This window comes from Microcoleus sp. Pol10D4 (genome assembly GCF_036701555.1).
Classification (GTDB): Bacteria; Cyanobacteriota; Cyanobacteriia; order Cyanobacteriales; family Microcoleaceae; genus Microcoleus.
On record NZ_JAUBRA010000010.1, the window covers coordinates 57,672 to 115,342 of the forward strand.

At 45.3% G+C, this 57,671-nt stretch carries 56 protein-coding genes and 1 tRNA gene (1 of these 57 only partly in view); 38 read left to right on the plus strand and 19 right to left on the minus strand.

Features of this window, described 5'->3' with window-relative positions; genetic code table 11:
- The first annotated feature begins 28 nt into the window (after positions 1-28).
- The 4 genes from QUA36_RS07995 (at position 29) to QUA36_RS08010 (ending at position 3,042) form a co-directional block, all read left to right on the plus strand.
- A complete protein-coding gene (locus tag QUA36_RS07995) occupies positions 29-595 on the plus strand; it encodes a sigma-70 family RNA polymerase sigma factor (protein WP_333456600.1) in 567 nt (188 codons plus the stop codon).
- A 144-nt stretch (positions 596-739) separates the two neighbouring features.
- On the plus strand, positions 740-1,360 hold the full coding sequence (locus QUA36_RS08000) for a cupin domain-containing protein (protein WP_333456602.1): 621 nt from the start codon (positions 740-742) through the stop codon (positions 1,358-1,360).
- A 220-nt stretch (positions 1,361-1,580) separates the two neighbouring features.
- Positions 1,581-2,024 carry a DUF732 domain-containing protein gene (locus QUA36_RS08005; protein ID WP_333450398.1) on the plus strand — a complete coding sequence of 148 codons (444 nt, stop codon included), beginning with the start codon at positions 1,581-1,583 and terminating at the stop codon, positions 2,022-2,024.
- A 199-nt stretch (positions 2,025-2,223) separates the two neighbouring features.
- The gene (locus tag QUA36_RS08010; protein WP_333450400.1) at positions 2,224-3,042 is read left to right on the plus strand and encodes a hypothetical protein; all 819 of its coding nucleotides are present in this window, start codon (positions 2,224-2,226) and stop codon (positions 3,040-3,042) included.
- 92 nt (positions 3,043-3,134) lie between these two features.
- On the opposite strand, the gene QUA36_RS08015 is transcribed toward QUA36_RS08010, so the two are convergent.
- Entirely contained in the window at positions 3,135-3,722 is a 588-nt protein-coding gene (locus QUA36_RS08015) for an acireductone dioxygenase (RefSeq protein ID WP_333450402.1), read from the minus strand.
- A gap of 356 nt (positions 3,723-4,078) precedes the next feature.
- Between QUA36_RS08015 and der the strand changes: the two genes are divergently transcribed.
- The 8 genes from der to proC all read left to right on the plus strand — a co-directional run bounded on the left by der (position 4,079) and on the right by proC (position 10,539).
- Positions 4,079-5,440, plus strand: a complete 1,362-nt coding sequence (gene der, locus QUA36_RS08020; RefSeq protein WP_333158936.1) for a ribosome biogenesis GTPase Der — start codon at positions 4,079-4,081, stop codon at positions 5,438-5,440.
- A gap of 106 nt (positions 5,441-5,546) precedes the next feature.
- Positions 5,547-5,714: a four helix bundle protein gene (locus tag QUA36_RS08025; RefSeq protein WP_333456604.1), complete on the plus strand. Its 168-nt coding sequence runs from the start codon at positions 5,547-5,549 to the stop codon at positions 5,712-5,714.
- 341 nt (positions 5,715-6,055) lie between these two features.
- The gene (locus QUA36_RS08030; RefSeq protein ID WP_333456606.1) at positions 6,056-7,051 is read left to right on the plus strand and encodes an energy-coupling factor transporter transmembrane protein EcfT; all 996 of its coding nucleotides are present in this window, start codon (positions 6,056-6,058) and stop codon (positions 7,049-7,051) included.
- Between the two features lie 250 nt (positions 7,052-7,301).
- On the plus strand, positions 7,302-7,760 hold the full coding sequence (gene acpS, locus QUA36_RS08035) for a holo-ACP synthase (RefSeq protein WP_333158939.1): 459 nt from the start codon (positions 7,302-7,304) through the stop codon (positions 7,758-7,760).
- Positions 7,761-7,802: 42 nt separating this feature from the next.
- Positions 7,803-8,072, plus strand: a complete 270-nt coding sequence (gene pipX, locus QUA36_RS08040; RefSeq protein WP_006634205.1) for a transcriptional coactivator PipX — start codon at positions 7,803-7,805, stop codon at positions 8,070-8,072.
- 72 nt (positions 8,073-8,144) lie between these two features.
- Positions 8,145-8,810 carry a YggS family pyridoxal phosphate-dependent enzyme gene (locus QUA36_RS08045; protein WP_333158941.1) on the plus strand — a complete coding sequence of 222 codons (666 nt, stop codon included), beginning with the start codon at positions 8,145-8,147 and terminating at the stop codon, positions 8,808-8,810.
- 117 nt (positions 8,811-8,927) lie between these two features.
- Positions 8,928-9,545 carry a cell division protein SepF gene (locus QUA36_RS08050; protein WP_333158943.1) on the plus strand — a complete coding sequence of 206 codons (618 nt, stop codon included), beginning with the start codon at positions 8,928-8,930 and terminating at the stop codon, positions 9,543-9,545.
- 148 nt (positions 9,546-9,693) lie between these two features.
- Positions 9,694-10,539 carry a pyrroline-5-carboxylate reductase gene (proC, locus tag QUA36_RS08055; protein WP_333158945.1) on the plus strand — a complete coding sequence of 282 codons (846 nt, stop codon included), beginning with the start codon at positions 9,694-9,696 and terminating at the stop codon, positions 10,537-10,539.
- Positions 10,540-10,701: 162 nt separating this feature from the next.
- Here the strand turns inward: proC and QUA36_RS08060 are convergent, their stop codons facing one another.
- Together QUA36_RS08060 and QUA36_RS08065 are read right to left on the minus strand one after the other, a co-directional pair.
- Positions 10,702-12,084, minus strand: coding sequence for a transposase (locus tag QUA36_RS08060; RefSeq protein ID WP_333456608.1), 1,383 nt, complete (start codon positions 12,082-12,084; stop codon positions 10,702-10,704).
- Positions 12,085-12,271: 187 nt separating this feature from the next.
- Positions 12,272-14,704, minus strand: a complete 2,433-nt coding sequence (locus QUA36_RS08065; protein ID WP_333456610.1) for a bifunctional serine/threonine-protein kinase/ABC transporter substrate-binding protein — start codon at positions 14,702-14,704, stop codon at positions 12,272-12,274.
- A 124-nt stretch (positions 14,705-14,828) separates the two neighbouring features.
- Here QUA36_RS08065 and QUA36_RS08070 point away from each other — a divergent pair, with 124 nt between their 5' ends.
- Positions 14,829-15,617 (plus strand): calcium-binding protein, encoded by a 789-nt coding sequence (locus QUA36_RS08070; RefSeq protein ID WP_333456612.1) that lies wholly within the window; start codon positions 14,829-14,831, stop codon positions 15,615-15,617.
- A 107-nt stretch (positions 15,618-15,724) separates the two neighbouring features.
- On the opposite strand, the gene plsY is transcribed toward QUA36_RS08070, so the two are convergent.
- From plsY to QUA36_RS08090, 4 genes are all read right to left on the minus strand, one after another.
- Positions 15,725-16,408, minus strand: a complete 684-nt coding sequence (gene plsY / locus QUA36_RS08075) for a glycerol-3-phosphate 1-O-acyltransferase PlsY (RefSeq protein ID WP_333456614.1) — start codon at positions 16,406-16,408, stop codon at positions 15,725-15,727.
- 120 nt (positions 16,409-16,528) lie between these two features.
- The gene (locus QUA36_RS08080) at positions 16,529-17,860 is read right to left on the minus strand and encodes a DUF3086 domain-containing protein (RefSeq protein WP_333456616.1); all 1,332 of its coding nucleotides are present in this window, start codon (positions 17,858-17,860) and stop codon (positions 16,529-16,531) included.
- A 59-nt stretch (positions 17,861-17,919) separates the two neighbouring features.
- Complete coding sequence (locus QUA36_RS08085) at positions 17,920-18,312, minus strand: DUF3119 family protein (RefSeq protein ID WP_333450416.1); 393 nt, start codon at positions 18,310-18,312, stop codon at positions 17,920-17,922.
- A gap of 63 nt (positions 18,313-18,375) precedes the next feature.
- Positions 18,376-19,170 (minus strand): MlaE family lipid ABC transporter permease subunit, encoded by a 795-nt coding sequence (locus QUA36_RS08090; protein ID WP_333158956.1) that lies wholly within the window; start codon positions 19,168-19,170, stop codon positions 18,376-18,378.
- 186 nt (positions 19,171-19,356) lie between these two features.
- On the opposite strand from QUA36_RS08090, the gene QUA36_RS08095 reads away from it, so the two are divergent.
- The 7 genes from QUA36_RS08095 to QUA36_RS08125 all read left to right on the plus strand — a co-directional run bounded on the left by QUA36_RS08095 (position 19,357) and on the right by QUA36_RS08125 (position 27,274).
- The gene (locus QUA36_RS08095; RefSeq protein ID WP_333158958.1) at positions 19,357-19,644 is read left to right on the plus strand and encodes a hypothetical protein; all 288 of its coding nucleotides are present in this window, start codon (positions 19,357-19,359) and stop codon (positions 19,642-19,644) included.
- A 97-nt stretch (positions 19,645-19,741) separates the two neighbouring features.
- Positions 19,742-19,870: a hypothetical protein gene (locus QUA36_RS08100; RefSeq protein WP_333158960.1), complete on the plus strand. Its 129-nt coding sequence runs from the start codon at positions 19,742-19,744 to the stop codon at positions 19,868-19,870.
- 27 nt (positions 19,871-19,897) lie between these two features.
- Complete coding sequence (locus tag QUA36_RS08105) at positions 19,898-20,344, plus strand: Hsp20/alpha crystallin family protein (protein WP_333158962.1); 447 nt, start codon at positions 19,898-19,900, stop codon at positions 20,342-20,344.
- 126 nt (positions 20,345-20,470) lie between these two features.
- Positions 20,471-20,833: a hypothetical protein gene (locus QUA36_RS08110; protein ID WP_333158965.1), complete on the plus strand. Its 363-nt coding sequence runs from the start codon at positions 20,471-20,473 to the stop codon at positions 20,831-20,833.
- Position 20,834: 1 nt separating this feature from the next.
- Positions 20,835-21,218, plus strand: a complete 384-nt coding sequence (locus tag QUA36_RS08115) for a hypothetical protein (RefSeq protein ID WP_333456618.1) — start codon at positions 20,835-20,837, stop codon at positions 21,216-21,218.
- 347 nt (positions 21,219-21,565) lie between these two features.
- A complete protein-coding gene (locus QUA36_RS08120; RefSeq protein WP_006634220.1) occupies positions 21,566-21,967 on the plus strand; it encodes a fasciclin domain-containing protein in 402 nt (133 codons plus the stop codon).
- Positions 21,968-22,171: 204 nt separating this feature from the next.
- On the plus strand, positions 22,172-27,274 hold the full coding sequence (locus QUA36_RS08125) for a PAS domain S-box protein (protein WP_333456620.1): 5,103 nt from the start codon (positions 22,172-22,174) through the stop codon (positions 27,272-27,274).
- A 4-nt stretch (positions 27,275-27,278) separates the two neighbouring features.
- Here the strand turns inward: QUA36_RS08125 and QUA36_RS08130 are convergent, their stop codons facing one another.
- A complete protein-coding gene (locus QUA36_RS08130; RefSeq protein WP_333456622.1) occupies positions 27,279-27,407 on the minus strand; it encodes a hypothetical protein in 129 nt (42 codons plus the stop codon).
- Between the two features lie 183 nt (positions 27,408-27,590).
- On the opposite strand from QUA36_RS08130, the gene QUA36_RS08135 reads away from it, so the two are divergent.
- The 10 genes from QUA36_RS08135 to QUA36_RS08180 all read left to right on the plus strand — a co-directional run bounded on the left by QUA36_RS08135 (position 27,591) and on the right by QUA36_RS08180 (position 37,592).
- Positions 27,591-27,809 carry a hypothetical protein gene (locus tag QUA36_RS08135; protein WP_333158973.1) on the plus strand — a complete coding sequence of 73 codons (219 nt, stop codon included), beginning with the start codon at positions 27,591-27,593 and terminating at the stop codon, positions 27,807-27,809.
- A 325-nt stretch (positions 27,810-28,134) separates the two neighbouring features.
- Positions 28,135-29,220: an amino acid ABC transporter substrate-binding protein gene (locus QUA36_RS08140; protein WP_333456624.1), complete on the plus strand. Its 1,086-nt coding sequence runs from the start codon at positions 28,135-28,137 to the stop codon at positions 29,218-29,220.
- A gap of 292 nt (positions 29,221-29,512) precedes the next feature.
- The gene (locus tag QUA36_RS08145) at positions 29,513-30,727 is read left to right on the plus strand and encodes an ABC transporter permease subunit (protein ID WP_333456626.1); all 1,215 of its coding nucleotides are present in this window, start codon (positions 29,513-29,515) and stop codon (positions 30,725-30,727) included.
- Between the two features lie 48 nt (positions 30,728-30,775).
- Positions 30,776-31,375: a hypothetical protein gene (locus tag QUA36_RS08150; RefSeq protein ID WP_333456628.1), complete on the plus strand. Its 600-nt coding sequence runs from the start codon at positions 30,776-30,778 to the stop codon at positions 31,373-31,375.
- A 22-nt stretch (positions 31,376-31,397) separates the two neighbouring features.
- A complete protein-coding gene (locus QUA36_RS08155; protein ID WP_333456629.1) occupies positions 31,398-32,597 on the plus strand; it encodes an amino acid ABC transporter permease in 1,200 nt (399 codons plus the stop codon).
- A 49-nt stretch (positions 32,598-32,646) separates the two neighbouring features.
- Positions 32,647-33,399, plus strand: coding sequence for an amino acid ABC transporter ATP-binding protein (locus QUA36_RS08160; RefSeq protein ID WP_333456631.1), 753 nt, complete (start codon positions 32,647-32,649; stop codon positions 33,397-33,399).
- Positions 33,400-33,515: 116 nt separating this feature from the next.
- The gene (gene uvrC, locus QUA36_RS08165) at positions 33,516-35,534 is read left to right on the plus strand and encodes an excinuclease ABC subunit UvrC (RefSeq protein ID WP_333456633.1); all 2,019 of its coding nucleotides are present in this window, start codon (positions 33,516-33,518) and stop codon (positions 35,532-35,534) included.
- A gap of 143 nt (positions 35,535-35,677) precedes the next feature.
- Positions 35,678-35,748: transfer RNA gene (locus tag QUA36_RS08170), tRNA-Gly, on the plus strand.
- Between the two features lie 426 nt (positions 35,749-36,174).
- On the plus strand, positions 36,175-36,852 hold the full coding sequence (locus QUA36_RS08175) for an actin-binding WH2 domain-containing protein (protein ID WP_333456635.1): 678 nt from the start codon (positions 36,175-36,177) through the stop codon (positions 36,850-36,852).
- 29 nt (positions 36,853-36,881) lie between these two features.
- Positions 36,882-37,592, plus strand: coding sequence for a hypothetical protein (locus QUA36_RS08180; RefSeq protein WP_333456637.1), 711 nt, complete (start codon positions 36,882-36,884; stop codon positions 37,590-37,592).
- A 172-nt stretch (positions 37,593-37,764) separates the two neighbouring features.
- Here QUA36_RS08180 and mutS read toward each other — a convergent pair whose 3' ends face one another.
- On the minus strand, positions 37,765-40,392 hold the full coding sequence (gene mutS / locus QUA36_RS08185) for a DNA mismatch repair protein MutS (RefSeq protein WP_333456679.1): 2,628 nt from the start codon (positions 40,390-40,392) through the stop codon (positions 37,765-37,767).
- A gap of 662 nt (positions 40,393-41,054) precedes the next feature.
- On the opposite strand from mutS, the gene QUA36_RS08190 reads away from it, so the two are divergent.
- The 4 genes from QUA36_RS08190 to QUA36_RS08205 all read left to right on the plus strand — a co-directional run bounded on the left by QUA36_RS08190 (position 41,055) and on the right by QUA36_RS08205 (position 44,594).
- Positions 41,055-42,221, plus strand: coding sequence for a zinc-dependent alcohol dehydrogenase (locus QUA36_RS08190; RefSeq protein WP_333456639.1), 1,167 nt, complete (start codon positions 41,055-41,057; stop codon positions 42,219-42,221).
- Between the two features lie 27 nt (positions 42,222-42,248).
- Positions 42,249-42,458 carry an acetyltransferase gene (locus QUA36_RS08195; protein ID WP_333456641.1) on the plus strand — a complete coding sequence of 70 codons (210 nt, stop codon included), beginning with the start codon at positions 42,249-42,251 and terminating at the stop codon, positions 42,456-42,458.
- A gap of 372 nt (positions 42,459-42,830) precedes the next feature.
- Positions 42,831-43,685, plus strand: a complete 855-nt coding sequence (locus tag QUA36_RS08200) for a manganese catalase family protein (RefSeq protein WP_333158995.1) — start codon at positions 42,831-42,833, stop codon at positions 43,683-43,685.
- A gap of 228 nt (positions 43,686-43,913) precedes the next feature.
- Positions 43,914-44,594: an HAD family hydrolase gene (locus QUA36_RS08205; RefSeq protein ID WP_333456643.1), complete on the plus strand. Its 681-nt coding sequence runs from the start codon at positions 43,914-43,916 to the stop codon at positions 44,592-44,594.
- A gap of 40 nt (positions 44,595-44,634) precedes the next feature.
- Here QUA36_RS08205 and QUA36_RS08210 read toward each other — a convergent pair whose 3' ends face one another.
- Together QUA36_RS08210 and QUA36_RS08215 are read right to left on the minus strand one after the other, a co-directional pair.
- Entirely contained in the window at positions 44,635-45,789 is a 1,155-nt protein-coding gene (locus QUA36_RS08210) for an AAA family ATPase (RefSeq protein ID WP_333456645.1), read from the minus strand.
- Positions 45,790-45,804: 15 nt separating this feature from the next.
- Positions 45,805-46,596 (minus strand): RNA ligase family protein, encoded by a 792-nt coding sequence (locus QUA36_RS08215; protein ID WP_333456647.1) that lies wholly within the window; start codon positions 46,594-46,596, stop codon positions 45,805-45,807.
- Positions 46,597-46,731: 135 nt separating this feature from the next.
- Here QUA36_RS08215 and QUA36_RS08220 point away from each other — a divergent pair, with 135 nt between their 5' ends.
- The 3 genes from QUA36_RS08220 (at position 46,732) to hpxZ (ending at position 48,735) form a co-directional block, all read left to right on the plus strand.
- Complete coding sequence (locus QUA36_RS08220; protein WP_333456310.1) at positions 46,732-47,601, plus strand: prohibitin family protein; 870 nt, start codon at positions 46,732-46,734, stop codon at positions 47,599-47,601.
- A 236-nt stretch (positions 47,602-47,837) separates the two neighbouring features.
- A complete protein-coding gene (locus QUA36_RS08225; RefSeq protein ID WP_332982885.1) occupies positions 47,838-48,257 on the plus strand; it encodes a peptidylprolyl isomerase in 420 nt (139 codons plus the stop codon).
- A 91-nt stretch (positions 48,258-48,348) separates the two neighbouring features.
- Entirely contained in the window at positions 48,349-48,735 is a 387-nt protein-coding gene (gene hpxZ, locus QUA36_RS08230; RefSeq protein WP_333456649.1) for an oxalurate catabolism protein HpxZ, read from the plus strand.
- Between the two features lie 55 nt (positions 48,736-48,790).
- On the opposite strand, the gene QUA36_RS08235 is transcribed toward hpxZ, so the two are convergent.
- The 8 genes from QUA36_RS08235 to QUA36_RS08270 all read right to left on the minus strand — a co-directional run bounded on the left by QUA36_RS08235 (position 48,791) and on the right by QUA36_RS08270 (position 57,291).
- Entirely contained in the window at positions 48,791-49,936 is a 1,146-nt protein-coding gene (locus tag QUA36_RS08235) for a restriction endonuclease (protein WP_333456651.1), read from the minus strand.
- A 5-nt stretch (positions 49,937-49,941) separates the two neighbouring features.
- Complete coding sequence (gene yhdJ, locus QUA36_RS08240; protein WP_333455700.1) at positions 49,942-50,793, minus strand: adenine-specific DNA-methyltransferase; 852 nt, start codon at positions 50,791-50,793, stop codon at positions 49,942-49,944.
- 66 nt (positions 50,794-50,859) lie between these two features.
- Positions 50,860-51,984 carry a THUMP domain-containing protein gene (locus QUA36_RS08245; RefSeq protein ID WP_333456654.1) on the minus strand — a complete coding sequence of 375 codons (1,125 nt, stop codon included), beginning with the start codon at positions 51,982-51,984 and terminating at the stop codon, positions 50,860-50,862.
- A 303-nt stretch (positions 51,985-52,287) separates the two neighbouring features.
- Complete coding sequence (locus QUA36_RS08250; RefSeq protein ID WP_333456656.1) at positions 52,288-53,634, minus strand: TldD/PmbA family protein; 1,347 nt, start codon at positions 53,632-53,634, stop codon at positions 52,288-52,290.
- Between the two features lie 59 nt (positions 53,635-53,693).
- Positions 53,694-53,945: a DUF4926 domain-containing protein gene (locus QUA36_RS08255; protein ID WP_333144873.1), complete on the minus strand. Its 252-nt coding sequence runs from the start codon at positions 53,943-53,945 to the stop codon at positions 53,694-53,696.
- The gene (locus tag QUA36_RS08260) at positions 53,935-54,276 is read right to left on the minus strand and encodes a DUF6883 domain-containing protein (RefSeq protein WP_333456658.1); all 342 of its coding nucleotides are present in this window, start codon (positions 54,274-54,276) and stop codon (positions 53,935-53,937) included. The genes QUA36_RS08255 and QUA36_RS08260 overlap by 11 nt, the downstream gene beginning before the upstream one ends.
- 20 nt (positions 54,277-54,296) lie before the next feature.
- On the minus strand, positions 54,297-55,784 hold the full coding sequence (locus QUA36_RS08265; protein WP_333456660.1) for a TldD/PmbA family protein: 1,488 nt from the start codon (positions 55,782-55,784) through the stop codon (positions 54,297-54,299).
- Positions 55,785-55,986: 202 nt separating this feature from the next.
- Positions 55,987-57,291, minus strand: coding sequence for an aspartate aminotransferase family protein (locus QUA36_RS08270; RefSeq protein WP_333456661.1), 1,305 nt, complete (start codon positions 57,289-57,291; stop codon positions 55,987-55,989).
- Positions 57,292-57,451: 160 nt separating this feature from the next.
- Here QUA36_RS08270 and QUA36_RS08275 point away from each other — a divergent pair, with 160 nt between their 5' ends.
- On the plus strand, positions 57,452-57,671 hold the start of the coding sequence (locus QUA36_RS08275) for a Uma2 family endonuclease (RefSeq protein ID WP_333159023.1). It continues 323 nt past the right edge of the window; only the first 220 of its 543 coding nucleotides appear in the window; the start codon lies at positions 57,452-57,454; the stop codon falls past the right edge of the window.

Consider the following 57,671-nt stretch of genomic DNA (forward strand, 5'->3'; position numbering starts at 1 on the left):
TCAAAACAAAAATTTTCGGTACACTGAGATGACAGGCCAGAAGTCAGGCGATGAATCGCTGCTTTTAGTGCAGATTGCCCGGAAAGACCAAACGGCATTAGCTAAACTTTACGATCGCTACGGTCGCCCAAGCTACGCTCTCGCTTACAAAATCCTGGGTTCGGTAGAAGAAGCTGAAGAAGTGGTACTCGATGTTTTTTCCCAAATTTGGCAAAAAGCAGCAACTTACGATCCTTCTCGCAGTCGAGCAGATACCTGGTTGTTCATGCTTACCCGCAGTCGTTCTCTCGATCGGCTCCGAGCTGTGCAGCGAACAGTCCGGGCTGCTGAAGCTTGTCTGGAACAGGCTAAAGTACCCATCTCTAGCGTTGCAGAACCGATGGAAGATGCCATGTTTAAAGAACGCCGCGAACAAGTCAAAGCGGCCTTAGAAAAACTGCCAAAGGAACAGCAACAGGCGATCGAACTCGCTTACTACCAAGGATTGACTTGCGCGGCGATCGCGGCTAAAACTGGTATCCCGACAGGTACAATCAAAACCAGAATTCGATTGGGTATTTCTAAATTGCGTCAAGCTTTGAGCGAAGAATTTTAGATTGTCAAAAAACCCAATTTAAGTTGTTTAACATCAATCTAAAATTATGGCATCTCGAATCATCCATCTTGAGTGCGAGGGTAGCAGACCAATTTCAAGTTTAAAATCAACCTAGGCTGAATTACAATCAATGGCGGAAAACAGATGGAAATGATGCCAGACGAGGAATATAAAATCCTTGCAGCCCTTCAAGCTCTCGATACCCTCGACGAGTCAGAACGCGGCGCATTTGCAGAGAAATTGAAAGAGTCTGCAGAACTTACAAGTGAATTAGCTGCTTTGGAATCAACAATTGCCGCGATCGCCTACACAGTCCCCCCAGTTCCCGTCGCCCCCGACCTCAAAAACCGCCTGTTCCAGCGCATAGCCGAACTGCCGCCAACCCCGGCAGAATCAGTCAATATAAAGCCAAGTGTTACCTCCCCAACCGAGAACAATACTCCATCTTTAATAGTGCGATCGCACGATGTCAAATGGAAATCTTATGGAACTCCGGGAGTTTCGTTCGGCAAGCTTTACATTGACAAAAAAAAGCGCGAAATTACCTGCTTGATGCGACTAGAACCTGGAGTAACATTTCCCATGCACCGACACGCTGCCTCGGAGGAAGTGCTTGTATTAGAAGGAGACTTAATTGTAGAAGGGGAAGTTTGCCATCAAGGCGACTACATTCGATCGGTTCCCGGTTCCAGACATTCGCCCCTCACACAAGGGGGATGTTTGCTGTTAATGAAAACTTCCCTAGACAACGAAATGTTCGTCTGATATTATTTGTGTTGAATTGCCGACAGCTTGGAGGGCGGGTTTATGTATATTTTTAGTTATAAGTATAGATTGTTGGTGAAACCCGTCCCTACAATTATTTCGGTTAATTTACCGGAGACGCTCTAACTCAAGAACCCCATATTGCTCCGCATTCGGCGGTTAAAAAATCCAAACATATTACATAATTACCATGCTAAATTACTCGCGTTTAACTGCTGTTATGTCTGCCGTTATTATACAATTTGTACCCAGCAACCAAAGCGCGATCGCCCAAGAACGCGAAGGATGTTTTCTTGTCAATTCAGTAGGAGAAGTAATTAACTTAAATTTGTTGTGTTCGCCCCAAGAATCCGACATTAAGCTGACAGGAAACGATGGAAAATTTCTCGAAGACTACAAACGCTTAGCAAAAAGCTACTCTCCCGAAGCAACGGATAATTTACTGCAAGCAATCCGAAGGGCCCCCGGTCAAAAAATTGCCACAGCTAAAAGAATGTGTGCGGAAGCAAAATCAGGAGTTTCTCTGCCGGAGTTTAAATTAAGGGCGATCGGGCAAGCTGTCAGTATCGAAAATCCAACTGCCAAAGAAAGTTTTCTCGCCGATGCCGATATTATTAGCACCCTTGCCGCCAGCCATTATTGCCCGGAATTAGCCAGTAAGTAATATCATGAAATCTGTAGAGACACGGTAAGGCAGCATCTCAGTTTTGATTTTGCAGAAGTGCAAAGGGGACGTTCGCATTCCTAAAAAACCCTTTTTACAAAACTGAGATTCTCCCAGAGTAATGCGGCGTCTTTACTTGTAGTTAAAATATGAATTGTCATTTTGTCGCGCAACGATTCATGAAATTACCGGACATGAGATGAAACATTTAAAATCAAGTTCCGCCGACTTGCGGGATTTATTCAAAGACAGCATTACAGTTAAATACCTCGCGGAACCGCTGAAATCTGTCCCCGCTTGCGAAGACGCAGCCAAATTGCGATCGTGGATGGAGTCCCGCGATTTTGACGTGCTCGGTATTGAAGAAAACGGCACGGTTTGCGGCTATGTAGAACGATCGCACTTAATGACAGGAAAGTGCAGCGACTACCAGCAAATTTTTCACCCATCACAATTAATTGCCGCTTCGACTCCTTTGATGGAATTGCTGCCACTGCTGCGAGAAAAACCGAGATTATTTGTATTAGAAAGCAACAGGATCAACGGTATCGTTACCTGCGGCGATTTACAAAAAGCACCGGTGCGGATGCTGCTGTTTGGATTGGTGACGCTTCTGGAAATGAATTTATTGCGAATCGTGCGGATTTACTTTCCCCAAGATTCTTGGCAAAAATTCCTTAAGGGCGATCGCATTTTAGCCGCAAAACACCTTTGGGAATTGGGGCGATCGCGAAATGAAGCAATTGACTTAATCGATTACCTGCAATTCTGCGACAAGCGAGATTTAATCCTGAGTTCGGCTGAAATAGTCGATCGGCTGGGGCTCAAATCCAAACGCTACGGGGAGCGTTTTTTAAAGTCAGCAGAAGCATTGAGAAACAAATTAGCTCACGCTCAAGATTTAATTAACGGTTCTTCGTGGCCGGAAGTAATTTTTTTAGCTCAGGAAATAGAAGCGCTTTTGCAGCGTTGCGAAGAAATTGAAATGGCCGCACCTAATGAAGTAGAGAGCATTTAATTCTCGTCTTTTAGAGAGAAACTTTGTGTGTAGTGTCGGCATTTAAATCGCCTATTTTGATAGAGGAAGGTGCGCTTCGGCGCACCCTACATTTAGTTTTTAATTTTTAGTTTCCTGTTAGTATACTTAGGAACCCAGCCTTGAGCAGTGGTGTAATACTGCAAGGCTTTCAAGTACAGCGACGGAGTGAGATAAAACCAATGTTCGGTATTGGCAGGCACTTTAATGTATTCTTCAGCTTCCAGCATTAATTGTACCTGAGAGCCGTTAGAATACACAAACCCAAAAACGCATTCCCCAGCTAAAATGTGAAGAACTTCTGCATCTGTGTGGGTGTGAGTGCGATCGCTTTGAGTCATCAGCGCGTAAATCTGCTGCGAACCAGGATGCAGCACTTTTAAGTCGCACCACCGATATCCGCTGGCGCGCTTAAACTGTTCAAACTCGCTATTATATGCTGCGAGAATCTGCTGTTTTTCTGTAACATTGAGAATGTCTTGAACGAGCAGTTCTTGAAACGCCGGATTTTCGTTTGGGGGCAGGGAATCGATCTCAATATTTAAAACTGCCAGTTGACTGGCGATCGCCCGGATGTCCGTATATGTTCTACCGTCTTCTAGTTGCAGAACAGCCATATTACCACCTAATGTTTTGAGCTTTGAGGGAAATTTAGTTTCCATTTTTAAGCTGCTGTTTTAAGCTTTGGTCAAAAACTAAATTTCTGCTTATTTTCAATAATAGCCGATCGCTAAAATCCTATATCTACCTTCATAATCATCAAAGAATTACCACAGATGAGATGATTTGTTGAGTTATTTAAGTTTTATTTCTAATTCTCAGAGTGGGGCTGGGAATGCAGATCCATAGGCTGTGGCTATTTTTTAGGGTTCGATGTTTAAACGGGCGATCGGTAAAACACCGCCTACAGCATGAAAAGACAGAAACACAGCCTCAATCTATAAAAATCTCGTCAGATTAGCTTACAATACAAGACTAAAGCTCAAAATTACGGCGCAGCCTCATTGCTGCTACTTTTATGTCTCTACCTATAGTTGCTATTATTGGACGCCCCAATGTAGGCAAATCGACGCTCGTCAACCGTTTAGCCAACACCCAAGACGCGATCGTCCACGACGAACCAGGAATCACCCGCGATCGCACTTACAGACCAGCATACTGGGGCGATCGGGAATATCAAGTCGTAGACACCGGCGGGCTAGTATTCGACGACGAAACAGAATTTTTGCCTTTAATTCGCGAACAAGCAATGGCGGCCCTCGCAGAAGCCAGCGCAGCCATTTTCGTAGTTGACGGAAAAACCGGGCTCACCGGCGGCGACGAATCGATCGCATCTTGGCTGAGACTGCAAAAAGTTCCGGTTATTCTCGCCGTCAACAAATGCGAATCGGAAAATACAGGACTCACCCAAGCAGCCGACTTTTGGCAATTGGGACTCGGAGAACCTTTCCCAGTTTCCGGCATTCACGGCAACGGCACCGGCGAATTGCTAGACAAATTAATAACTTACCTTCCCACGGAAGTATTACCCGAAGTTGAGGAAATTAAAGTAGCAATTATCGGTCGTCCCAACGTCGGCAAATCGAGTTTGTTAAACGCATTTCTCGGAGAAAACCGCGCCATAGTCAGCCCGATTTCCGGCACAACCCGCGACGCGATCGACACCTTAGTAGAACGGAACGGTAAAACCTACCGCCTGATCGACACAGCCGGAATCCGCAAAAAGAAAAACGTCGAATACGGCGCAGAATTTTTCGGCATCAACCGCGCTTTCAAAGCCATCCGCCGCGCCAACGTCATACTGTTAGTAATTGACGCAATAGACGGTGTTACAGATCAAGACCAAAAATTAGCCGATCGCATCAGCCAAGAAGGTCGAGCCTGCATCATAGTCGTCAACAAATGGGATGCCGTAGAAAAAGAGTCCGACACCATATACGAGTACGAAAGAGAAGTAAGAACCCGACTTTATTTCCTCGACTGGGCAGAAATGATTTTTGTTAGCGCCATGAGTGGACAGCGAGTTGAAAAAATCATTGAATTAGTAGACAAAGCCTCCGACGAACACAAACGTCGCGTCCCTACCGCCGTGATTAACGAAGTCATAGAAGAAGCCACAACCTGGCACTCAGCCCCAGTTACCCGCCAAGGAAAACAAGGCAAAATCTATTACGGTACTCAAGTGCGATCGCAGCCACCGACAATCGCCCTATTTGTCAACGATCCCAAACGCTTTACCGAAAATTACCGCCGCTACATGGAAAGCCAATTCCGCAAACACCTCGGCTTTACCGGTACACCAATGCGGCTACTGTGGAGAGGCAAAAAAGTTCGTGCCACCGAAATGAGCACAACCAACAGAGCACTGCGGGTCAAGTAATTTTAGATTTGAGATTTTGGATTTTAGATTGAAGAGAAGATGCTGTTAGATGATATAATTGATTGCCAATAACAGCCAAATTTTTAATCTAAAATCTAAATATCGGATGAACGAACAAGAGTTTAAACAAAGAACGAAGGCTCTAGCATTAAGAGTTATTAAGCTAGTAAGTTCACTCCCAAAAAATACCGTTTCTGAGGTAATTGGCAAGCAGTTAATTCGTTCAGGAACTGCTGTAGGGGCTAACTATCGGGCAGCTTGTCGCGCTAGATAAACAGCAGACTTAATTGCCAAACTCAGAATCGTGGAAGAAGAAGCAGATGAATGTCTTTACTAGATGGAGCTGATAGTTGAAGCTAAATTATTAGAGGTCACTAATTTGAGGAGTATCATGTCAGAAACGAATTAAATTTTAGCGATGACAGTGGCCTCGATCAAAACTTTAGTTGCTAAAAACCCAACAGCAAATCGCCAATAAAAAAAATCTCAAATCCCACAAAAATCCCCAATCAATCAAAAAATCCCCAATCAAAAATCCCAATCAATCAAAAAATCCCCAATCAATCAATTAATCAAAAAATCTAAAATCTAAAATCTAAAATCTAAAATCGCAAGATGGACTTACTTCGATCGCTCCCCATAGGACTATACCTAGAACAACCCGTAACCTGGCTTCACCGGCTAGACTCCCGCGTAAAACTAGCCTGGTTGATGACATTTCTGATTGCACCAATACTCGCCAATCCCATCTGGCGGTTGATGCTAGTAGGAATGTTAATCGTACTGACACTAACAGCAGCAATTCCCTTGCGCGTGTGGAAACAGCAAATGGGACTGCTGCTGCTATTCTGTCTATTCGTATTTGGCCTCAGCGCGATCGCCCCCGACGGACTCCCCGCAGAACACCAGCCCCGCATCCCCGCCGACGAATTAACCTTTTCCCAACAGCCCGCAACTCTTCCACCCCCGCCCCAACCAAAACCCTGGTACAAACCTTTTAACTTAGGCTCAAACTCCCCAATCCCCAATCCCAAAGCCCAAAGCCCAAATCAACTCCCCCAACCCACAAACTACCGTTACGTTGTATTCAAACAAGGCCCGATTAAAATCACCCGCAAATCCCTAGATTTAGCTATCAACGTCAGCACCCTATTTTTCACAGTAATTTACAGCACCAACCTCTACCTCCTCACCACAGCCAGCGAAGAAATCACCGCCGCCCTTGAAAACTTAATGCAGCCTCTGCGCCGCTTGAACTGGCCTATCACCGAAATAGCCTTAACATTAACTTTATCTTTGCGATTCATTCCCCTAGTATTGGAAGAAATACAAAATTTAGTGCGATCGGTCAGAACCAGAGCGATAAACTGGAAAAAACTCGGATTTCGCAGCGCCGCTCAAGTGTGGTTGATGATAGCTGAGCGGCTGTTAGAAAACTTGCTCCTGCGAGCTGAACAAATAGCGAGCGCCATGAAAGTTCGTGGCTTCACCAGTCCCGATCGACACCGTGTAGAATGGCACCAGTTGCAATTGAAAATCCGAGACTGGATCGCCCTCGGCTGCTTGATAGTCCTGTGGAGCGCCCGCTTCGTTTGGGGTTGGGACAGTTGAGATTTTAGATTTTAGATTTTAGATTTTAGATTCATTGATTGATTGATTAGATTTGAGATTGAAGAATGGGGAAGAACTGATTCTAGTTTCAGATATCGGGGTTCTTCACGAGGGATTGACCCTACAAGAGAATGAAACAGCCCTGGATTCGAGCGGGGTTGGGAGGACGGGCAGACATTTGAGTAAGTTTTGTCTGGTGCGCGACAGTCCTGCTAAAGTAATGGAGATAAATATTTAGAGAACCAAGACCTTGAACATCTATCTTGGGACAGATATCGTATATGTTCCGCGCATTCAAGCCACATTAGACCGTTTTGGCGATCGCTTCCTCGAAAAAGTTTACACGCCCGCCGAACAAAGGGATTGCGGGCAACTAAATTCTCAACACAGCAGCATTAAAGGTAAAATGAATCGAGTTTCCTGCAACCAGCTAGCGGGGCGTTGGGCAGCAAAAGAAGCCGTTGTCAAAGCTCTAGGCACGGGATGGCGGGGAATACGGTATGCAGATGTGGAAATTCGGCGCTCTGAAAACGGTGCTCCCAATGTGCAACTGCACGGAACCGCAGCAGCAAAAGCCTCTGTTTGGGGAAGTTGCCAGTGGCAATTGAGCCTCAGCCACGACGGAGACTATTGCACGGCTACGGCCATCGCCCTTTGTAGCCCGCCGTCAAACAACGCCGTCGGGCGATCGAACGAAACTAAAATCTAAAATCGAAATCTTTAATCTAAAATTGATAGATTGTGAGTGTGAATGACTACCGAAACTTACCTGAATCATCCAAACTTTGGCCTCCTCTTCAGGGTATCCCAGGTTGAAGACAGCCAAGAATTATTTACCACCCTATACGCCCAACGCCTGTTTTTTTTGGTGACAAACGGCCCTGGCGGGCTGAGATTTGAACCAATCAGCCGCTCCGACGCTCGCCTCATGGTCGAAATTCGCCTGCGAACCCTGCGTCGCAGCGGTCAATATCAGGAGTACGACCAATTGCAGACCATTCACCAGCGCACATTTCAATAACGAAAATCAGTAATTTGGTAATTGGTAACAGTATTAATTTTCCTTCCCTCCAGTCAAGAGCGTTGAGCAACCATGACCATTGCCTCTCGAATTCACAGCATTCGCCAACACTTGCCCGAATCAGTGCGGTTAATTGCCGTTACCAAACAGGTACCGACTGATGCTATCCGCGAAGCATACGATGCCGGTATCCGGGATTTTGGTGAGAGTAAGGTTCAAGAGGCTGCCGAAAAACAAAGCCAACTGCAAGATTTACCGGATATCAACTGGCACTTGATCGGCCACTTGCAAGCCAACAAAGCCGCCAAGGCCCTAGAGCATTTCCAGTGGATTCACTCTCTCGACAATTTCAAACTCGCTCAGCGACTTTCGCGCTTGGCAGGGGAAATGTCATGCTCTCCCCAAGTGTGCCTGCAAGTCAAAATGTTGCCCGACCCGGACAAATACGGCTGGAGCGTTCCAGAACTGCTGGCCGACCTTCCAGAACTCAACAAATGTCAGCATATCAAAATTCAAGGTTTGATGACAATTCCTCCGCTGGGATTAGATGACTCGCAAATCCTCGAATTATTTAACAGCACTCGCGAACTAGCACAGAAAATCCAGCACCAAAATTTGCCCTGCATTCAAATGCAGCAGCTCTCGATGGGGATGTCGGGAGATTATCATTTGGCAATTCAAGCAGGTGCTACTATGGTACGGCTAGGACAAACCTTATTTGGCTCTAGGAGGGGATAAATAATTGAAATCTTCTGATAAAGACAATTTGGGTTAAATATAGAATAGTCAGCTACCCGCGACTAACGCGCAACGCGAGTATAGTCGGGGCAGCCAAGTCGTGAAGGAGCGTGAATCATGAATATTTTTTCTAAACTGCGAGATTTTGTAGGCATCAACAATGAGCCTGAGTACGATGACGTTTACGACGAAACGGAAGGGGAGCGCTATCAGAACTTCTACCAAGCGCCTGAACCGAACCCCGCTGCCGTCGCAGCAGCAGAGGAAGAACGTCGTCAAAATCGTAGAATGCGAGAGCGGTCAGTAGTAGGATCGACAGGTATGGATGTCGTTGCACCAACCGGCGGAGTAGGGTCAGTAATGAATAACGTGATTGGAATGCCTGGAGCTATGAACGGGATTTCGGAAGTAGTAGTAATGGAGCCGCGCACTTTTGAAGAGATGCCGGCAGCAATTCGAGCCCTTAAGGAACGCAAGTCTGTGGTTTTGAACCTGACGGTGATGGACCCAGACCAAGCGCAAAGAGCTGTGGACTTTGTGGCGGGCGGTACTTATGCCCTTGACGGTCATCAAGAGCGAATTGGCGAAAGTATTTTCTTGTTTACGCCTAGCTGCGTGCAGGTGAGAACTCAGTCTGGCGTGGTTCACGAAGTGCCTCCAGCTCAAGGACGCCCTCGTCCTGCGGCTCCTGCACCAACAGTGTGGCCGGCAGAACAAGCTCCAGTCGCTCAGTAGTCTGTTGAGTGTTGACTGTTGACTGTTGACTGTTGACTGTTGGCAGTTGACGGTTGGCAGTTGGCAGTTGGCAGTTGGCTATTGAAAAATAACTAATAACAAATAACTAATAATAACTAACTAATAACAACTAACTAATAACTGACTAATGACAAACATAAAATTTGGTACGATCGGCGGCGGGGTAATGGGAGAAGCTCTCTTATCCCGCTTAATAGCAGAAAAAGTTTATTTGCCTTCAGAAATATTGGTGAGCGAGCCTGGGGTAAAGCGCCGCGATTTTTTGACTGAGAAATACGGGATTGGAACAACAGCCAGTAATCTAGAAGTTGCTGCCGCTACGGAAGTGCTGTTTTTGGCAATTAAACCCCAAGTTTTTGATACGGTAGCTTTGGAGTTGGCGGTGGCGGCCGATCGCAAACAGGGAAATAATGGAGAAACGGCTAATTCCCAGCCACAAGCGCTGGTAGTGTCGATTTTGGCAGGAGTGCCACTGAGCAAGCTAGAACCAGCTTTTCCGGGGCGGGGAGTGCTGCGGGTGATGCCGAATACTCCGGCAACGGTAGGGGCGGGAATGAGCGCGATCGCTCCGGGAAAACTTGTTCAACCGGCTGATTTAGAATTGGTAAAGCGCATCTTTCAGGCCGTGGGAGAAGTGGTAGAAGTGCCTGAGAGTATGCTGGATGCGGTGACAGGGCTTTCGGGTTCCGGGCCTGGTTATGTAGCAATTTTGATTGAGGCCTTGACAGATGGCGGAGTTTGTGCTGGACTGCCACGGGCGATCGCCTCTCAATTAGCTTTACAAACAGTATTCGGTACAGCGAAGCTAATGCAAGAAACGGGAATGCACCCGGCACAATTGAAAGATCAAGTTACGAGTCCCGGCGGTACAACTATTGCGGGAATTGCTAAATTAGAGAGTAGCGGCTTTCGTTCTGCGCTAATCGAAGCCGTGAAAGCAGCTTGTTTGCGTTCTCAAGAATTAGGTAAATAAGTCAGGAATAACGCACAGAAACCGTCAAAAACGAGTTCAATCGCACTTTAAACCTGCCGATTTTGCCGTCCGATATTTGACGGGAACAAAAGCTACACCGAACTGTTCTTTTCGACACTTGACAATATGCAGTGACATACTCCCACGTCAAGCTGAGTACAGCTATGACGTGGGCATCTTTGCAGCCCGATGAAGGGTGTGCAAAATTTCCTTCGCGGTACTATCATCTATAGTTCGTACTATAGAAAGATTCCCGCTACGGCGTTTTCTCCTTGGGAAAATGCCCAACCCAAGTCTCTTTAAATTAATCGCGGCGTTAACATCGCGATCGACCATTAAAGAATATTGCTCATCCCAATAGCTTCGCATACCGCAATCGGTAAAAACAATTTCATTCCGATAGCACAGAACCATTGAGGTATAAGCAGGTTTTTGCGGAACGACGACTGATCCAGCTTTTTCGGCTATGTATTCCAGCGTCTTAAAAAACTGACCGAACGCAGCATCCAGCCAAGACTTATTTAGTCCTGATTTAGCTGATTGACCGTTTGGGAGGTAAGTACCCTCATTATCTTGCTTAACTTTATTCCGTTTCGTTAAGCCTTTTAAGTTTAAGTCCTCATGAAAAAAGAATTTAGCTCCAGACCTGACAAGTCTGTGAGCTGTTTTGTAGTGGAAATCTTGGCGACAACGCGCTATTTTTTGGTGCTGTCTCGCTTCTTTTTTGGCTAATTTCCGTCGGGCTTTAGAACCGCGCTTCCGTTTGTTCCGCTTCCTTGATATCTGGTCTAACTTAGCTTGGTTTTTGCGAAGCGGTTTCAACGAAGGTAGCTTTTCCCCTGACGATGTTGCTAAATAGACATCTTCATGTAGCACCGCATCCAGCCCAATTGAGTTATCCCAGTTTGGGGTAACTTTATCAGGAATAAACTGGGGTACTGAAGCGTCTTCAAGCATTATCTGGATGAACCAACCGTCAGCCTTTCTAGTTACACTAATTTGCTTAATAGTGAATCCATCGGGGACCCTGCGGTGCATCCGAACTTTTATGACACCCAACTTCGGCAATCGGATATAAAACCAATTCTTGCGAACCAGCTTAATCCAGTCGTTATTAGCCGTAGAAAAAGTCATCGTCCGGTAATCCGCTTCAGTCTTGAATCGGGGCTTACCCGATCGCCCGCCTTTACTGTCCCCTACGATAAACCGCTCAAAGGCTTTATCTACTCGCTTAGAAACATCTTGCAGAATAGTTGAATCTACCTGCTTGAAGTCCAATAGCTCGCCACTGTGGAAGACTTTTACTAGGTCTTTTTTGATGACTGGTAATTGTTGTTTTTGGGAATAGTAGTTAGGCTTCGCGCGGGGCGTAGAGATGCTAGCAACTAATGGGCAAGCATTTATAGCAGTCCGGTTACTCTCCCACCAATCAAATCGATCGCCTAGCTGCCTGTTGTACCAATAGCGACAAATTCTCCACCAATGATTTAGGCTTAACTTTTGAATGGTGTTGGGATAGAACTGATACTGATATGTTACTTTCATTGCGCTACGACCTTTACGCATTTGCTGAGAATAAAAATACCAGAAAAAACTATATTGTGTCAAGCAGTAATTTAATAATTATGTCAAGTAACGATGTTGGCAAATAAAGATTTGTTCATCTCGTCATCCACACCTTCATTGCTCGCCCGCTATGCTGGCGAGGACATGAAAATGTGGAATCCTCGATTCACGCGCCTCTCATCCCACACCAATCGAAGCGATATAGTGTGGGGATTCCCGTCTGACTAGCTAACTCCGGTCGAAAATTTTGGCGATCGCCCTTCGGATCAAACTCAATAGTTCCGGTTGCTCCTGTGGCGCTAAAATTCGGACTCGCAATAGTTTTCTGCATCCCTTCGCGACTGGGTTGCTGTTGGATTTCTATTGCTTTAATTAGAGTCCGAGTTGCATCGTAGGTTAAAGCTGTGCGGTGGTTGACATTTCCTCCCCAAAGCTTTCGAGCATTTTCGGCAAATGTGGGGTTGGGAGCAGCTAAGGGATGCCAAGAGGATGATGTCACCAGTTTCTCAAAAGACTGTAACTGGGAGGCAGTTTCTAAGGTTTTCTGGCTGTAAATTCCCCCGGTTCCCACTACCCAATTGCGATCACCATTGGCTTTAATAAGTGCCATAGCATTTTTGATTGCATCCGGGACATGACTCGTACTTAAAACCATCGCTGTTTTCTCGCTTCGTTCGACTTCTTGTAATGCTAGTTCAACGTTGAAATTTTTCTTACACACATCGTATTCAGTGATGCTTAAAATAGTTCCTCCTGCTTGTCTAAACTGTTTTCTGAATTCTTCCCACAATGAAGAAGTAGCTTGAATCTCAGGACAGTAGAAACCCGCCGCTTTTTTGGAACCTGCGTTTTCAATCAGATAGTTCTTGAAGTTTTCAGAAGTAATTTGATGTGTAGGGACAGTGCGAAAGAAAAACTTCCGACGTTGTTCTGTTAATTGTTCCGTTGTAGTCCCAGGCGAAATTAAGACTAAGTGATTTTTGTCATAAATATCGACTGCATACACAGTCATCTCGCTCGTATAGTGACCGACGACGCCCAAAATCTCGGTTTGCTTGACGAGTGAAGAAGCCCTAGCTTGTGCCTCTGTTTTGAGGTTGGCATCGTCAGCGATAATGACTCTAATACCCTTGCCATTAATGGCTTTCCCTGCTAAAAAACCTTGACCGGGAAAGTAGTTATTGCGATCGGAATTAAACAGTCCTAGGTTGACTTCTGTTTGGGCCTGGGCAATGCCGCGCAACATTTCTCTAGCCAAATCAGAATTGACAGTACCTCCTTCGGTGTTGCTGATAGGAACGGCAACTGCCAGGGTGTAGTAATCAGCTTTTTGGGCCTTCAAAAGGGCATTATTCATGTAAATTAAAGTTTCTGGATCTTTGCGTTCTTCTTCGTCCCACGATTGTTTTAAGAACTTAAAAGCTGATTGATGATTTCCCTTAAAAAAATCCTTTACCCCCCTTTGTTTGAATCGAGAAGCAGATGTTTTGATGAGGATTTCCTCGCCGCAACTCACAGCATCTCCCTGGATTAAAGGACAAGTTTGAGGTGTGAAAATTTTGTGTATTAAAAATGCTGCTAGCCCCAGGAATCCTGCGATCGCGATCGGCAAGCAGACTCTCAATGTATCTTGCCATTGGGGTGGAGGCTTCGGCAGCAGAGGTTGTTGTGAAGAGGGCGCAGGTGAGTGCAACGCTGTTAGCGAGATCAAATCCTGCAACACTTCAGCAACAGATTGATAGCGATCGTTAAAGTGGTAGCGCACCATCTTATTTAAAACTTTTTTCAGCTTGTCGCTAATTTGTACCATCGGGCGATCGTCAGTTGAGTAGTGCCAGACGAGTTCCCCAGTTTTTTTATCATTAAAAAAGTCTTGAATATCTAAACCTGCGATCGCTTGAATGCCAATGATTCCCACAGCATAGATATCGCTGTTAAATCTTGGTTGATTTTTCCACTGTTCGGCTGGCATATAACCGTCTGTACCAACCGCGCGAGTTTGAGTTATTTGACCGTTCTCGATCGCCAAAGTGCCGATCGCTTTTACCGCCCCAAAATCAATTAAAACAATTTTGCCGTCAAGTTGGCGCCGGATTAAGTTTGACGGTTTCAGATCGCGGTGAATAATACCTCGATCGTGGACGAAAGCTAAAACTGACAAAATATCTTGCAATAAGTCAATAACTTCTGACTCCTGAAACTGCCTGAGAGATGCGAGTTCTTTGTTGAGCGGATTTCCTTCGATGTATTCTTGAATTAAGTAAAATTTTCCCTGTTCTTGAAAGCGATCGATTAACTTGGGAATCTGCGGACACTTATCGAGATACTTCAGGGTTTTAGCTTCTTTTTCAAATTGCTGTTGTGCTTCCTCCAACAGTCGCGGATCGTTAGATTCAGGAGGCGGAATTTCCTTGACGACGCACAAGGGATTTTCGGGGCTGCCCAAAGCGTAGTTAGCCGTATAGGTTTTAGCAAACCCTCCCTCACCTAATTGAGCGATAATTCGGTAGCGATCGCGCAGAATATCCCCTGGATTCAGACACCTAAACTGTTCCATGCCCTTAACTCGCTGCACTCGTTGGTGTCGAGCGTACCACAAATATGACTTTTATGAACTCAAAGTTATGACTTTTATGAACTCAAAGTTATGAATATATGAATTGACTTTGAGAGTGGCTTATTTTATAATCTTGGCATCTGAGATATTAGGAACCAAATATTTTATGGCTTTACAAACAGATCCATCAGGAGTGCCTCGATTAATTGGTGACAATACATCCGAATACGCTGATTTACTGTTCCAAGATACGGCTGATTTCCCTTCGGGAGTTTGGATGTTGGGAGGTGAGGATACAGTATACGGCGGGATAACTAATGATTTAATATTTGGCAATGACGGAGAAGATTCGCTAATAGGAGATCCTGGCAACGATTCTTTATTTGGGGGAAGAGGGAAAGATGACCTATGGGGAGGCGAGGGAAATGACAGTTTGATCGGTGGTCAAGATGCAGATTGGATTCTCGCTAACGCAGGAGATGATATTTTATGGGGAGGTAGAGGAAATGATATTTTATACAGCGGTAACGGGAATGACACTCTGATTGGAGGCTTGGGTCGAGACTATTTTTCAAATGTGAAAGATGGTGGTTATTCGCCTAAAACCAGTGGAAGTAATTTATACGTCCTGCAACTAGAGTCAGGAGTTACTGATATCAAAAATGCCGATTACTTTAGAGATTTCCGAGTCGGTTTAGATCGGATTGGATTAACAGACGGTTTGACTGTTAACGATGTAGTTTTGGAGAACTTGACAGATGTGTTGCTGTTAGAAGATTTTGATTTTTCAGAAGCTGCGAAACTCACTGTCTCAGAAGATTACTTAATTCCTTCAACTGCTGTGACTTCAGGGACGCTCATCAGAGTCAGGAATTCAGGAGATTTAATAGGTTTTGTTGATAGTGTAACGCCTAGTGAACTCCAAAACAGCATTATCTCTGTTCAGGGATTCTGAGCTTGAGGATGCGTTGCAACACATCCTACAAAAGCCGGATTTGACAGAGCTAACTTACAGGAAATTGTAGGTTTATTTATCGAAGATTGGGGAGAAAACGGAACTAATTATCGATCGCTAGCTGCTGTTTCCAATTTCTCTCCAATCCTCGGTTCAGTACCATTCAGAATACGCTGAATGTTACTCCGATGCCGCACAATTACAAATACGCCACCAGCAATTCCAAACAATACATAAGCCAGCGGCTGATGTAAAGCAAACATCAATCCAGAAACGCTAATTGCCCCGATAATCGAACTTAAAGAGACAATTCGCGATACCGCAAATACTATCCCGAAAATTCCGAAAGTTCCCAAACCAACAGGCCAGTACAAACCCAGCAAAACTCCCAAACTCGTAGCCACAGATTTACCGCCGGTAAACCCCAGCCAGATTGATTTACTGTGCCCCAAAACAGCAGAGAAACCCGCCAAAGTTGCCATCCAAGGGATGACAGTTGCAGTATTTTCTAAACCTGCTGCGGTTGCTAGCTGGCTGGTAAAAGTGAGAGAGTAAATGTAGCGAATTAGGACGATCGCACTTACCCCCTTCAACACATCAACCAGCAACACCCCCAACCCCGGCCCTTTGCCCAAAGTCCTCAGTACGTTAGTCGCACCCGTCGAACCCGAACCAACCTCTCGAATATCAATTCCCAGCATCCATTTCCCCAAGGCGTACCCAGTCGGAATCGAACCCAGCAGATAAGCTGCTATTAACAGTGCGCCATTTAAAATTATCCAGCTAGCCATTTTTTAATTTTAGATTTCGTGTACTTTAAAAATTTGCCACCTTTCCCCTAGCATAATTAGCAATTAGCAATTAGCAATTACCAATTAGCAATTACCAATTACCAATTACCAATTACCTAATCAAAAATCCTTAGCAGTCGTCAAAGTTTGCGGATCGGCAGCAAATGCCAGCCATAACGGAAATTGCAGGATTGACAAACTAATTAAATCCTCAGTTTCATCAATGACAATTAGTGGCAATTTGCCATCTTTAACCAGTCGATCGGCTTTTTGAGCCAAAGCCTCCGCAGACTCAAACATAATAATTCCCCTTTCCGGGCCAAAATCGCTGCGAGTAATGCCCAAACAGTCCTGCAAACCCCGGCGCCACTCTCCCAAACGTTCGGGACTGTTCGCGAGCACCAAAGTCCGCACCCGTCCACCGTAGACGCTTCTGAGTACAGAAATAATTGTCGAAGTAATCAAGATATTTTGCAAGCGCGAACCCATAGTCCGCAAAGCACCCCTTCCTCCTTGAGTGAAAAACCAGTTAGAAACTCGTTCCGCGTGGATGGGTTCAAAAGTGCGGCGGAGTTGCCAAGGCGGGCCGTAGTAGTCGGGGAGAGTGCGATATTGGTCGAGGGTGCGGCGAATTTGTTTGGCTTGTTCTTGAAATCCCTGTTCGGCAAATTTGGGATTTACCGGTGCTGAGGATTGAGACTCTTCAGCAGCAGTTCGCTGTGGTGTCTCTTGCGCCGGTGGCGTCAAATCTAAGAGTTCGGCGGTGGCGGCCAAATCCTGCAAACTGCCTACTAGATAGTCTTTGAAACCCTGGACTCGAATTGCTAAATCTTGGGAAACGCCGGCAAAAGTGGTTCGCATTTCCTTTTGAATTCGATCGCGCCGGCGTTCTAGTTTTTCTACTTCGATTTGTAGCGCTTGTTTGCGCTGATCTAGTTGAATCAAGCCGTCTTGTACCAAACGCCCGATCGAGGCTTGAGCCTGGCCCAACGCTTCTATAGCATTGGCTTTGTCGGCTTCCAAGGCGGCAATTTTTTCAGTCAAAGCTTGTTCTTGCTGCTGCAATTCTTTGACTCTCTCTGCCAACTGTTCGGTAACATTTTCTGGGATGTTCGTTACCGTTTCTGCGGTTTCTGTTGGCTGGGAGTCTGTGGGAAGCTCGATTTGAGCGATCGGACTTTGTGATTCGGCCTCGTCGGTGTTGGGTCCAATTTGGGCGAGTGCGCCTGCTTCGTCCACGAATTGGGCGATTTCGGCATCTTCCTCGTCCAGCGGCGGGTCTGTTTCTGCCGGGAGTTGGGCGGGCAGCTCATTTTCGTCGATCCACAAATCTCGTGTTTGAGATAGAACTTCGTACTCCGTCTCATTCACGGGTAAATCGACTTCGCCGTCACCGCTTGGGGCGGCTGGTTGTGGTTGCGGTTCTTGGGTTGGAGATTCGTCTGAATTCATGGGAAATTTTGTTCGGCGTGGGGCACAGAAAAGTTAAAAATTAAAAATTAACAACTTTTTTAGTCTTGACGGGGACAGCGCTGTTCTAAGCAGGTCTGTAGCATTTTACGATCGAACAGAACCGGCAGAAAGTGAATGCTGTTAATTTCTTTGAAATAGAACAAAATCGGCACAGCGGGCCAAAATATCCGCCAATTTTGCCATTCTCGGTAAGGAAAGCGGCGGATTAAGTTGGACGATCGATAAATGTCCAAATCTGTTGGGGTAAATTGTAGCCGGATGGTGGCGGCTTGGTACATCAGAAACAAGCCGAACAGCGAAAGTGGCAAACTGGCCCACTTCTGCACGAACAGCAGGGGTAGGCCCGCCAGTACCAGGACTAGGGGAATCGCATAACTCGGGGCGAGTTCGATCGTATTTGTGGGCGCAGTCGAAGAGGCTGTTGTAGTCACGGGTTTAAATCAAGGGTAGTAAACTAATGTTGCCAATTATTCATATTTTATCCGTTTCCTAGCTTACAAGCCTTTGAGTACGCTAGAGCCCGTCCCCTGAAACATCAGCCATGTCATCAAAAAGTTAAAAATAAAAATAGCCAGTAAAGCCGTCACCACCGCCGTAGTAGTCGATTGACCGACGCCTTTTGCCCCGCCGGTGGTTGTCAAACCCCAGCTAGTGCCGATTACAGCAATCAAACCACCGAACACAACAGCCTTAATTGCCGCGCTGCAAATATCCCACAGACTCAGGAAATTGCGGACTGATTCTAAAAACACGCTTTGAGAGATGCCGTACATCGTCGTAGCAATCAGCAATCCGCCGAGGATGCCCGTGACGAGACACATGATGGTTAAAATTGGCAGCATCAAGCAGCAAGCCAGGACGCGGGGAATTACCAAATAGTCGATCGGGTCTGTTCTGAGCATCAGCAGGGCATCTATCTGTTCTGTTACCTGCATTGTGCCGATTTCCGCTGCAAAAGCCGAACCTACCCGTCCCGTCACGATTACGGCTGTTAAGACGGGGCCGAGTTCGCGAGTCAAAGACAAAGCCAAAACGCCACCGACGACATTGCCGGCACCGAGGTTAATAAATTCCCTCGCTACCTGAATAGTAAATACCATGCCGACAAAACCCGCAGTCAGCAAAGCAATCAGCAGAGATTCCGGGCCGACTGCTGCCATTTGGTCGATGGTGTTGCGGCGGTGAATTTTGCCCTTCAGCAAGTGCAGCATGACTTGGCCGCCCAATAAAGCTGCTGCCAGCAACCGCTGACTCCACAAACTGAGGCTGGAAGATGTAGTGGTGCTCAAGGGGATTTCGAGTATAGAACAACTGCCAAAAATGAAATTTATCTACAAATCTTAAACAAGTTTTTTCTATAACATTTAAGATTTCTGACAGAACTGGCCACTGAGGGCGATCGCTGCCTATCGTAGAAAAGGACAAGTTTTGTTTGCTTGTACCTTTCGGCAGTTTAGCTGAATTTACTGACTCTTATGAGCATTTTTCCCAATTTTCTTCGCTCTGTACTGCTGACCAGCCTGTTGAGCTTTGTCGCCCCCTTATTGTTAATCGGCGGGGGATTGACTAGCTTTTCGCTGATTGGCTTCGTGCCTGCTCTCCAAGGAGTTGGTCGTTCTGGAGAAGACCTGATTTTGCAGTTCTTAGCTACTTTCGGCAGTGGCTGTCCCCTCCAGGGTTTTTTCGTGATCGGTCTAACTTTTAGTTTGGTGGGTGCTTTGTTTGATACCTACGCTTCTTATCAGCATTCGCGGTGGAGTTAATCGAACCTTCGATTTTAGATTTTAGATGGGAATTCCTCGATCGAATCTAAAATCTAAAATTGCTGGGTTCGGGTTGGATCGGATACCCGCACCTGGGATGATTTTACAATACCGATCGCGAATGTTCGGAAATGCGATCGCCCTTTTTGCGGAAAACCGACTCCCCCAGTTTCGGGCGCTGGAATATATTAAATACAAGTTGAGTCAAGTGTTTCTCAACCCCTAAAAACTTCAGATAGTCGAGGTATTAGTTATGGCACTTATTCGTTGGGAACCTTTGCGGGAAATGGACTCCTTGCAGCGAGAAATGAATCGGTTGTTTGATAGCTTGACACCGGCAACCGATCGCGCATCTAACGGTGTTGCTTTTGTACCCCCCGCCGAACTCGATGAAACTCCCGAAGCGATCCACCTTAAGTTAGAAATTCCGGGCATGGAAGCTAAGGATTTGGACGTACAAGTAACCGCAGAAGCTGTTGCTATTAGTGGCGAACGCCGTCTGGAAACTAAGAGTGAAGATAAAGGCATGACTCGCTCTGAGTTCCGCTACGGTTCATTCCGCCGGGTGATTCCCCTACCCGCACGGGTTCAAAATGACAGCGTAGAAGCTGAGTACAAAAATGGAGTTTTGCACCTGAATTTGCCCAAAGCGGAAGCAGAAAAGAACCGCGTGGTGAAAGTGCAAATCGGTGGTCAATAATTGTTTGCCAGTTTAGTTAGTTGATTAATAGGGGTCACACTGCGCCCCTATTTTTTTTATTGATTATTGGTCATTGGGAATTTCTGCTTCCTCCCCTTCTCCAACTGTGCTAAACTAGAAAAGGCAATGGTTTGTGAGGATACTCGCGTGCCGAGTCAGGGAGTTGGAGGCAATGGAATTGCATCGGAATTTGGAGACTTAACCGGAATGACTCGTCAAGAAGTCGATGACTTTTTGCGCGGGCTGGGTGCAGAAATCAGAACTACTGGAGGGGGTTATCTTGAATACGAATTTGCCGATCGTTCGCGAGTCAATATCCGTCCTGATGGTGAAGTTGTACGCACCCCAGCTCCCACATACGGTTCAGATGGCAGAAAAATAAACAAAGGTTTGCGTCTTGACAAAGATGGCAGCTTGGTCAAAACACGAGATGAATTTGGCAATAAGATTCCTGGGACGCATAATACAGGAGAAAAAGTGAGTAATTAATATGCCCGATGACTACAACTTGCTTAATTTAGGTGGACTTACATCCCTCATCACAAATGTCAATGTGTCTTTGTGGGGGAATGAAATCTTATTTGAATGTATTTACGATCCTACAGGCGATCGATTGCCTTATAACATAGTATTTCATGACTGCCGAGACATCAGTTGGGAGGTGTTTCATCCTGAAGATGTCAAAGATCCTGAAGCTGATTTGATTGGTTTTCATTTGGGTGAAGACGCGCACCGGAAAGCAGCTTTAATTCATACTGACATTTTTGAAATTTCAATTTTGTACGGCAGTTTTAGCATTCACAAGGGAGAAAAATTCAATTCTGAAGATTTAGAAACAGAGGTTTTCGTATCACAAGCGCCAGCAGTATTGTAGCAATTTAAAAGCACCGCGCCATTAAATTGCCAAGGCGTTAGTAATATTATATCGGGTAAAATAACTATTACAGGACTTACGCACTCCGACTCCTCGAAACTGGGTTTTTTACCTAATCTGCGGGTTTTAACGAAGTATTTTCGTAAAAAACCCGGTTTCTGGCCCCCCAGATGTAAGTCCTATATTATTAGGTTTGTAGTGAGGAGTGAAGTCCTAATCAAAAATCTGAGGATTGAAGTCCTCACTAAAAAAGAAATACCAATTTTTCAAAAAAGACAGTAGGTATTGTTGCCCGCATCAGTTTACGATACTTAATAGAACTTTTTTCCCAGATGAGGTAAAACAAAATGCCTGATATTGTTGATATTGCCGTAGGTGCGGGTTCGTTCCAAACCCTCGTAACAGCCGTGCAAGTAGCTAATTTAGTAGACGCGCTCAAAAGTCCGGGCCCTTTTACTGTCTTTGCACCCACTGACGATGCTTTTGCGAAATTGCCGCCGGGAACTATCACAACCCTAGTGCAGAACGTTCCCCAACTGACGAGGATTTTGATGTTTCACGTCGTATCGGGGAAGTTTATGAAAGCTGATTTGGCAAAACTCGGTTTTGTTACTTCCTTGGAAGGTTCGCCGATTAAAATTGATTGTTCTGACGGCTTTGAGGTGAAAAATGCTACAGTTGTCGCTGCGGATATCGAAGCAGACAATGGCGTCATCCACGTCATCGATAATGTGATTTTAATGGGATAATTTCGCCGTCTAATCTCGCTGCGGGAGCCAAGCAGATCCTTTGCGGTGCCGCTTTGCTCCCGATCGCACGCTTTTTTTACCGGTTGAAGGTAATTTCAATATAAAACCGTTGTCTTTTCGTCGGATATATTTTAAAATGATTGTTTACAAAAATTTGAAAATCAATAATTATTATAATATAAGCAAACCAGTGTGGTGAGCACTATGCAAATCCTAGCCGCCAGCCTCAAAGCAAAAGTCCGCCAGCGTACCTTGGAACTGCAAGTTCTCAATGAACTTACTGCAAAAGTTCAAGCCGCTCTCAGTGCTGATGAAATTTGGTCTGCGTGTCTGGCATATCTCGATCGCCTGATTCCTGGCGCGGCGATCACAATTTTGACGCCACCGGACGATCGACTATACCTGCAACACTTGCAGCCGTTAAGTGCTAGCACCCGCTCCGAAATTGAAGGGCGCTTGCAAGCTGCTGGCGCTGAATGGCTTGCTGGCAATCGGGACTGGGCCCACAACATCACTCCGCCACCAATTGCTCAGTTTCAGTCGGTCTTGATGGCACCAGCCAACTCGGATGAAAGTGAAGAATTGTTGGGAGTATTTTTCATTGGTGCAGAGCAGGCAACTGCTTTTAATTTGGAACACCTTTGTTTGCTCCACACTGTCGCTCAAATTTGTGCAAAACAGTTAAATATTTTAGCAGTTAAAACGAGCCGGGTCAAGGATAAACTTCAAAATAATTTTGCTCTGGATTCGGAAAGTCAAGAACTATTGTTGCGGGCTGTAATCGACGAGGCCCCGGACAGAGTTTTTGCGAAAGATAGAAATTTTAGATACATTTTTGTCAATCAAAGTTTTGCTGAATATTTGGGGGAAAATGTTGAGGAAATTATCGGCAAAGATGATATTGAATTAGGGTTTTCAGCCGAATTAGTATTTGGCGATCGCAACGGCCAAATTAGGGGCATCCGCGAGGAAGATCGAGCTGTGCTGGCGGGGGAGAAGGTTCGCAATCCCTACCAGGCGATCGTCTTTGAAGGTGGCAAACAGCACATCTTTGACACGCAAAAAGTGCCACTGTGCGATGCAGAGGGTAATATATTTGGGGTTTTGGGTTTTTCTAGAGAGATTGGTCAATTGCAGGCCACAGATGAAGCCAGGAATCAAAGCCAAGCCAAACTGCAAAAAATTACTGCTAGCGTACCCGGTACGGTATATCAAATTGATTTGAATCCAGACGGCTCGATGGCCTTCTCGTTTGTGAGCGCGGGCTGCCGAGAATTGTATGAAATAGAACCAGAGGCTGCTCAGCAGAATTTTAATGTAATTGTTGACATGATTCATTCCGAAGATCGAGATGATTTTCTCAACTCGGTGACGCTTTCTGCTGAAAATTTGCAGCCTTGGCGGTGGGAAGGAAGAATTGTCACTCCGTCGGGAAAACTTAAATGGGTGCAAGGAGCTTCCCAGCCAGAATTCCAACCATCGGGGGAGATAGTTTACTACGGCTTGTTCACGGATATTAGCGCCAGGAAACAAGCTGAACTGAAGCTGCAACTTTATCAACAAATCTTTTTGAAATCCAACGATGCGATCGCGATCTTAGACGCCCAAGGCTATTACTTAGAAACAAATCAAGCTCACACGGCTTTGCTGGGTTACAGTACATCGAAATTGTGGGGGAAAACCCCGGCAAATCACATGGGAGAACAGGTATTTGCCTCGGTAATGCAAAGCTTGGCAGAAACAGGGAGTTATCGAGGCGAAATGACCTGTATTAAGGCTGTGGAAGAAGGAACAGTTGAGGTGGAGGTTTCGGCTTTTGCGGTTTTAAATGATGCTGGGGATGTAGTTTGCTACGTAAATGTCAAAAGGGACATCAGCGAACGTAAGCGAGCTGAGGAAAGATTAAAACTTTACCGAGAAATATTTTTAAATTCCAACGATGCGATCGTCATTATTGATGCTGACGGGTTTTTCCTCGAACAAAATCTTGCTCACCAAACGCTTCTAGGATACACAGACGCGGAATTAGATGCAGAAGCTTCGCCACTGGTTGCGGGGGAGCGCTTTTCGGCAATTGCTCAAAGTTTAGCGAAAACTGGAAGTTTTCGGGGCGAAATTACTAACTGCACTAAAAAAGGCCAGACGCTGGCGATCGACGTTGCGGCATACTCTGTGATTAACAACGCCAATGATGTAATTTGTCACGTCTGCGTCAAGCGCGACATTACCGAACGGAAAAAAGGAGAAGAAGAACGGCAAAAATTTGTGTCGCTGATTGAAAACAGCAGCGATTTTATCGGTATGGCTACTCTAAAAGGCCAAACGCTGTTTGTCAACGAAGCCGGACGAAAACTGGTGGGTGTAGAGAATCTTTCGGCAGTGCTTTATACGGAGATCTGGGATTATATTGGACCCTATTTTCAAGAGAAATTCAGTCAAGAGATTTTACCAACAATTATCAGTCATGGCCAGTGGCAAGGAGAAGGTCAAATGCAGCACCTGGCCACCGGACAACCCATTGATGTTGCGATGAATGCTTTTCTGGTCAAGCACCCTCAAACCACCGAACCGCTGTGCTTTGCTGCGGTAATTCGCGATGTCACCGAACGCAAGCAAGCTGAGAGAATGCTGCAGGAACAAGCAGAACAAGAACGGCTGGTTTCGGCGATCGCCCAGCGAGTCCGGCAGTCTCTAAACCTCACTCAAACTCTCAGCACTGCTGTACAAGAAGTGCGACAGTTGCTGGCAACTGACCGCACGGTAATTTATCGTTTTGATTCCGAGGAAACAGCGATTGTGGTTGTGGAATCTGTAGGGGATGATTGGATGCCCCTGCTGGGAAGAAAAGTTCAAAGAACCTCCTTTGGGGAAAGTTATGTATGGCTGTACAGTGCAGAAACAATTCAAGCAATGGCAGATATTTATACTGCCAATTTGAGCGAGGAACACCGAGATTTACTTGCTAGTTTGCAGGTAAGGGCTAATGTAGTTGTACCAATTTTTATAGGCGATGAAAGTCAGGGTTTGGCAGCAGAATATTCGCCGGAAACTCGAAGTGAACTGCCGGGAGGGAGTTTGGAAACGAGCCAAAATCGGTTGTGGGGATTGCTGATTGCCCATCAGTGCAGCGCTCCGCGTGTTTGGACTGATTCTGAGATGGATTTGCTGGGAAGGTTGAGCGTGCAGTTGGCGATCGCCATTCAGCAATCTACTCTTTTTGAACAAGCGCAGCAGGCCCGAGAAGCAGCCATAGAAGCGTCTCGAATGAAGTCGCTATTTTTAGCAAATATGAGTCACGAAATCCGTACTCCGATGAATGGAGTGATGGGGATGACTGATTTGCTGCTGAAAACGAATCTTACTCCCGAACAGCTTGACTTTGTACAGACGCTGAAACTCAGCGGCCAAAATTTACTCTCCATTATTAACGATATTCTGGATCTCTCCAAACTGGAAGCAGGAGAAATGCGGTTAGAAACAATCGAGTTTAACCTCAGCATCTGTGTGAATGAAGTGCTGGATTTGTTGGCCACTCCCGCACAAGAAAAAGGTATAGAAGTGGTGGCACTGATTGACAGCGACGTGCCGCTGCAAATTAAAGGTGATGCAGCGCGGTTGCGGCAAATCCTCACTAATTTGATCAACAATGCTATTAAGTTTACAGAAGCAGGAGAAGTGGTAATCGAGGTGGCTAATGCTAGTAATCCTGGGTTATTAGCAGCTAGCGATAATCAGAAAATTTTAGAGAATATCGAACCCTTAAAAATAGAAAACAATGACTCAATGCTCCTGCTATTTAAAGTGACAGATACAGGAATTGGAATTGCTCCCGAAGACAAAAGAAAGCTGTTTCAATCTTTTACTCAAGTTGATGCCTCTACGACACGAAAATATGGTGGTACGGGTTTGGGGCTGGCTATTTCTAAGGAGTTGGTGGAGTTAATGGCTGGGCAAATCGGTGTGGAAAGTACCCCTGGCCAAGGTTCGACTTTTTGGTTTACTGTGCCGACAGATAAGGAAAATTTAACTGCTGTCGGGACAGCGTGCGAAGTGAATTTTGAAACTGTGCTGGCGGGGCGAAAAATGTTAGTTGCCAGCGACAAGCCGACAGTGCGAAAAGTGCTAGTGAGAATGGCTGTTTTGTGGGGAATGGAGGTTGAGGAGGTTGAGAACGGTTGGATGACGATCGCATCTCTGTACAAAGCTGTCAGCCTTAATTCCCCTTACGATATCGTTTTGGTTGATATTCAGTTGCCGGAAATGGTGGCGGGAAGTCTCGAACGCTTGAGGATTTCTGAGCCGGCAATGCAGCAGACAAAGTGGGTGGTGCTGACTTCAATGACTCAGCTTGCAGAGGCGAAACGCTTGGTAGATAGCGGTTTTAGCGGGTATTTAACTAAACCTGTGAAAGCTCACCGACTATTTGATTGCTTGGCAAATGCGATCGCCCCAATGACGCTGATTGATGAGCCGCTGGCAAATTCAACTTCCAATCGAGCCTCAGCTATTGACAACCGGGAGTTAGCAAGTTTAAAGATTTTGTTAGTTGAAGATACTCCTATCAATCAAAAAGTTGGTCTCAATCAACTCAGAGTTTTGGGGTGCACTGCGGATGTCGCGAATAACGGTGCAGAGGCGCTATCTATGGTTGCTCTGAAAAAGTATGACATTGTGTTGATGGACTGTCAGATGCCGGTTTTGGACGGTTACGAAGCAACGCGGGAATTGCGTCGCCGGGAAGTGGCAGATGCTGCTGGGAAGATGGAGCCACATCAAAAGACGGTGGTGATTGCGATGACGGCGAATGCTTTGAAGGGCGATCGGGAAAAGTGTTTGGCGGCGGGCATGGATGATTATATTAGCAAACCTATTGCGATCGAAAAGTTAAAATCGGTACTAGCAAATTGGTCGGCTAAGCTAAAAATTGAAACTCCCAAGTTTAATGGGGAGGAACTTCAAAACTCTGATCCCGATATCGAATCGGTAGTCGATATGGCACGTTTGCACGAAATTTCGGGCGCTGATTTAGAGTTTGAGCGGGAAATACTGCAAGCTTTTGTGGTGGATACTGCTAGTTATTTAGAAGCTGCTAAGGAGGCGATCGCCTCGGCAGATATGGAGACACTCGCCCGCCACGCTCATCAAATTAAAGGTGTCAGCGCTACGGCGGCGGTGCGGTTAATGCCCGATATGGCAGATCAGCTTCAAAGTCGGGCTGAATCAAATGATTTGGAGGGGGCTACAAAAATCATCGCTGAATTAGAAATAATTCTCGCGAGGGTTGAAAAGTTTGTGGCTACCGAGTAATCAATCAATTTTCTTTGGAACCGGGCGATCGGGCGCGATCGCGCACGGCTCTTGGCAGCCCCCGCGAGCGATCGCGTGTAAAGATTGTTAATCTTTTATCAAGATATTTATCCCAATGTGAAGGAATTGGCAACTCTTATAACATCTTGTGTGTTGTAACTTGTGACACTACTGTATTAAGTTATTGTGGTCAAATATAAAATAATCATTAAGCCGATGGACATGAGGGTGCTTTTCGTCTATCGGCTTGAGACACCAAGACCAGCTTTTCGCTATGCCCGCCCATTAAGTGCGTATTTACGCTCAACGAGGTTTTATGACTCCAGTCATGTTACGCCAACTCTGGTCATTAATTGAGACCACCCAAGCTACTCTGTTAGTCAATTTAGACGATGCCACCCTGGTACAGTGGCTGCTGAAGCAGTTAAAGAGCAACTCTGCGCTCAATGGCAAAGAAGCAGATTTATTGGACGAATACATCCAGTCTCGGCTGTGCCTAATCCGCGATTTAGCTGAGCAGCGGCTCGCACCATAGCTATTGTGAGTGGATTCAATCAAAATCGGATAAATATTCCAGGGAAAGGCGATGATCGCTCGCGCTGGGCAGAAATAGCAGAAAAGAAACCGGGTTTCAGGGATAAATTTTAGGTTTGACGACCAGCCCTCCAGCCAGAAACCGGGTTTCTAACTTTGGGCTCCCAGCTTGCTCAAAAAAAACAGGCGGGTAGTCGGTGCACTTGCCGCTGTCGAGCACCGGATGCAGAACGGCTAATTTGAAACCAGAGGCTGTGTAGATCGCCGATGCCACAGTTCTGACAGCTACAAGGTAGGATTGTCAGGAAAGCGTTCTATTAAAATCTATGCGTAAATGGGGATTTCTGCTGCTAGCAAGTGTGTTGTTTGTGGCACCGTTGGCGTCTTGTAGGGATCGATCGGCACAAACCGGACAAACAACAGCAACAAATGCAGCAGGCGGCAACTCGCAACAAGGTTCCAGCCGGATAGATACAATTGTCAGCCGCGGCAAACTGATTTGTGGCATCAGCGGCGAACTGCCGGGTTTTAGCTTTGTAGACGAAAAAGGCAAATATTCGGGACTGGATGTGGATGTGTGCAGGGCTGTGGCGGCGGCAATATTTGACGATCCCGAAAAAGTCGAGTACCGAAAGCTCAATGCTAAAGATAGATTTACAGTTTTGCAGGCGGGAGAAATCGACATTCTCAGCCGAAATACTACCTACACCGCGAGTCGCGACAGCACTACCGGACTGGAATTTGCCCCGGTGATCTTTTATGATTCTCAAAGCATCATGGTCAAAAAAGACAGCGGCATCAAAAGTTTAAAAGATTTTGCGGGCAAATCTATCTGCGTGCAGACAGGTACGAGTACCGAACAAAATTTGTCCGACCAAATGCGAAAAATAGGAGTTAAATACACTCCTGTCGTGTTTGAAGATGTGAATTCTACCTTTGCTACCTATCAAGAAGGTCGCTGTCAAGGTGTTACTGCCGATCGATCGCAACTTGTTTCTAAGCGCACAACTCTGCCGAATTCGGAGAATAATGTTGTTTTGCCGATCGTGATGTCAAAAGAACCGTTAGCCCCAGCAGTAAAAAGCGGCGATCCTAAATGGTCGGACGCGGTGAAATGGATTATTTTTGCGGCGATTGAAGCTGAAGATTTGGGAATTAATTCAGGAAATGTAGACAAAATTGTGGCAAGCACTACTGACCCGAACGTCAAACGTTTGCTAGGAACAGAAGGAGATTTAGGTAAAGGTTTGGGACTCCCGAACGACTACGCCGTCCGCGTTGTGAAGAAAGTCGGGAATTATGGGGAAATGTACGATCGCAACCTCGGCCCCAAAAGTACACTTAAGTTAGAACGGGGCCAAAACAGACTCTGGAAAGATGGCGGTTTGCTTTACTCGCCGCCGTTCCGTTAATTTTAGTTAACAGTTGACTGTTGACTGTTAACAGTTGACTGTTGACTGTTAACAGTCACGCACCAAAGCTATGTAGAGTCCGTGACTTGAAAAATCCCGATCGCCAATCGAGTAACTATCAAGTCATATCAAATCCGGTAGCATCGGAATTATTCATTTCTGTATTCTCTCCCTCTGCGTTCTCTGCGCCCTCTGCGGTTAAATCATTCCGATGCAACCGGAAACGATATCACGAACCAAAGCTCAATCTCGCCTGGATTTGCCAGCAGATTTATCAAATATAATTTAAGTTATGAACCCAGAACCTCAACCGGGCAAATCACAGAAATTGCCCAAATTTAAAGATATATCAAAACTGCTGCGGGACGATCGCTTCTGGAAAATAGCCGGACAGGCGATCGCCCTAATTTTAGTAATAGTTGTTATCGCGATTCTTTGGGACAATCTCAGTGCCAATTACTCGCAACTGGGGATTGCATTTGGATTTGATTTTCTCAATTCCCAAGCATCCTTTGACATCGGCGAAAGCGTGATTCCCTACAGTCCCGAAAACAGTTACAGGCAAGCTTATTTTGTCGGTTTAATCAACTCGCTGCGCGTGATGGGCCTCGGCATTATTTTCGCAACAGTTGCGGGTTTGACGGTAGGAATTGCGCGCCTTTCCGACAATTGGCTGCTGCGAAGTTTGGCTGGTTTGTACGTAGAAATTTTGCGAAATACGCCGTTATTGCTGCAATTATTTTTCTGGTATTTTGCAGTTTTCATTTCCCTGCCAAAACTCGAAGACAATCAGCAGATGAGGGGGCCGATTTACTTGACAAATCGCGGCATTGCTGTACCTTGGCCTGTGGCTTTGCCGGGTTTTGAGATTTGGTTGATTTTGCTAACTGTCGGAGTTTTGGCGGCGGTGGCGCTGTGGATGTGGCGGGCGCGGGTGATGTTGGAAGAAGCTAAACCGGGAAGACAGTTGTTTTGGGCTCTAGGTGCGATCGGGCTGAGTGCAATCTTAGCTTTGATTATTACCAAAAATCTGCCTTTTCGTCTAGATGTTCCCCGCCTGACACCAGCATTGCAACTCGAAGGAGGATTAAAATTAACTCCAGAATTTGCAGCCCTGGTGACAGGACTCAGCTTGTATACTGGCAGTTACATTGCAGAAATTGTCCGGGCCGGAATTCAGTCAGTATCGAAAGGTCAGTGGGAAGCGGGAAAGTCTTTGGGGCTAAAGTCTGGAACAATGATGCGGATGGTAATTTTGCCGCAAGCTTTGCGGGTGATTGTGCCGCCTTTAACCAGTCAGTATCTGAATTTAGCTAAGAATTCGAGTTTAGCGGTTGCGGTTGCTTATCCCGACGTTTATTTTGTTGTGGGCTCTCCGACGTTGAATCAGACCGGTCGGGCGATCGAAGCAATGTTAATTATCATGGTAACATATCTAACAATTAGTTTAATAGTTTCTCTGTTCATGAATTGGTACAATAAAACCGTACAAATCAAGGAAAGATAAAGAGTTAATGTTGGAAAATTTACAACGGCGAGCAAAGGAACTAGAAAAATGGCGTACAGTGATTTTAGTTTAGAAGGCGCAGTCAAAACATTTGAATTAAAGTATTCGGAAGTCGCCGATTTGTTTGGCAAAGAACCCAACTTAGAATGCAGCCAACTACTAGCCGAAACTCTCAAGCGCAGTGTACCTTTAGGTCTGGCAAATAACACCCAGAAATCCCGCGCGGAAATGATTACAGCACCAATTTTAATTGAACTTAGAGAACAATTACAAAATCGAATTAGCTTATTTTCCGGTATTGACTTTAATGTTGACTCCGAAAGAGGCTTAGACGGTAGTTGCGATTTTCTAATTGGCAATTCATCAGGACTTTTGTTAGTTGTTGCACCAGTCATTATAATTGTAGAAGCAAAACCGGAAAATCTCAATAGTGAATTGGGACAGTGCGTCGCCGAAATGCTAGGCGCTAGAATATTTAATGAACGTGAAGGGAACGAGATCCCTGGGATTTATGGGGCTGTCACTAGCGGCACTACCTGGAAATTTCTCAAATTAAAAAACCAAGTAATTGAAATAGATTTGACCGAGTATTACCTCACAGAGGTTAAGAAAATTTTAGGTATTTTAGCCAGTGCAATTAATAATTAATAATTAATAACCAACAAATAAAATGGAAACAATACCTGTACTTCCGCCCCCAGCCACAGAATCGCCTACCCCTTGGAATTGGGCGCGCAAAAATTTATTTAGTACCTGGTACAACAGCATTCTGACAGTAGTTTGCTTAATTGTCGCCTTCCAAACTATTAAAGGAATTATCGTTTGGGCAACAACAAAAGCTCAATGGCGCGTATTAGAAGCCAACTTGCCGCTATTTTTCGTCGGCAGATTTCCCAGCGAATCCTACTGGCGGCTGTGGATAGTAACGGCGATAATTGCCTTGTTGGGAGGATTAACTTGGGGAAACATTCAGCGGCAAGAACGTCTTTGGAATCCGCCTTTACTAATTATACTCGGTGCTGCGGTTGTGGGTGCGGTCATTTCGCCGATCGACCTAACCTCTCGCCTATACCTCTTAGGAATTATTATCGCAGCAGCCGCCAGCTATGCCATCGGGAGGCAAATTCACCCAAAAATCATGGACTGGATGCCTGCAATTTGGGTTCTTTCCTTCCCAATAGTTTTGTGGTTAATTAAAGGCGGGTTGGGTTTGACAGAAGTGTCAACAAATGATTGGGGCGGTTTAGTATTGACGCTGTTTTTAGCAGTTATTAGTATTGTGCTTTCCTTTCCTTTGGGAGTATTGCTAGCACTAGGGAGACAAAGTTCTTTGCCAGTTGTGAGATTGTTATCAACATTATACATTGAAATTATTCGCGGTTTACCCTTAATTGGCATTTTGTTTTTAGGTCAAGTGATGCTGCAACTCTTCTTGCCGCCCGAATATCCGAAATTGGATAGAGTGATTAGAGCCATTGCTGGATTAACCTTATTTAGTGCAGCATACTTGGCAGAAAACGTGCGCGGTGGCTTGCAAGCCGTACCCAGAGGACAAATAGAAGCAGCTAGGTCGATCGGGCTAAATACACCCCTACTCACAATTCTCATTGTACTGCCTCAAGCATTGCGAATAGTCATTCCGGCGATCGGCGGTCAATTCATCGGATTATTTATGGATACATCCCTGCTATCTCTATTCGGAATGTTAGAATTAATCGGAATATCCCGTGCAGTTTTAGCTAATCCATCTTATATCGGCAGATACGCCGAAGTTTACATATTCGTCGGCATCATTTATTGGATATTTTGCTACTCAATGTCCCTAGCCAGCCGCAAAATAGAGCGAACTTTAGGCGTAGGTCAAAGGTAAAAAAAATCTGCGTTCATCTGCGTTCATCAGCGGTTTAAAAATAAAAAATATGGAAACTAAACCCACAATCCCAGAACAAGTAATCGTAGCAGAAAACGTCCACAAATGGTACGGACAATTTCACGTACTGCGAGGTGTCAGCATGACCGTAAACCGGGGCGAAGTCGTTGTCGTGATGGGGCCATCGGGTTCGGGAAAATCGACGTTTATTCGCACATTCAACGCATTAGAAGAATACCAACAAGGTAAAATTACGATCGACGGAATCGAACTTTCCCATGACTTACGCAATATCGAGACAATTCGTCGCGAAGTAGGAATGGTGTTTCAGCAATTCAACCTGTTTCCTCACTTATCAGTTTTGCAAAACGTCATGCTAGCGCCGGTGTGGGTGCGTCGCTGGTCCAAGAAAAAAGCTGAAGAAGTGGCGATGCAACTGTTAGAAAGAGTGGGAATATTGGAACAAGCAAAAAAATATCCCGGACAGTTGTCAGGGGGGCAGCAGCAGCGGGTCGCTATTGCACGTTCTCTGGCCATGCAGCCTAAAATTATGCTGTTTGATGAACCGACATCAGCATTAGACCCGGAGATGGTGCGGGAAGTTTTAGATGTAATGCGAAATTTGGCTCAAACGGGAATTACAATGGTAGTGGTGACTCACGAAGTCGGGTTTGCGCGCGAAGTTGCCGATCGCATTGTGTTGATGGATGGCGGTGTTTTAGTGGAAGAAGCCCAACCAGAAGAGTTTTTTCAGAATCCGAAGGAAGAACGCACCCGCAAGTTTTTATCTCAGATATTGTAACTGATTTTCCAGTTTAATAGGTGGGTTTGGCGACGGTAGCAGCAGTCCAAATCGGCACAATTAAGGTAAAATAAAAGATTGTACAATCAGTCTCTATTTTGCTGAGATAGCTTGCAATGCCATCCACAAAAACTCTGCCGTTAGTTAAAGACTCGGAACGCCTAGAAAGTCGCCTCAAAGAAATTCCGGCGGTTCCTGGTGTATATTTAATGCGAGACGAGAGCGATCGCATCCTTTACATCGGCAAATCAAAAAAACTCCGAAACCGCGTCCGTTCCTACTTCCGCGAAAGCCAAAATCTTAGTCCCCGCATCGCGATGATGGTGCAGCAAGTGCGCGAAATTGAATTCATCGCCACCGACACAGAAGCAGAAGCTTTGGCGTTAGAAGCAAACCTCGTAAAACAGCACCAACCTTACTTTAATGTCCTCCTCAAAGATGATAAAAAATATCCTTATTTGTGCATAACTTGGTCTGAGGAATACCCGCGCATTTTTATCACCCGCAAACGCCGCGCAGGTAGTGCCAAAGACCGCTATTACGGCCCTTACGTCGATACAGGGGCGCTGCGGAGTACGCTGCATTTAATTAAGCGGATTTTCCCGCTGCGGCAGCGCCCTCAACCGCTGTTTAAAGACCGTCCCTGTTTGAATTACGACATCGGCCGCTGCGTTGGCGTTTGTCAAGGGTTAACTTCGCCGGAAGAATATCGAAAAATTATCCAAAAAGTAGCGATGATTTTCCAGGGAAGGACTCAGGAATTGCTTGATATCCTGGAGCCGCAAATGGAACAAGCTGCCGAAGATTTAAACTTTGAAACGGCGGCGCGCCTTCGCGATCAAATTAAGGGTTTGCAGTCTTTGAGTGCTGGTCAAAAAGTATCTTTGCCAGACGATACTGTTTCCAGAGATGCGATCGCACTTGCGGCAGACACCCAGCACGCTTGCGTCCAATTGTTCCAAATTCGTGCAGGTCAATTGGTTGGAAGATTGGGATTTATGGCGGAAATACCGCCCCAACCCCCCGTTTCCCAGGAGGGGCAAGAGTTATCTCAACTTTCTCTTTCCTCCCCTCCTGGCCAAGGGGGGGAACGAGGGGGAGTAGAGGCCGGAGCGATTTTGCAGCGAGTGTTGGAAGAACACTATCAAAATGTCGAATCTGTAGAAATTCCTAGCGAAATTTCTGTGCAGTACGAATTGCCAGAAGCGGAAATATTAGCAGATTGGTTGAGCAACCGTAAGGGACGAAAAGTTACGATTTTGACGCCGCAGCGGCAAACTAAGGCTGAGTTGATTGAGATGGTGGAACGCAATGCTGAGTATGAATTGGCGAGAATGCAAAGATTGAGCGATCGCAATTCTCAAGCAATGGAAGATTTAGCAGAAATTCTCGATTTGCCAGAAGTTCCTCGCCGCATTGAAGGTTACGATATTTCTCACATTCAAGGTTCTGACGCCGTAGCTTCCCGCGTGGTATTTATTGACGGTTTGCCGGCCAATCAACACTACCGCCATTACAAAATTAAAAATCCTGAAATTAAATCGGGTCATTCAGATGATTTTGCTAGTTTAGCAGAAGTTATCGGTCGCCGATTCCGAGGATTGAAGGAAGAAGAAAGAGGGAAGAGGGAAGATGGATTTAGCGATTTAGAAGAACAGAAAGAACTCAGCAATTTATCCTCCGATTCTCCTACTATTTCCGACAAACCCGACTTAATTATGATAGATGGCGGCAAAGGTCAACTGTCAGCAGTTGTGGCTGTTTTGCGGGAGATGAATTTGCTAGAAGAGTTGCGCGTTGTCAGTTTGGCAAAGCAGCGAGAGGAGATATTTTTGCCGGGGGAATCTTTGCCACTGCCAACTAATTCTGAGCAGCCTGGAGTGCAATTATTGCGCCGGGTGCGGGATGAGGCGCACAGGTTTGCTGTGAGTTTTCACCGCGATCGCAGAAGCGAGAGAATGAAGCGATCGCGCCTTGATGAAATTCCCGGATTGGGACACCACCGACAAAAACAATTGTTGGCACATTTTCGGTCGATCGACTATCTCCGTTTAGCGACTCCCGAACAGTTGGCAGAAGTTTCTGGGATTGGCCCGCGTCTGGCGCAGCAAATTTACGATTATTTCCACCCGTAAAGTCTTACCCAGCATGGGATACGGGGATTGTAGGCGCGATCGGGTCGCAAGTCCCGATTCAGCCAGCGGGAGGGAGGTATTCAAAAATTTTGCACAGGCCTATTGCAATTCCCAGAGACGTGTGGTATGTTTAGTTTCTGTGCGCGGGCATAGTTTAGTGGTAAAACTTTAGCCTTCCAAGCTAACTATGCGGGTTCGATTCCCGCTGCCCGCTTGCGCCTACAAAAACCTCAAACCAACGAGAAATCAACGGTTTGAGGTTTTTTATTGTTGATTTTTGCGGTTGTCCAGGGGTCTAGTTGACTCAAAATTGGATACAAATTGGATACAAAATGACTACGATTTGACTACGGAACGACCAAACTGAGTATCAACTGAGTATCAAATGACTACCCGATCGCCCTTTTTGGAGACAATTTGGAGACAAATGAATACAAATTGAATACAAAGCATACCTGTATTCAGTTTGAGTCGTTTAGCTTTGCAAGTAGCTCTCAAAACGCCTCCACATCTGAGTTTGTGGTGAGCTGGGTCCAAGAATAATTGGTTAACATAGAGTGCCCTGATTTGCCAAGCTTGCCGAGCGCACTCAGCTTGAGTTATGACTGATTCGGAGTTGCATCAGTCACAAGGAGAGCCCGTGAAATATTTTTCAGTAGTAATGTATTTGCTGCGGGAACGGCAACAATTTCTCGAAGAAATTCGCCAAGGTGTCAAGCTTAAATCTAAAATTTTCGGTTTGTTGATTTCTAGTACCGTATTTTTTGGCATTTACGGAGCGATATTAGGTGCCTCTAGTACGTGGATGCAATGTCTAGTTTCAGCAATTAAGTTGCCAGCACTTTACTTGCTGACGCTGATTATCTGCTTTCCCACACTGTACTTTTTTAATGTCATGTTTGGTTCCAAACGAACTTTTGAACAGTATTTGACATTGTTGATGACAGCGATGGCGATGATTAGCGTTTTGCTGTTTGGATTTGCACCTGTTAGTTTGTTTTTCCTCATAAGCAGTACCAATTACAATTTTTATCTGTTGCTGAATGTTGCTATTATGGCAATTACAGGATTTTTGGGAGTAAGTTTCATTTATCAAGGAATGCACTTTCTGTCCGAACAAGATGCCGAAGGCAAAGATATCAGACTAAATATTTTGCGCTTTTGGTTGGGACTCTATGCGTTTGTTGGTACTCAGTTGGGATGGACGCTGAGACCGTTTTTTGGGTCGTCGGGAATGGCTTTTGAACTCTTCCGAGACCGAGAAAGCAATTTTTATATGAGTCTGTGGCAATCAATTATGTCTCTAGGAGGATCGTAATTAATCCCAATTAAAGGAGATTTTGAAGAGTGATACAAGCGGATTTGGAACAGTTGAAAATTTCTGAGAAGGAGTTGGAGGATTTGAGCGGCATAGCTTTGAGTGACGGTTTTGCAGGGGATTTTTACCGGCCTGCAGCACTCCGGGACGGGAAAAAGCTGTTTTCTCTTTTGTTGAATGAGTTGCTGATATTTTGCTTGACATTAGTTGTTTCGCTACCTGTTGCTTTACTGGCTAATAAACATAATGTTGGTTTATTTAGCGATTCAGAGATATTTGTCCGTGTTTTACAACTAACTTTGGGTTTGTCGCTGGCGATTACTGTTGCTTGGAATGTCTATAAATGGGTTAAGGCAAAACCTCTGGTAACGCTGGCGGGCCTGCTGGATGAAGTTGAGAAGTATCATGAGGTGATTCAGGCTTTAGATATTATCGATCGCCTAACGGATGCTGGCAATTTACAAGCCAATTTAATTAACCGAGGAGATGCAATTGAAGCATTAACAATTACTAGAGAAAGTTTAGTATGTGCTTTGAAAACAGAGAGAATTCTCAGGGAAAATCAGCAATTTATCGGTCGCCGTTACGAGCTATTTGCTAATATTGAAAGTAATTTAGCTGCTTTGATGGCGGTGGAGGTGAGCGATCGGGCGACTGAATACGGGCGATTGCTAAATGAGGCTTTGGAAATTGGAATGAGCGTGCACAAAGAGGTAAGAAAGTTGCAAAATGGCAAGTGAAATTGAGTTGCAGGTTTGTAATAAAGACTTTAGTCTTTAAATCTAAGCTTTTAAGGCAGAGGCAAGTGTCGCAGTTGTAGGGTGCGTCAGACATCGATCCTTTCGATTTTAACAGGTTTGGACGCTCTGACGCACCCTACGCATCTACAAACTTTTTTATCAACTTAAAGTTTTAATCATCAAAAATATCCAACTGTTCGCCCTCCGACTCTTTTTTGCCATTTTTTTTAACACCTTTCCGCAGCCCGATCGCAATTTTGCTATGTTTCTCAATCTGCTTCATCACCTGTCTCGCCCGGTCAATAACCGACGGCGGTAAACCAGCTAATCTGCCCGCTTCAATTCCGTAAGATTTGTCAGCACCTCCCGGCTGAACTTGGTGCAAAAATACGATTTGATCCGGCAATTCTTTCACTGTCACCTGATAATTTGCGACATTATCTAAAATAGAAGCTAACTCATTTAACTCGTGATAGTGAGTCGCAAAAATTGTCCGCGCCCGAATCTCACTTGCTAAATATTCTGCTACAGACCAAGCAATCGAAAGTCCGTCAAACGTCGCCGTTCCCCTGCCAATTTCATCTAACAACACCAATGATTGCGGCGTTGCGTGATTGAGAATATTTGCAGTTTCGTTCATTTCCACCATAAACGTAGACTGACCGGTTGCCAAATCATCTACGGCACCGACGCGGGTAAAAATACGATCGCAAATTCCCAAACTCGCAGCTTTCGCCGGCACATAACTGCCCATCTGCGCCATTAACTGGATCAAACCCACCTGCCGCAAATAACAACTCTTGCCACTAGCATTCGGGCCGGTTAAAATAATTAAATCTGGGCGGTTTAGCGAGTCTTCACGACCCAAAAAAGCAGAATTAGGTACAAAAAATCCCGGCGGCAAAGACTTTTCCACCACAGGATGACAACCTTCAATAATTTTAATTTCCCGACTTTCTGTCATAGTCGGGCGGCAGTAATTCTGGTAAACTGCTACTTCTGCCAAACCGCACAAAACATCGGCCGCCGCTACCGTGCGGGAAACGTTGCGAATAATTTCGGCGTGTTCTCCTACTTCCGATCGCACTTGAGCAAAAATATCGTATTCCAATTGATTTAAATCGTCCCGCGCCGTCAGAATTCGCACTTCCCTTTCTTTTAATTCTTCAGTGCTGTAGCGTTCTTCATTGGTGAGAGTTTGCTTGCGGGTGTAGTCCTTCGGCACTTGGTCTACTTTCGATTTCGGAATGCTGATGTAATAGCCGAAAGCTTTATTGTAGCCTACTTTTAAATTAGCAATTCCGGTGCGTTTTCGTTCATTTGGCTCTAAATTATTCGCCCATGCTATGTCTGCTGATGCAGTTTGGCGCATTTCATCTAGCATGGGATTAATTCCCGCTCGAATCAAACCTCCTTCTTTTAAATGAATCGGCGGTTCGTCAACTAAATGGGCGTGAATTTTACTTGCTAATTCTTCTAAAATTGGCGGTACATTTTGCAGCGCTTTCAAATATGGCGAGATCCCTTGGGCTGCGATCGAGGCTAATTCCGGCAGTTTCGAGAGAGAATCAGCTAAAGCGACCAAATCCCGCGCGCTAGCTGTTCCAGAACCGGCGCGGCCTGTCAGTCTTTCGATATCGTAAATTTGGCGCAGCAACTGCTGCAAATCTTGGCGCAGGGCGTTATTTTCTACTAATTCTTGAATCGTGTCGTGTCGGGCGCAAATGCCTTTAATGTTGAGCAAAGGTTGCAGCACCCAGCGGCGCAAAGCGCGACCTCCCATTGCGGTGCTGGTTTTGTCTATAGCCCACAGTAGCGAACCGTGAAAAACCCCATCTCTCACTGTTTGAGTAATTTCGAGATTGCGGCGGGTTTGGTAGTCGAGTATGAGAAAATCGGTGAGAGTGTAAGTGTGCAATCTTTGCAAAGAAACTGCTTTTTCCTTTTGAGTTTCTTCGAGATATTGCAACAAACCGCCGGCGGCGCGCACTGCGAGGGAAAGGTGGCCACATCCCATGCCTTCGAGCGATCGCACTTTGAACTTTTGCAGGATTCTCTGTTTTGCTTCGGACAAACTAAACGGAACTTGCGATCGCAAAGAATAGCAGAATGAATTCGGCAAACAATCGGGTAAATGCTCGGATTTCTCTCCGGGCCTCAACATAGTCACCAAATCCGGCGCATTAGTCGGTACCAAGACTTCCGAAGGTTGCAAGCGCAGTAATTCTAAGGTTAATTGTTCTAAACTATCTGCTTGGGTAGTGACAAATTCTCCCGTAGAAATATCTGTATAAGCCAATCCCCAATGTTCCCCAGCGATGACGACTGCTGCTAAAAAATTATTTTGTCTGGGTTTGAGCATTCCGTCATCAGTCAAAGTTCCGGGAGTGAGAATGCGGGTAATTTCTCGCTTGACTTGACGACCTTCTTTCGCAGCAATCGAGGCATCTTCAACTTGGTCGCAAACTACCACAGCATAGCCTTTTTCTACTAACATTGACGTGTAGCGATCGAGGGCGTGGTGCGGCACTCCTGTCATCGGCACTCTACCAATTTCTTTGCCGCTTTCTTTACTCGTACAAACAAGTTCTAATTCCCGCGAAATCGTAACTGCATCTTGGAAAAAACACTCAAAAAAATCTCCCACTCGAAATAACAAAAGTGCGTGGGGATACTGTTCTTTCACTTCCACATACCGCTGCATCATCGGCGTTAGCTTGGTGAATTCTAGTAAGCGGTGGTCGGCATTGCGGATGTTGGGTTGAGTGGGGTCTGTTGGGGTAGATGCAGTGTAAGGCATAAAAGGCGATCGATAAATTTTAATCTTTAACAACTTTACCGCAAGCTCGGCTTTTAGTTATAACTAATGATACAATATTTGACTATAAATCATCCTTAAGCACGGTGCGTTATTCTCCAGATTCAGATGGAGTGTGGAGCGATACAAAAGTCATGCACCCTATTTGATAATCGATCAACCCGCTTTTAGTTGAAAAGTTTTCGGTCGCTTTTTATCTAAAGTGAGCCACGATAGCGGTTTTAGTGAGATCAAGTGAGGAGAAACTATTTTTTGTGAGATGAAAGCGATCGCCGATCGACAAAAACAACCTCATCCATCTCGTTATTAGCTGTTCTAGCAGATGTTGAACGAAGACCGAAGTTGCAATCTTCCGCAAGGATTTTAGCAATTAAGAACGTCCTAACCGTCGGGCGTGGTTGCTATAACTGTTGGCGGTTAACAGAAAAATGTAAAATTTCCCGCACTTGAGGGGCATAAACTTTACATTTTTGGTATTGAAAACAGCCGGAAGATAGATTTATAAATTATACCTCGGATAGAGAAACTAAATATTTTATATACTTAAAATTAAAAACATCCAAGCGAGTAATTTATCAGCTTAGTAAAGGTAAGATTTAGAATCAAAAATTTGCTAGCTAGTAGTTAACTAGAGGAAAAAAATAATGAAAGCTCTTTGCTGGCACGGAGCAAATGATGTGCGCGTTGATAATGTACCAGACCCAACAATTATCAATCCGCGCGATGCAATAGTTAAAATCACGTCTACAGCAATCTGCGGCTCAGATTTACACCTCTACGATGGCTTCATCCCGACAATGCAATCGGGCGACATCATGGGGCATGAATTCATGGGGGAAGTAGTCGAACTCGGCAGCCAAGTCAAGAACTTAAAAAAGGGCGATCGCGTCGTCATTCCTTTTACTATTTCTTGCGGCAGTTGCTTCTTTTGCAACCGCGATTTGTGGTCGCTGTGCGACAACTCCAACCCCAATGCTGGGCTTGCTGAAAAAATGTTCGGTCATTCCCCGGCGGGACTGTTTGGCTACTCGCATTTAACGGGCGGCTATGCAGGCGGACAAGCAGAATACGCGCGGGTTCCGTTTGCAGATGTCGGCCCTTTAAAAATTCCCGACGGACTTTCTGACGAACAAGTATTGTTCCTCACCGATATCTTTCCTACCGGTTACATGGCGGCCGAAAACTGCGACATTCAGCCGGGGGATACGGTAGCAGTTTGGGGATGCGGGCCAGTCGGACAATTTGCGATCAGAAGCGCGTTTATGCTGGGGGCCGATCGAGTAATTGCGATCGACCGCATACCGGAACGCTTGCAAATGGCGGCCGCGGCAAAAGCTGAAATCATCAACTACGAAGAAATGGACGCCGGGGAAGCCGTCACCGAAATGACGGGGGGACGCGGGCCCGACTCTTGCATCGACGCGGTGGGGATGGAAGCCCACGGCACCGGTCTCGACGCTTTGTACGACAAAGCCAAGCAAGCCGTGCGGTTGGAGAGCGATCGACCTACGGCCCTGCGACAAGTGATCCTCGCCTGTCGCAAGGGTGGCACAGTGTCAATTCCCGGCGTTTACGGCGGCTTCGTTGACAAAGTGCCATTAGGTGCAGCTTTCAACAAAGGCTTGACCATGAAAATGGGACAGACGCACGTTCACCGCTATTTGCGGCCTTTGCTCGATCGCGTTCAAAAAGGCGAAATTGACCCGTCTTTTGTAATTACGCACCGAATGAAATTGGATGAAGCGCCCCACGCCTACGACATTTTCAAACAGAAAAAAGACAACTGCATCAAAGTTGTCCTCAAACCCTAACTCGCATTCAATTGACAAGGAAAAACTATGCTTTTACAAGAAAAAGAATCAGGCGACTTGATTGAAATCCTCGATGTAGATGCTTTAATCAGCCCTACAAAACAAGAAGTGCCGGGAAAAAATCAAGCTGGTCAAGAAGAGCAAGAGAAAGCAACTTTTCCAAAAAGTAATTTAGTCTTTCCTTCCGGTGAAACTTTGCCGCGCTGCTGGACTGAGGAAAATTATCAAACTCATTGATTCCACTGCTTCTCCCCATCCTGCTTAACAAGTGGGGGGACTCGAATCGAGGGGGATGAACACAGCACATAAGTGTCCACTAAACCAGAAAAACCGCTCTCCAATAGGGGTAAAAACCCCAGCAGCAGGGCGGTTTTGACGTATTTTTTGACACCCGGAGGACACAGCGCTGTGTTTGTTTAAATAGAATGTACGATCGACCAAATTTAATATGGTCTTTAGTTACCGGGCCCGAAAAACCGCATTAAACCAAAGTGATAGAAATAACCGGGTTTGAGTTAATTTCTTTCTGACTAAAAGCTGATTCGCCTCGATCGTTGGCAGCGTTACAACTAATGAAAGTTAATCAAAAACACTTGGAAGGAATTCCTCATGTTTTACCATAAGAAGCCACTACAGTATTACAAAAGACCAGAAAAGCCAGATGCAGTTTACGCCAAGAAAATACAAGAACTAATTGGCGGTACATTTGGCGAAATGACTGTGATGATGCAGTACCTATTTCAAGGTTGGAACTGCCGAGGCCCTGCTAAATATCGCGATATGCTGCTTGATGTCGGTACAGAAGAAATCGGGCATATCGAGATGCTAGCAACTATGATTGCTCACTTGTTAGATAAAGCTCCTGTATCTGTGCAAGAAGACGGTTTCAAGGATGCTGTGGTGGGTGCTGTGATGGGTGGAAACAGCCCGCGAGATGCGATCGCCAGCAGCATGAATCCGCAGCACGCAATTGTATCGGGTTTGGGCGCACTTCCTAGCGACAGCGTAGGGTATCCCTGGAACGGTCGTTATATCGTTGCTAGCGGCAATCTTTTAGCAGATTTTCGCTCGAATTTGCACGCCGAATCGCAAGGAAGATTGCAGGCTGTGCGGATGTATGAAATGTCAGACGATCCGGGCGTGAAAGACACCCTGAGTTTTATGATCGCCCGCGACACGATGCACCAAAATTTGTGGCTGGCGGCGATCGAAGATTTAGAAAGTTCGGGAATAGAAACAACCCCCGTTCCGAGTTCCTTCCCGCAGGAGTTGGAAAAATCAGAATTTGCTTATCAGTTTTGGAATCATTCTGAAGGTTCCGAAAGTAGCGAGGGACGCTGGGCGAAAGGCAAATCAATGGACGGCAAAGGCGAGTTTGAATATGTAGCCAATCCCCAACCGTTAGGGCCAGAACCAGTACCGCCGCCGCCCGAACCAAAATTGCACGGCACTGGCATGAAATAGCCACTCAAAAAGTTAATAGTAAGGTGGGCATTCCCCGATTGACTAATTAAGTAATCAAGGAATAACGTCCTTACTACTAACCTCCGAAAAACTAAAGTTCTTACTACTAACTACAGGTTCGTAGTAAGAACTTTACTCGCTGATTTGCTAATTAATTAGTTAACAACTGAAGTTTTTAATACAAATCAGGTTTTGGCAAGAAGTCTAATAAATAAGAGCAAATAACTTATGGAATTGCAAGCAGTAATTCTCGATATTGACGGTACTCTGACGCTCAGCAATGACGCCCACGCTCAAGCTTGGGTAGAGTCATTTGCGGCTTACGGCTACGAGGTGCCGTTCGAGAAAGTTCGCCCGCTAATTGGCATGGGAGGCGACAAAGTTATACCCAAAATGGTATCAGGACTTTCCGACGAAGCAGGCGACGGGAAAAAGATTGCACAGCGGCGCAAAGAACTGATTATTAACCGCTTTTCTCCCGATCTTTCTCCAACCCCCGGTTCGCGGGATTTGCTGTTAAAAATGCAGCAAGAAGGATTGCGGCTAATTATTGCTACTTCATCTACCACTGAAGAACTTTCCGGTTTGCTGAAAGCTGCACAAGTTGACGATTTATTGGATCAAGCCACGACATCTAGCGATGCGGAAGCTTCTAAACCGGAACCGGATATTGTGGAAGCTGCTTTGAGCAAATTGCAGATGGAAGCGAGTCAGACTGTGATGTTAGCTGATACTCCTTACGATATCGAAGCTGCGGGCAAGTGCGGGGTGCCTGTAATTGCTTTTCGGTGCGGAGGTTTCGATGATGCTTCGCTGGCAAATGCTGCGGAAATTTACGATCACCCTGCTGATTTGTTGGCGCATTATAACGATTCTATTTTAGGGAAAAAGCAATTGGTAGCGCGTTGAAGTAATACGGCTAACTGCGGCGAATCGCCCCTAAAGTAACCTAATCGGTTACGATCCGATCGACTTGATGCGCTTCTGTGATATCTGGAATATCCAGCCGCGCAGCTAATTTGCGAATGACTGCTTCCGGTACTGTTGCTGTGCGCGATCGATTCCGCTGCAATATTTCTTCGAGAGGTACTTCCAGGTAAACAATGCGAATTCGCGCTTGATAATCTGCAAAGAAATTTATTAATTGCTGGCGCATTTGTTTAGTAGTGTTGGTAGCATTCCATATAAAAGAACGCCCCAATCTCATATATTCCCGCGCTCTATTTTTGGCTTCCATTATTACATTGCCGGGAGTTTCGTCGGGAGGGACATTCATCTCTTTTCGCAGTGCATCCAGCGAGATTACTGGCAAATCTGGGAGATTTTTCCGAATCCAATAATCTTTACCGCTTCCTGGTAAGCCAGACATCAAAATTACTTCGCATTTAGTGTCGTCAAATGCTTCGTAGTCCGGGTTTCCATTCTCTTTGCGGAAGTAGATAAATCGGCTGTGTGCTGATGGGAATTGTCGGGGAGAATCCAAACAATTATTTTCTTGACAAAACTCCCGAAATAGTTCTATTTTATCGAGCAGTTCTTGTCTGTCGCTACACAGTCGGCCGCGCACGTCTGCTTCGGCTAAAAGTGCGAGGAAATCGCAGCGGACAACTTGACTAACTTTAATTACAGACTGCTGCGGGTTGGGTTTGTCGATCAGCCAGATGGGTAAACTGCCGAATTGGACGATCGCCACAACTGTTTCGCGAATGTCAAACTGCACAGGCGGATCGAATTGGGATAAAATTTGTCTGACCATTCTCGCACCTTGGCGGGCGTGACCTTTTGAACTAATTCTGCCGTCGGCTTCGATTTTTGTAAAGATTGGTTTGGCGACATCGTGCAGCAAAGCGGCGGCAAAAAGTATCGATCGCTCTTTTGTGGGAAGCTGCCGCCAATTTGGAGAAGATATTAATGCTTCGCAGACCATTTTGGTGTGAATAAAAACATCTCCTTCGGCGTGGTAAATCGGGTCTTGCTGACATCCTTTGAGGCTGTCAATCCAGTCGAAATGCGTTTGAATACCTTCCCAATCCAGGAACCAATTGGGCGGTTCGGGACAAAAGGGAAAAGTCCAAGGCGGCGAGGGCGATAACAGTGCATTCATAAATTCACCTGCTGGTTAACTAAAATTAAATAAATCTGCGCCGGGACGCAGAATATTGGGTATAATTGGGCGATTCAACCAATGTCCTTCGGCATTTTTAATAGCCGTCAAAAAACTGGCACGCACGTATTTGTAACGCGCCTTTACTATGCCCTCTTCTTCTACTTTTATGTACAGGCCCTCCATGCGATCGCTCTTGTCAGTCTCTTTCAAACACCGTTCTTCATCTAATCCCAATTCCCCGCAGTACAAACGCAACCGATCCAAATGTCCGGGTTGAATAAAATTAGATTTTTCCATAAAGTGCATCATTTGCTTGGGCGATTTCAGCACTCCAGAAAACAGCACGGGAACGGACACTAACGGCAGTCCGCTTAACAAATTGCGGCGGGATTCTGTACTCAAAAATTGATTTTTTTCTAAGTCGAGCACATCGTATTCCATAAAATAGTGCGGCAAAAAATCATAAAAGACAGTGTGTTTCGCATACAGCCATTCGCCGTAAAGAATGTAGCGATTTCCCAGCACTTCTCCCAGGACTCCGCTGAGACTGAAAGCCCACTGTTTGAATAAGTTAAAATGTTTTTCCCTCGGCCCGCCGGTGAGATAGTGGCCGCGACTTTGCAGCAGCATTTGTCCATCTGGTGCGAAGCTGATGCCTGTATTAGCGCCGTCTACCTTTTCTTCAATCACTGTCGGGCGATCGATCAGGGCGCTAAATGGCACGCTGTCGAGGTCTTCATCACCTGGTTGGAAACGCGAACCCTCGATGTGATAAGTTCTAGGATATTTAACAATTTTGAGCATCAGCCCATCCATTTTAGATTTTTGATTTGAGAGGCGACCCCATCCATTTTAGCTTTTAATTTTAGATTTTAGACTTTAGAGACTGCCCAATCCATTTAACCATTATAATGGAATCATCACAAAGGAGCGTGTAAGTTGAAAAGTCAAAGTTTCCAGAGCATATCATCAGCAATCGCTGGGATTCTATTAGTAGGCGCGCTACTCCTCGGCTTAAACTCTTTTGTCGTGATCAATCCAGGTCAAGCAGGGGTGGTCAGCGTTTTAGGAAAAGCCAGAGATGGAGCATTGTTAGAGGGATTTCACCTCAGACCCCCGCTTATCTCCAAGGTAGATGTGTACGATGTAACAGTGCAAAAATTTGAAGTTCCCGCCCAGAGTGCTACTAAAGACCTTCAGGATTTAAATGCCAGTTTTGCGATCAACTTTCGCCTCGATCCTGCGAGAATAGTTGATGTCCGAAGGACTCAAGGAACATTGGAGAATATAGTTTCAAAAATTATTGCTCCTCAGACGCAAGAAGCATTTAAAACAGCCGCTGCACTGAGAACCGCCGAACAATCTATTACTCAAAGAAGTGAACTGAAGCGAGACTTTGATACTGCGCTGAAGGAAAGGCTATCGAAGTATGATGTAATCGTGCTCGATACGAGCGTTGTTAACATTCGATTCTCCACAGATTTTGCGAAAGCGGTTGAGGAGAAACAGGTTGCTGAACAGCGAGCGCAAAGGGCTGTTTATGTGGCTCAGGAAGCAGAACAACAGGCTCAAGCTGATATTAACCGCGCTCAAGGTAGGGCTGAAGCTCAAAGACTTTTGGCGGAAACTTTGAAGGCTCAAGGTGGCGATTTAGTTCTGCAAAAAGAGGCGATCGAAGCTTGGAGAAGCGGCGGCGCTCAGATGCCAAAAGTGCTAGTGATGGGCGCAGGTTCGAGTCGGGTTCCTTTCATTTTTAATATGAGCGATATTCAGGAAGAACCCGCTCGCCCGCAAGTGACCAACGATTAAAATATGACGGAGGGTAACAAACTCGGTATCTGGGAAAATATTGGCTTTGCTAACCAGAAATCTCGCAATAAACCGGGTTTCCTCGGAAAGCGCACATAAGTCCTATGAGAGTTGCGGGAATATGCTACACTTCTGAAAGCCACAATATAACGACAGTTTGAAACCTGTCGCTATAAAAGCGAAGTCCGCAATTAACACGCAGGCAACACACTCATTTTAGGAAGCAAGGAAAAATCATGACCCGCGCTATAATGGAAACCGACAAAGGCACAATCAATTTGGAATTGTTCGATGCGGATGCGCCTAACACAGTGAAGAATTTTGTTGACTTGGCGGAAAAAGGTTTTTACGATGGATTGGCTTTTCACCGAGTCATTCCTAACTTTATGATTCAAGGTGGCTGTCCAAAAGGCAATGGAACGGGCGGCCCCGGCTACAAAATCAAGTGCGAAATCAACTCGAACAAACATTTGGCAGGAACTTTATCGATGGCTCACGCAGGTAAAGATACGGGTGGTAGCCAATTCTTTATTTGCCATTCTCCCCAGTCTCATTTAGATGGAGTTCACACAACTTTTGGCAAAACTGAGGATATGTCAGTCGTCAATGCTATCCGCCAAGGTGACAAGATTATTTCGCTCAAAATTGAGCATTAATTTTCTCTAATTAGTTGCGTTTGCAATAAGGAATTTAGTCCTTATTGCAAATAAAACCTGTGAAATTTAAGAGTTTTAAAATCTCAAATTTATGACGGTTATCAATGATTCTGCTGTGGTGCCTGAGTTAACTGAACTATATTTAAAATACGAAAAAGCTCTTTGTACGAATGATATTGAAACTCTCGATAATTTGTTCTGGGATGCGCCGGAAGTCGTGCGGTTTGGGGTAACGGAGAACCTGTACGGGAGCGATGAGGTGAGGGCTTTTCGCAAAGGACGATCGCCTGTAAATGTCGATCGAGAAATGTTCAACCTCAAAGTTGTGACTTTCGATGCAGACACGGCGGCTGTGACGCTGGAATTTCGCCGTGTAATGGGTGGAGTGGTGCGGCTGGGGCGGCAGAGTCAGATGTGGCGCAAGTTTCCCGAAGGGTGGAAGATTGTTTCCGCTCACGTTTCTTTGTTGCCGGTGTAAATGTTAAAGGTAAGGAAACAATAATTGTCTAAAGCAGGCGGACTTTATGACTGAATCATTCATCCTCTAGAGCAACGTCTAATAATTCAATTTCCAGACTTTCTTCCTCATCTTCATAATTAAATTCTACTCTGCTCTGCTTAATAATCTCGCTCAATATATTGCTTAAGTACCCTTTGGCAACAGCTTGTTCAAATCTTTCTATCAGAATAGGAACATTTATTATTTCTTCTATACATTCCATGTACTGAGATACTATAGCATTTATTGCATACAGCTTTCGAGCTTGTGCTTCAATCTTTGATTTAATTTCTACATCTGAATCTAAAGATTTCACTACAAATGTTATCGGATACCTTTCAATTTTATCAATGTCTAGGAAATATTTATTTACATCTACAGTTTCAGTCACCTGAAAAAAACGTCCTAGGGGTTTCATTACAAAGTCAATTCCCCCATCATTAGCATTTGTCCTACCTGTTTTAAACAGCTTTAAATTTTCTTGCTGGAGTCTGTCTAGTGCATAACCCCAATAAATAACTCGGTCATTGTAGTAGTATTTTAATATACTGTAGCTGACTATCTCGAAAATTCGAGCATCTACATTTGGCGCTACCATTTGTTTGATAAATTCTCTGACTTGAACCTCTGTCAATCTTTGAGCATCTTTACAAATTTGAATAAACTTTTCAAAGCTATCTCTCTTAGCTTCAACGTAAGCATCAATTATGTGGATTACTGTTTCTGCTATATTGTATTCATTCTCATTGATTTTGACTTTTAATAAATTTTCGTTAAACCAATACCTGTTAGTTTTCTGATTTCTCAAAATTGGGATGAACTCACAAGTGGGAAAATATCTTTTAAATTCTTCATTCATCCTATGGTTCAAGCCATGATTTTGAAGCTTTTGCCCGAATGGTAATTCACGCTGTCTCTTAAAAAGATTCGTATAAACTGCACCTTCATAATCTGAATACATTCCTGTCTGATCAAATTTTTTCACCAAATAATCTTCAACTAAAACATAGATTGCGTATAAGTTGGCAAAACTTCCTCTTGATTTTGAGCCTTTATTTGAAGATTTAGTCTTGATATTCAAATATAAAATTAGCTGGCTTTCACGCAATATTTGATACCCCACGTCGCCAAACTTATCCTCTAAAATGGTCTTAATTATTTTTGTAAATTCATGTTCCATTTTTATTAGAGTTGTAAGTTTAACGTTAGCTGCTGTGGCGAAACTTCACCGGAGTTGACTTTAGACATGAGAGCCTCTTCACTCTCATCCAGGGTAATTTGCAACCTCCGCAATCCTATTTGTAGATACTTTTCTTGTAATTCTATTCCAATTGACCTTCTATTAAGCTGCTTGGCCACAAATGATGTGGTAAAAGTTCCCGAAAATATATCTAGTACAACATCGCCCTCATTACTACTGGCTTTGATAATTCTTTCTAACAATGATGTTGGTTTCTGGGTAGGATGTTCCTCATACTCAGGCATACGATATCTCACTCGCGGAAACTCCCACACATTACCTGGAACTTTTTGAGAATTATATACTGATGGTGTAGCCTTGCGGTAGTCAATTAGTTTTCTAACAGATCCGGTTTTCGCCTCTACCAGAATATCGGAGGAATTGAATGTATAATTTCGTTTGTCCTTGACGCAATATAAAATTGGTTCGTAAAGAGAGCCGTAAAATTTTTTTGCTTGTACGCCCGAACTGTCATAATACCACACTATTCGAGAAAGGATTGTTAAACGATCGCGCAAATATAAATCAAAGTATGGCATACTTTGAGTTGACGCCATTAGATACAAACTCCCGTTATGCTTGAGCTTATTAATACATAAGTTCAACCAACTATAACTCCATTCTAAATAATCGCTTTCAAATTCCCACTTGTCTTTAAAACCATTGAAATTTTTGCCAATATTATAGGGAGGATCGGCAAAAATTAAATCTATTGAGTTGTCTTGAATTTCACTCTCAAGCACTTCTAACACATCTCCTAAGATGAGTTTGTGGTCGTCAATTTCAAAGATTTTCATTTAGCCTAGCCTCTTCCAATTAATCGTGGCTCTTGTCAAGTTTAGTGAGATATGTTCTATAAATATTTAATACAGTTCATACTTGAGCAAAGTACACGGAATCGATCCATTAAAAACCGGAATTCGCCGCGATGTCCTGAGTCCCACCTTTTTACCCAACTCCTTATTTCCAGTCAAAATAAACGCATTCCAACCTTTAAAACGATTCTTGAAAATATCGCCCAACATCTTGTACAAATCTCCCAATTCGCTAGCATCTCCCAGCCTTTCTCCGTAGGGAGGATTGCAAATCAGAACGCCTCTGTCTGCGGGTGCTTCCAATTGGGATAACTCGGTTTGAGCAAACTGAATTTTACCCGAAATACCCGCTTGCTGCGCGTTCGTGCGAGCTTGAGTTAACATATCGGAATCGCGATCGCACCCAGCAACCACCTCTTTCAGTTCCGGTAACTCACTATTTTCAGCTTCGGCCCACAATTTATCCCACAAAGGTTCGTCAAAATCCCGCCAACTCATAAATCCAAACTTTTCTCGAAACAATCCCGGTGCAATATTCAAGCCCTTTAACGTCGCTTCCAAAGGCAAAGTTCCAGAACCGCACATCGGGTCTAAAAACGGCAAATCAGGCGTCCATTCTGCCATCTCCAACAAAGCCGCAGCTAGGGTTTCTTTGAGGGGAGCAAGCCCCATCGCCGGCCGATATCCCCGGCGGTGTAAACTGCCGCCCGAACTGTCTAAACTTAAAATAGCTCTATCTTGATGAATGTGAATGTTAATTAGCAAATCGGGATGCTCTACATCGACATTAGAACGCTTGTTAAATTGAAGGCGCTGTTGGTCGGCGATCGCATTTTTGACCTGCAAAGCTGTAAAGTGAGTGTGGTTCAACTTTTCGTTGCCGCCGGTGCAGTTTACTGCTAAAGTATTGTCGGGATATAAGTATTCGTCCCAAGGGATTTTTTGCACTTCGCGGTAGAGCATATCCGAGTTGTAACACCGGAATTCGGCGATCGGCATTAGCACTCGAAAAATTGTTCTCGACCACAGATTGACACGGTACAATAAACTGCGATCGCCCGCAAAGTAAACCCCTGTAAAATCTGGCTTAACATCCTGGGCCCCTAAACGTTCTAATTCTTGGGCGGCAATAGTTTCTAAACCGCGCGCAACTGTAGCAAAATATTGATTCATTGATAATTGGTAATTGGTAATTGGGAATTGGTTTTTATCGATCGCCCTAAATTATATCAAATCCGGTACCATCGGAATTGTAAAATCGAGTCAACAGTCAACAATCACGGACGTTGCAACCGGAATTGATCTAATTAATCTGCGTTAATCTGTGTTTATCTGCCCTCATCTGCGGTTAAAAGAAGAGAATTTCTGAACCGCAGATGACAATGGATGGACGCGGATAAACGCAGATGAAGAGAAGAGAGATATGAATAATTCTTACTCCTCCGGGTGGGTTTCCGCGAACCTCACCCTTGCAAGTCACAAACTGTCAGTAATACTCGTGAAATTAAAAGCTTTCACGCGCACTCCGGGCACGACACTACCGCCGTAACGCTTCACCGCACTAACTGCATCCACATCGCGCAACATATCAGGTAAAACTTGATTGAAACGCAGGTTTTTAATCGGGTAAGCAATTTTGCCATCTTCAATCCAAAAAGTACCGTCGCGAGTCATCCCCGTTACTTCCAATGTTTTCGGATTAACGTAGCGCACGTACCAAGCTCGACTGACGAAAATTCCTCGCTCGGTTTGAGCAATTAAATCTGCTAAACTTTGGTCGGAACCTGTCATCACGATCGGGTAATAAGCACCTTTTGCTTCTTTGCCTTTTTGTGCGGCCCAGTAGCGGGAATAAGATAAACTTTGAGGGACGCCATCTTTGATGATTTCCAAATAGTTATTGCTCAATCCGTCGCCGAAAAAAGTATTCGATCGCAGCAAAGGATGAGCCGGATCGCGCTGCACTTGCACTAACGGGCTGAAAATTTGTTCCCCCGCGCGGTTTCCCGCTGGTTTTCCCTCTGCATCGGCGATCGACATAAACGATCGCCCCTCATCCGCCGCCCTCGCATCCAAACTCCAAATTACCCACGGTAGCAAATCCGCAAAAGCAGCACCGTCAAAGATTACAGGATAAATGCCGGGAGTGACTTCGCGGGGGTTGCGGGATGCGATCGCCCGATCGATCACTTGTTCTGCTAATTGGGCGATCGGCAATTCGTTGATACTCCAAGCAGTGCTCTGAGCCCAGCTAGAACCGTTGTCAATGCGAGCAGTAAAGCTGAAATCGGCCTCTGTAGATTGGTTGCAGGCGCGGAGTCCGGTTGACGAGGCGATCGCGTACAGCGACGCCTCAGTGCTCAAAGTGCCCGAACCATGAGCGCCCCCCTGGGAGGATCTCGCGCACGCTTGCTGCACCATTTCGGCACGTGCTAGAGGCGATACAGTTGCTGTTGCTGTGTCGAATGCGGGCGATCGCAAATCGTAGGTTTGAGGTGGCAGCACCGGCATCCATTCGGGGTCTGCCGGCGCAATTCGGGCCAATTCTTCCGATCGCTTGACTGCGGAGGCGATCGCATCTTCATCAAATTCTGTAACAGCAGCAGAGGCGCTTTTGTTGCCAAAATAGCTAGTAATGCTCAGGTTAAATACAGTTTTGCTGATATTTTGGCTGATTTGATTTTCCGAGAATCTCGAAAGAGATTCCTCGCCAGTAGAGAGACTGACAAATACTTCCTCTGCTTTGGATAGTTTGACTGCTTTTTCTAGTAAAGATAAGGCTTGGTCTTCACTTAAAAGTGCGGGCGATGTTGTTACGAGCATAAGCTAAAGTTCCGGAATATTTGTTGTATTTGAAAATAGGTTGACCCGCAATACTACGGTTAACTCGCCTGTACTAAAGAGCGTACTGCTAACACTTCATCTGCTCGCAGAGGTTCCACATCTGAAGGAGAAACAGCCACAACTAAAATCGATTCTCCTAAAGCATTAAATATTTCTAGAACGCACCCATCATCTTCACCTTCCCTTGGATGAGGTACGCGATCGACTAGCATGGCTACATCACCTTTTTTGAGCTGATATAGCGGCATATCCCGACACAATGCTACACGCTGGTAAAGTTCAAGTTTCACGTCGAGACTCCTTTTTGGGTTTGAGAGTAATAAAATGAAAACTTCCGTCAATTTGCCACTGCAACCAAATTGTAACAACTGCTAAATTACGTCCATTAGCCCCGGGCAACTCACCTTCGGCGCGAAAGAACTTTCCGAATTCATTAGCACCATTTTCTACTGCCTCAGCCGACGCTATCAAAAACTGGATGGCTGCTAACAAAGCTTCTGGGTTATCTTGACTAAAACCCCCTTGAGCGAGAAATTTTGACTTGTCATCTTGTGCTTTGGGAACAAGTAAATAGCGCGTCAACTTTGCTTCGGGTATGATAGCAGCCGCTGGAATTTTCACATTAAAAACCTACAATCTAATTAAGAATTTCCCCCAATTTGAATATCCCTCACTCGCACCGGCACACAAGCGTGAGTCATCTGAGCAACCTGCACCGGCTCGCCCTTGCCGCATATATGAGTACCGCACTGAACCAGCTCCGAAGCCGGCCCGATCGCATCTATTTGATTCCAGAAATCAGTAGTCATCGCCTGATAAGTTACATCCTTCAACATACCGACAACTTTACCTTTTTCCACTTTCCAAAAAGCATCGCCGCCGAATTGAAAATTGCGCCGCTGCTGGTCGATCGAATAACTACCCATACCGTCGATTAAAATCCCGTCTTCCGTATCCGCAATCATCTCTGCCAAAGTAGCAGTATGGCTGCCGCCATCCGGGCCCGGCTCCAATCCCAAATTGGGAATTCTCACCATCGGCACGCTCGACCAACTGTCAGCGTAAGCAGAACCGTTGCTGCTACCGCGTCCGAGGCGATAAGCCGTCTCTCTGTCAGTGAGATAATCGACTAAAATCCCATCCTTGACAACGTACCAATCTTGTGATTTTACTCCCTCATCATCGTAACCCATTGTACCGCGACCACCCGGTTGAGTGCGATCGCACTTAAAATTCACCCAAGGTGCAGCGTATTGCAGTTTATTTAACTTATCAGTAGTAGCAAAGCTCGTACCAGCAAAATTAGATTCGTAGCCGTAAACCCGATCTAATTCAGTTGGATGCCCGACTGATTCGTGGATTGTCAAATACAAATTTGTCGGCTTAAGAATCAGGGATTTACAAATACCAGCAGGGATTTTAGGAGCGTGGACTTTCTCAATAGCTTCGGCCGCAACTCTTTCGACTTGACTCAACAAATCATCGGGATTAATATGTTCGTAACCGATATTCAGCGGCGGGCGTTCGTAACTGCGACTTTGGGCATCGCCACCCGCAATTGCCGTACAGCCAAAACCCGGATAGCTGCGGTAGATTGTTTGTTCGATTAGCGAGCCTTCTGTAGAAGCAAAAACCTTGTCTTCGCGGCTGAACTGCAAAAAAGAAGAAGCTTTTTTGATGCCTTGTGCGCCGTGTGCTAGCAGCCGCTCGTTGATATTTAACAGTAGTTCAGCTTTGTCAGCAACGGGTACAGAAAAAGGATCAATGGCGATGGGAGTAATGTAGGTATCAACATATTTTTCTACAGGCACCAACCGCACCGGTTCCTTTTGAGTTAAGCGGCTGCCTTTAGCGATTTCTACAGCCAAAGCGACTATTCTTGCAACCTCTGCAGGTGTTTTGCTGTGACTGGCTGCAAACCCCCAAGCACCGTCTAGAAGCACTCGCACGCCAAAACCGGAACTTACATTATCTGACAGTTGACTTAAAGATCGATCGCGCGCGTAAAGATTCTGCCTTCGGTAACTGCAAAAACGCACATCACCGTACTCGCAACCTGTTTCCCGAATCAAATCTACAGCCAAATTTGCTAACTCGTTAGCAGAGATTTTTGCAGTTAATTGCACCATAGTTATTCGTCATTCGTCGTTAGTTGTCAATTATTATAGCGCTTTTTAATTTTTTGAACGAACCGCGAAGACGCAAAGAGCGCGAAGGAATAAAAGAGAGAGGTTTTTCTCCTTCTCAACTAGAGTCTTTACCTGAAAACATCTACCTATCTTCTTTTTGCTATTCCTTCGCGTTTTTCGCGCCTTCGCGGTTCGTTAAATCCTACTCCATCTCCTGCAAAACCGCTGTCAAAATTTCCACAATGCGATCGATATGTTCCTTCTCAATAATCAGCGGTGGCGACAAAGCAATAATATCACCCGTAGTCCGAATTAGCAACCCTTTTTCATAGCACTGCAAGAAACAATCAAAAGCCCGTTTCCCCGGCTTCCCAGCAATAGATTCCAACTCAATACCCGCCACCAGTCCCAGATTGCGAACATCAATTACGTGCCGCACTCCCTTCAAAGAATGCACTGCATTTTCCCAGTAACCAGCCATCTTATCGGCTCGTTCAAACAGCTTTTCTTCCTCATAAATATCCAGCGTCGCCAAAGCAGCCGCACAAGCCAGAGGATGACCAGAATAAGTATAACCGTGAAAAAGCTCGATCGCATTTTCAGGAGCATTCATAAAAGCATCATAAATGCCTTCTTTCACAAACACCACCCCCATCGGCACCGTACCGTTAGTTATCCCTTTCGCCGCCGTCACAATATCAGGAACCACCCCAAAATATTCCGTTGCAAAACTAGAGCCGAGTCGCCCGAAGCCGGTAATAACCTCATCAAAAATTAGCAGAATTCCGTATTTGTCGCAAATCGCCCGCAGCCTCTCCAAATAACCTTTCGGGGGAATCAAAACACCTGTAGAACCAGCCACCGGTTCCACAATTACCGCTGCAATATTAGACGCATCGTGCAAAGCAACAATCCGCTCCAATTCATCCGCCAAATGCGCTCCCCATTCCGGTTGTTTGCGACTGAAAGCATTGTGTTCGAGATTGTGAGTGTGAGGCAAATGATCGACTCCCGTGAGCAAACTGCCAAAAAACTTGCGGTTTGTACCGATACCGCCGACAGAAATTCCCCCAAAACCAACGCCGTGATAGCCGCGTTCCCTACCGATTAATCGTTGGCGAGTTCCTTCACCTTTCACCCGATGATAAGCAATCGCAATTTTTAAAGCAGTTTCTACAGATTCCGAACCCGAATTAGTAAAGAAAACGCGATCGAAATTGCCCGGAATCATCTTTACCAAACGTTCCGCCAATTCAAAAGCCCCCGGATGTCCCATCTGAAAAGCCGGAGAGTAATCCAAACGCAAAACCTGCTGTTTAACTGCTTCGGCAATTGTCTCGCGGGCGTGCCCTGCATTCACGCACCAAAGCCCCGCAGTACCATCTAAAATTGAGCGGTTATCATCGCTTGTAAAGTGCATATCTTTGGCAGAAACCAACATTCGCGGATTCGCTTTAAACTGTCGGTTGGCAGTGAAGGGCATCCAGTAAGCGTCCATATTTGTCATCGTTTTTTTATCTTTTTATATTGATGATTCTGCATCCAAACTATAACTTGCTACCGACTGCCGATCGCCCGACGCTTAGTATAATTTTACAAATATCTATTGGCTCTTTTAATTAAAGCTTAGCTTATGATAGACTTAGGTATTAGACGGAGACTCGATCATGTCACTAACTGTCAAAGACTTAGAAAAAGTACAAGCTGAACATCCTGAATGGCGACTAGAGTTAATACAGGGGAACATCATTGCAATGGGCCCATGTGATTACACCTCAGATGAAATTGGATCTCGGTTAATTATTCTTTTGGGAATCTGGGTACTGCCACGCAAGCTGGGTCGATTAACGGGTTCCAGCGCTGGCTTTATTTTACCAAATAGTGACT

What these genes read in the sequence shown, in the direction of transcription:
- QUA36_RS08195 (WP_333456641.1), top strand. Translation starts at nt 42,249, where the DNA reads ATGCTTTTACAAGAAAAAGAATCAGGCGACTTGATTGAAATCCTCGAT.
- QUA36_RS08200 (WP_333158995.1), top strand. Translation starts at nt 42,831, where the DNA reads ATGTTTTACCATAAGAAGCCACTACAGTATTACAAAAGACCAGAAAAG.
- pipX (WP_006634205.1), top strand. Translation starts at nt 7,803, where the DNA reads ATGACTACCGAAACTTACCTGAATCATCCAAACTTTGGCCTCCTCTTC.
- QUA36_RS08095 (WP_333158958.1), top strand. Translation starts at nt 19,357, where the DNA reads ATGAGCATTTTTCCCAATTTTCTTCGCTCTGTACTGCTGACCAGCCTG.
- QUA36_RS08015 (WP_333450402.1), bottom strand. Translation starts at nt 3,722, where the DNA reads ATGGAAACTAAATTTCCCTCAAAGCTCAAAACATTAGGTGGTAATATG.
- QUA36_RS08245 (WP_333456654.1), bottom strand. Translation starts at nt 51,984, where the DNA reads ATGAATCAATATTTTGCTACAGTTGCGCGCGGTTTAGAAACTATTGCC.
- uvrC (WP_333456633.1), top strand. Translation starts at nt 33,516, where the DNA reads ATGCCATCCACAAAAACTCTGCCGTTAGTTAAAGACTCGGAACGCCTA.
- plsY (WP_333456614.1), bottom strand. Translation starts at nt 16,408, where the DNA reads ATGGCTAGCTGGATAATTTTAAATGGCGCACTGTTAATAGCAGCTTAT.
- QUA36_RS07995 (WP_333456600.1), top strand. Translation starts at nt 29, where the DNA reads ATGACAGGCCAGAAGTCAGGCGATGAATCGCTGCTTTTAGTGCAGATT.
- QUA36_RS08000 (WP_333456602.1), top strand. Translation starts at nt 740, where the DNA reads ATGGAAATGATGCCAGACGAGGAATATAAAATCCTTGCAGCCCTTCAA.
- QUA36_RS08125 (WP_333456620.1), top strand. Translation starts at nt 22,172, where the DNA reads ATGCAAATCCTAGCCGCCAGCCTCAAAGCAAAAGTCCGCCAGCGTACC.
- der (WP_333158936.1), top strand. Translation starts at nt 4,079, where the DNA reads ATGTCTCTACCTATAGTTGCTATTATTGGACGCCCCAATGTAGGCAAA.
- QUA36_RS08105 (WP_333158962.1), top strand. Translation starts at nt 19,898, where the DNA reads ATGGCACTTATTCGTTGGGAACCTTTGCGGGAAATGGACTCCTTGCAG.
- QUA36_RS08155 (WP_333456629.1), top strand. Translation starts at nt 31,398, where the DNA reads ATGGAAACAATACCTGTACTTCCGCCCCCAGCCACAGAATCGCCTACC.
- hpxZ (WP_333456649.1), top strand. Translation starts at nt 48,349, where the DNA reads ATGACGGTTATCAATGATTCTGCTGTGGTGCCTGAGTTAACTGAACTA.
- QUA36_RS08270 (WP_333456661.1), bottom strand. Translation starts at nt 57,291, where the DNA reads ATGACAAATATGGACGCTTACTGGATGCCCTTCACTGCCAACCGACAG.
- QUA36_RS08025 (WP_333456604.1), top strand. Translation starts at nt 5,547, where the DNA reads ATGAACGAACAAGAGTTTAAACAAAGAACGAAGGCTCTAGCATTAAGA.
- QUA36_RS08070 (WP_333456612.1), top strand. Translation starts at nt 14,829, where the DNA reads ATGGCTTTACAAACAGATCCATCAGGAGTGCCTCGATTAATTGGTGAC.
- QUA36_RS08060 (WP_333456608.1), bottom strand. Translation starts at nt 12,084, where the DNA reads ATGAAAGTAACATATCAGTATCAGTTCTATCCCAACACCATTCAAAAG.
- QUA36_RS08225 (WP_332982885.1), top strand. Translation starts at nt 47,838, where the DNA reads ATGACCCGCGCTATAATGGAAACCGACAAAGGCACAATCAATTTGGAA.
- yhdJ (WP_333455700.1), bottom strand. Translation starts at nt 50,793, where the DNA reads ATGAAAATCTTTGAAATTGACGACCACAAACTCATCTTAGGAGATGTG.
- QUA36_RS08005 (WP_333450398.1), top strand. Translation starts at nt 1,581, where the DNA reads ATGTCTGCCGTTATTATACAATTTGTACCCAGCAACCAAAGCGCGATC.
- QUA36_RS08010 (WP_333450400.1), top strand. Translation starts at nt 2,224, where the DNA reads ATGAAACATTTAAAATCAAGTTCCGCCGACTTGCGGGATTTATTCAAA.
- QUA36_RS08045 (WP_333158941.1), top strand. Translation starts at nt 8,145, where the DNA reads ATGACCATTGCCTCTCGAATTCACAGCATTCGCCAACACTTGCCCGAA.
- QUA36_RS08265 (WP_333456660.1), bottom strand. Translation starts at nt 55,784, where the DNA reads ATGGTGCAATTAACTGCAAAAATCTCTGCTAACGAGTTAGCAAATTTG.
- QUA36_RS08135 (WP_333158973.1), top strand. Translation starts at nt 27,591, where the DNA reads ATGACTCCAGTCATGTTACGCCAACTCTGGTCATTAATTGAGACCACC.
- QUA36_RS08140 (WP_333456624.1), top strand. Translation starts at nt 28,135, where the DNA reads ATGCGTAAATGGGGATTTCTGCTGCTAGCAAGTGTGTTGTTTGTGGCA.
- QUA36_RS08190 (WP_333456639.1), top strand. Translation starts at nt 41,055, where the DNA reads ATGAAAGCTCTTTGCTGGCACGGAGCAAATGATGTGCGCGTTGATAAT.
- proC (WP_333158945.1), top strand. Translation starts at nt 9,694, where the DNA reads ATGACAAACATAAAATTTGGTACGATCGGCGGCGGGGTAATGGGAGAA.
- QUA36_RS08120 (WP_006634220.1), top strand. Translation starts at nt 21,566, where the DNA reads ATGCCTGATATTGTTGATATTGCCGTAGGTGCGGGTTCGTTCCAAACC.
- QUA36_RS08100 (WP_333158960.1), top strand. Translation starts at nt 19,742, where the DNA reads ATGATTTTACAATACCGATCGCGAATGTTCGGAAATGCGATCGCCCTT.
- QUA36_RS08115 (WP_333456618.1), top strand. Translation starts at nt 20,835, where the DNA reads ATGCCCGATGACTACAACTTGCTTAATTTAGGTGGACTTACATCCCTC.
- QUA36_RS08250 (WP_333456656.1), bottom strand. Translation starts at nt 53,634, where the DNA reads ATGCTCGTAACAACATCGCCCGCACTTTTAAGTGAAGACCAAGCCTTA.
- QUA36_RS08210 (WP_333456645.1), bottom strand. Translation starts at nt 45,789, where the DNA reads ATGAATGCACTGTTATCGCCCTCGCCGCCTTGGACTTTTCCCTTTTGT.
- QUA36_RS08110 (WP_333158965.1), top strand. Translation starts at nt 20,471, where the DNA reads ATGGTTTGTGAGGATACTCGCGTGCCGAGTCAGGGAGTTGGAGGCAAT.
- QUA36_RS08205 (WP_333456643.1), top strand. Translation starts at nt 43,914, where the DNA reads ATGGAATTGCAAGCAGTAATTCTCGATATTGACGGTACTCTGACGCTC.
- QUA36_RS08080 (WP_333456616.1), bottom strand. Translation starts at nt 17,860, where the DNA reads ATGAATTCAGACGAATCTCCAACCCAAGAACCGCAACCACAACCAGCC.
- QUA36_RS08050 (WP_333158943.1), top strand. Translation starts at nt 8,928, where the DNA reads ATGAATATTTTTTCTAAACTGCGAGATTTTGTAGGCATCAACAATGAG.
- QUA36_RS08150 (WP_333456628.1), top strand. Translation starts at nt 30,776, where the DNA reads ATGGCGTACAGTGATTTTAGTTTAGAAGGCGCAGTCAAAACATTTGAA.
- QUA36_RS08235 (WP_333456651.1), bottom strand. Translation starts at nt 49,936, where the DNA reads ATGGAACATGAATTTACAAAAATAATTAAGACCATTTTAGAGGATAAG.
- QUA36_RS08145 (WP_333456626.1), top strand. Translation starts at nt 29,513, where the DNA reads ATGAACCCAGAACCTCAACCGGGCAAATCACAGAAATTGCCCAAATTT.
- QUA36_RS08215 (WP_333456647.1), bottom strand. Translation starts at nt 46,596, where the DNA reads ATGCTCAAAATTGTTAAATATCCTAGAACTTATCACATCGAGGGTTCG.
- QUA36_RS08160 (WP_333456631.1), top strand. Translation starts at nt 32,647, where the DNA reads ATGGAAACTAAACCCACAATCCCAGAACAAGTAATCGTAGCAGAAAAC.
- mutS (WP_333456679.1), bottom strand. Translation starts at nt 40,392, where the DNA reads ATGCCTTACACTGCATCTACCCCAACAGACCCCACTCAACCCAACATC.
- QUA36_RS08030 (WP_333456606.1), top strand. Translation starts at nt 6,056, where the DNA reads ATGGACTTACTTCGATCGCTCCCCATAGGACTATACCTAGAACAACCC.